Raw genomic sequence first — 57,671 nt, forward strand, 5'->3', positions numbered from 1 at the left:
TTTCAGCCCAATATGCTATATGATATCGGCGTTCAACTTTCGTTCGCCGTCACTTTTTCCATTCTCATGTCTTCGGGCATCTTCTTGCGCTATCCCCAAAAAACGCTGCAGTTACTTATCATAAGCTTGATCTGCCAATTGACAGCCCTTCCCATTTTGCTTTTTCATTTTTATGAAGCCTCTTTCCTAGGAGTGTTCCTGAATGTCGTGTATGTTCCGCTTTATTCGATTTTGTTGCTGCCTTTTTCTTTAATTGCCCTCACTTGTCATCTGCTATTCCCGCCGCTAGGAGAACCCCTTATATCAATATTGAATTTCACCTTCATCCTATGCAATAAGGCCGCCGATGCAGCCTCGAATTTGCCTTTAGCTTCCATTGTATTTGGAAAGCCCCATTTTTTCGTGATGGCATTACTTGTGTCGTTCCTTTTGGGGCTATTCCTGACCTGGGAGGAGTCCTTTAAGAAAAGTAAATGGTGGTGCGGGATGCTGATTGTACTTTTGTTTTTTCAATATAATATACAAAAGCTGTCACCCTTTGGCGAAGTGCAGATCATCGATGTTGGGCAAGGTGACTCCATTTTAATTATCCTGCCATTCAACCGCGGTAATTATTTGATTGATACGGGCGGACAGATTACATTCCCGATCGAGCCGTGGGCGCAAAAGCGCAAGAAGTTCAATACTGCGGATGATATCATCATTCCGTTATTGAAAAGTAAGGGCATCCATCATTTGGACAAACTGATTTTGACTCATGCCGATGCGGATCATGTAGGGAGTGCGAAAGAATTGATCGAACATTTCAAAGTGAAAGAAATCATCATTGGAGGCGGCAGTGAAGAGCAATATCGCGACTTGGATTTTGTCTCGATTGCAAGGGATAAAAAAGTGCAGCTGTCAGTCAGTAAAAGGGGGGACAGCTGGGTAGCGGGCGGATCTCTGTTTTCCGTGCTGCATCCTCATGAAGAAGAAGAAAATAAAAATGATTCGTCGATCGTTTTATACACGGAGCTAGGGGGCTTATCATGGATTTTTGCCGGAGATTTGGAGGAAGAGGGGGAAGGGAAGCTGATGAACGCCTTTCCCCGGTTGCGGGCGGATATCCTGAAGGTCGGCCACCATGGCAGCAAGACATCTACTTCGGCACCCTTCCTTTTGCAGCTGCAGCCGAAAGCCGCATTGATTTCAGCCGGAAAAGATAATCGATACGGTCATCCCCATAAAAGCGTCTTAGGGAATTTGGAAACAAATCGAATTCATGTGTTCAGGACGGATGAAGATGGTTCGATCATTTATAAGTATTCCAAAAGGAAAGGAACCTTTCGGAAGACTATCCCATAGTATGTTGTATAAATAAAAAAGAAAGAGACTGCAAAAGCAGTCCCCTTCCGAAAAAAATAAGTGCAGAAATCAGGATCCGACAGCTTTAATGACGACAGCTATGGTGAACATGGCAGCGAAAAATACAAAAGATCCGATGAAACCGATTGCGGAATCAGCGACGTCATCTGTCTTTGACTGGACATTCTTTTCGAATTCGTTCATGATTTACCCCTCCTATTTCTGCTAATAGTATAAAACATTACCAGTGAAAAATCTACAGGTCGCATTCTTCATTTCCTATACTGACAAGAGTTGTCACAAATAGTTTGCGGTTATGGGGTCAAAATAAAAGTACAAACAAAGCAAGCGAAAAAGAAAAGCTCGATATTTGTTCTGCACGAATACCTTACCCGCTTTCAAGGGAGATTACCCGGGCCTTCCTTGAAAGTGTTCATATAGATCCGGAATTAGTCCTTTAGGGGGCTAGTTCCCTTTATAGCTTGTCAAATGGTCCATCCACCTATACCATTAGAGAAGAATACATAAAAAAAGAGGCGGATTCTATTGGTATTAGACGTTTGGAAGAGCATAAAAAAAGGGCAATTCGCGCCGGTTTACTTGTTGTATGGAACGGAAGCCTATCTTATTAATGAAACGAAGCAGCTGCTGATCGAGAATGTCCTTCATGAAGATGAGATGGATTTCAACTTCTCTCAATTTGACTTGGAAGAGACACCTGTTGAGACGGCACTTGAAGATGTTGAAACTCTGCCCTTTATCGGGGAACGGCGTTTAGTTTTCATGCAAAACCCCTTTTTTCTGACTGCTGAAAAAACGAAATCGAGAGTTGAACACAATGTGAAGAGACTTGAAGCGTATTTGGCAGATCCCGTCCCTTATTCGATCGTCGTTCTGACTGCTCCTTATGAGAAGCTGGACGAACGAAAAAAAATCACCAAGGAACTGAAGCGAAAAGCGGTCCTCGTTGAAGCGAAGAAGCTTGGTGACCATGAGTTGAAGGGATGGGTGAGGGAACGGGTAGGTTCTGGCCGCATAGATGATCAGGCGACAGAACTATTACTTGAACTTGCAGGAACGAATTTGATGATGCTGACGAATGAATTGGATAAATTGGCACTTTATGTGGAGGAAGATCAACCTATCACCGCCGGGATTGTCGAAAAGCTGGTCGCTAAATCACTTGAACAAAATATCTTCACGCTTGTTGATCATGTGTTACAGCGGAAGATGGAGAGCGCCATGACGATTCTGCACGACCTCCTCCGTCAGAATGAGGAGCCGATCAAGATATTGAGTGTGATGGCAGGACAAGTCAGGCTCATGTATCAAGTGAAGGAGCTATCCCGTCAAGGATACAGCCAGCAAAAAATTGCCGGGCAATTAAAGGTGCATCCTTTCAGGGTGAAGCTGGCACTTGAGAAGACGGGGAAATTCCAGGAACGCGAATTGCTGGGCATCATGAACGACTTGGCAGAGGCGGATTATAAAATGAAAACGGGCCAAGCGGACAAGGCGATAACGCTTGAATTGCTGCTCTTGAAAATAAGGTGAGATTAAAAAGGTGACAGAAGCGCTGTCACCTTTTTATGTTGTAGTATTAGAATGTTTAATGTTGCTGCGTTGAATTGGTAACGCATTGCCCTTAGTTGTTTGTTTCATTCCACTTTGTGCGAGAACGAGGATGACAATCGATTGCCCACAGTTTGGAGGACTTGGACTTTGTCCGTCTCATTGCACTGCAGGTGCTCGCTTTCCATTCCACTTTGTGCGATAACGAAGCTTGGCTGGGCGGACTGCTTCGAATCCAATGAAAATAATGATGCCAAAGCGCCGTTGACTTATATTTGTTCTAAAAATGGGCACAAAAAAAACGATCCGGTTGGATCGTTTAATTTTTTGTCATTATGCGTTAAGAGCGTTAAGTCTTTTCGCTAAACGAGATTTTTTACGGGCTGCCGCATTTTTATGGATTAATCCTTTAGATGCAGCTTTGTCTAATTTCACAGCAGCTGTTAAAAGAGCTTCTTTAGCAGCTTCAACGTTTTCACCAGCTAATGCAGCTTCAGCGTTTTTCACTGTAGTACGCATAGTAGATCGAACTGTAATGTTTTGTACGCGTTTTTTGTCGTTGATTTTCACACGTTTAATAGCAGATTTAATGTTTGGCATTCCGTTCACCTCCTACAAAGAAATCGAGATTATATGAACTCGACTTTTCAAATCCATATCAAATAGCACAAGTGATATTCTATCAGACTGCTCATAAATATGCAATACTCCAGATTGAGAATCGAAAAGGAATTATAATTTCAATAAAAAATTCATCTCGTCATATTTCATTGTACCAAAAAAATGAATAATAAAAAAGCAAAAACGACAGAATGTTTAAGAGAGACTATGCAAATTACTAGATTGGATTACAATTCGAACAGCAGGAGGGCGCTATGGATAAACATTTGGATCTTAGGGAATTTGGTATTCGGACAGATTTGGCAATTGAAGCTAAGGAAATTGCCCTTGAACATAAAGGTGTCGTTGAGGAAGTGAATGTCTCCCATATCGAAGGGGTCATCATTAAGGAAAAAGAAGTCGATGACCTCAAGGTATCCTTGGTAGAGGTCACGGCTGCGGGGGAAAAGGAGATTGGCAAAAAAGAGGGCAGCTATTTGACCATCGAGGTCCAGGGGATCCGACAACAGGATACCGATACGCAGCATCGGGTGGAAAAGGTGTTTGCCAATGAGCTGGCTTATTTCCTGCAACGGAATAAAATCACCAAGGAAAGCAGCTGCTTGGTCGTTGGTCTTGGCAATTGGAATGTTACTCCCGATGCTTTGGGGCCTGCAGTCATTGAGAATCTTGTCGTCACGAGACATTTGTTCGAGTTGCAGCCAGGGTCAGTGAAGGAAGGATATCGGCCAGTCAGTGCGATTTCCCCAGGGGTCATGGGAATTACGGGAATTGAGACGAGTGACATCATAAAAGGGGTCATCGAGAAAAGTAAACCGGATTTCCTCATTGTCGTGGATGCCTTGGCTGCCCGTTCGATCGACCGCGTGAATTCAACGATACAAATCACCGATACCGGCATTCATCCGGGTTCTGGTGTCGGGAATAAACGAAAAGAACTGAGCCAGGATACATTGGGAGTACCCGTCATAGCAATAGGGATTCCGACGGTCGTCGATGCCGTATCCATTGCCAGCGATACGATCGATTATATCTTGAAGCATTTTGGCAAGGAATTAAATGAAGGTGACAGACCTTCACGTTCATTGGCACCTGCGGGATTCAGCTTTGGCAAGCGGACGAAGCTGACTGATGAGGATATGCCGGGGGAGAAGGAACGCCAAACCTTCTTGGGGATGATAGGGGTCCTTCCTGATGAAGAGAAACGGAAACTGATCTATGAAGTGCTGTCACCGCTCGGGCAAAATTTAATGGTTACACCGAAGGAAGTCGATGTTTTCATTGAAGATATGGCGAACTTGATCGCGAATGGGCTGAATGCGGCCCTGCATAAATCAATCAATCAAGATAATGCGGGATACTACACCCGCTAACACCATTTTTTGTGCCCAAAAATGGTGTTCTACCCTTTCTAGCAAAGTCATACGTATTAATAGACAAGCTATAGAGAGGGTGGAAGGATGAAAAGAAGAAATTCCCCAGGGGTCATAACAGCTGTTCACGGATCAACGATCATAAAAACTTTTCTAGGTATTCTCGCCTTGCTTCTTTTTGTTTTTTCAATCAGTGGGGTCATGACTTCTTTGAGACCGGAGTATCGGATATCTTCGGATTCGGTGCATACCGTAGCCAACCAATTTTCAGGGAAAATGCTGTTCTCGATGATGGCCAATGAAAACCAATATTTTTTTAACGCACTGCCGGAGGGTAAACAAGAATCAGTGATCACGGATCAATTGATAAAAGTCTCAACCAACATATCATTGGAGGACCCGCGGAGTTTACTTGGCAGGGAACTTCCTGGATTCTCGATTTTCGATAATGAGATTCTCGTGGCAGGTGAAGGAACGAATTATACGAACATGCCGTATGAATCCTCGCCGCCAGTAGATGTCCTGAATGAAGAGCGGGATGCATCCCTGCAAAACCTGGATGAGATTGAAGAACCGGAAAAAGGGGATACGAACCAGCCTCATCAAACGACGAATGGGCGGAAAGTGGTCGAGATTTACCATAGTCACAACCGTGAATCTTATCTTCCCTATTTAAAAGGGGTGACCAATCCGGATCTAGCCTACCATTCTAAAATCAATATTACGAAACTCGGGGAACGAATGGTTGAGGACCTAGCTGATAAAGGAATTGGTTCCTCGCTCGATAAGACGGATATCATGGGCAATTTGAACAATAAAGGATTGAATTACAACAAATCCTATCAAGAATCTCGAAGGTCTGTTCAGACGGCGATGGCCACTAACAAGGATCTGGAATATCTCATTGATATCCATCGGGATTCAAAACGAAAAAAACATACGACCATTACGATCAATGGCAAACAATATGCCAAAATCGCCTTCGTGATTGGCGGTAATAATCCCAACTTTGAAAAAAATGCCGCGCTTGCCAATAAACTTCATAAATCGTTGGAGAAAAAATACCCGGGCATTTCCCGCGGGGTTATGAAACAGGGCGGATCTGCCCATAATGGTATATATAATCAAGATTTATCAGGCAACGCCATGCTCATCGAGGTTGGCGGCGTCGACAATACTTTCGAAGAAATGTTTTTAACCGTGGATGCCTTTTCCGACGTTTTCAGCGAATTTTATTGGGATGCGAAAGCGGTGGATAAAACGGCCGGGGAATCGGAAGCGAAGTAATTTGGAAAGGAGACCTCCATCATGGTTAGATTTTGGTTGAAATGTACAGGGATTGTACTCGTATTATTTTTAGGCGTTCTGATTGGGATGCAGCAGGCGAACGATGGAATGAAGAAAATGAAGGGGTATGAAGATCCTTCTTTAAATAGTGCATTCATGATCAACCAATCAGGCCAAGGGGAGATGGAGGCTGATATCCTAGGACAAAAGGTGACAAGCCATGACTTGGAGACAAAAAAAGAAAAGCTGGAAGAAATGAAGGCCTTCAATTTTTTCTCCTCAATCGGCAGAACGCTAGGGGACACGATTTCAGGGGCATTTCAAGCGCTTATCGATATGATTTAGCTGTAGTGTCGTGAATAAACCAGCAAAAGGCCTGCATCCAATCCGATGCAGCCTTTTTTTATGCTTTACCTTACAATGATGCTTCTTTTGTAACTATTCTGTTGAATCTTGCATTTTCTATTGATATAATAAAAAATAGTGTATTGTGTCGACTAGTGGGAGTGAACGTCATGAATAGAGAAGAAAAATTAAAAAGACAATCAAAGATTCGCAACTTTTCCATCATCGCTCATATTGATCATGGTAAATCTACATTGGCGGATCGCATCATTGAAAAAACGAACGCCATGACTCAACGTGAAATGAAGAGTCAACTGCTGGATTCCATGGATTTAGAGCGTGAGCGTGGAATTACGATTAAATTGAATGCAATCCAATTGAAATATAATGCGAAAGATGGCGAAGAGTATATTTTCCATCTGATTGACACACCGGGACATGTCGATTTCACGTACGAGGTTTCAAGAAGCCTGGCTGCGTGTGAAGGCGCTGTCCTTGTTGTCGATGCAGCTCAGGGCATTGAAGCCCAAACGCTGGCAAATGTGTATTTGGCTTTGGATAACAACCTGGAAATCATTCCGGTCATCAACAAAATCGACTTGCCAAGTGCTGACCCGGAAAGGGTGCGTGGTGAAATCGAGGAAGTAATCGGCTTGGATGCTTCCGATGCAGTCCTTGCTTCGGCTAAAGCCGGTATCGGAATCGAGGAGATTCTCGAGCAGGTGGTTGAATTGGTGCCGCCGCCACAGGGAGATCCGGATGCCCCTTTCAAGGCGCTCATTTTCGATTCACTGTTTGATGCCTATCGCGGTGTCGTAGCCTATATCCGTGTTGTCGAAGGTTCCATAAAAGTGGGCGACAAAATCAAAATGATGTCCACTGGCAAGGAATTCGATGTAACGGAATTGGGTGTCTTCAACCCAAAACCGCAGCTGCTGGGTGAGCTGAATGTCGGCGATGTAGGGTTCCTTACGGCTGCCATTAAAAATGTCAGCGATACGACGGTGGGTGATACGATCACAAGTGCCGTCAATAGTGCGACAGAGCCGCTTCCGGGTTACCGTAAGATGAATCCGATGGTGTATTGCGGGTTATACCCAATCGATGCATCGAAGTTCAATGACCTGCGGGATGCTTTGGAAAAATTGGAATTGAACGATTCTGCGCTTCAGTTCGAGGCGGAATCATCGCAAGCGTTAGGCTTCGGCTTCCGTTGTGGATTCCTTGGACTTCTTCATATGGAAATCATCCAGGAACGGATTGAACGTGAATTCAAAATTGATTTAATCACTACTGCACCAAGTGTTATTTACGATGTTGTCCAAACGGACGGAACGGTTCTGAAGGTTGATAACCCATCCAACATGCCTGATGCCCAAAAGATTGAACGCGTCGAGGAGCCATACGTAAAAGCGACGATGATGGCACCGACGGAATTCGTCGGGACGATCATGGAAATCTGTCAAAACAAACGCGGTAACTTCATTGACATGGAATATATCGATGAGACACGTGTGAGCATTCATTATGAGATACCGTTATCGGAAATCGTGTATGATTTCTTTGATCAATTGAAATCCAATACGAGAGGCTATGCTTCATTCGATTATGAGTTGATCGGTTACAAACCGTCCAAGCTTGTGAAGATGGATATCCTGCTTAATGGCGAAACCGTCGATGCGTTGAGCTTCATCGTTCATAAGGATTTTGCCTATGAACGCGGTAAAGTCATCGTTGAAAAGTTGAAGAAATTGATTCCGAGACAACAATTCGAAGTACCGATCCAAGCAGCTATCGGACAGAAAATCGTGGCCCGTTCCTCGATTAGTGCAATGCGCAAAAACGTATTGGCTAAATGTTACGGCGGCGATATATCTCGTAAACGTAAGTTGCTCGAAAAACAGAAAGAAGGTAAAAAGCGGATGAAACAGGTAGGATCCGTTGAAGTGCCGCAAGAAGCTTTCATGGCTGTTTTGAAAATGGATGATACGACACCGAAGAAATAAATAAAATTAACGATAGAGGGGAAAAGAGGGTAGAGTGATTCTAGCCTCTTTTTCTATCGACTCATTCGATTAAAGGTTGTGAACACGATGATTAAAAGCGCCTATCTCCATATACCGTTCTGTGAACACATTTGTCACTATTGTGATTTTAATAAAGTATTCCTGCAAGGACAGCCTGTCGACGAATATTTACAGATGATGAAAAGGGAAATGGCCCTGCAGCTTGCCAAATACCCGACGACAGGATTGGATACCGTTTTCGTCGGCGGAGGGACACCGACCTCATTAGATGAAAAACAGCTGACATTCCTATGTGAAGCTATCAATGAAACCTTGCCATTCGAACCGAAAAAAGCCGAGTATACATTCGAGGCCAATCCAGGGGACCTTTCGAGGGAAAAACTCGAAATTCTGTATCAATCGGGTGTCAATCGGCTTAGCTTCGGCGTGCAGAGCTTCAATGATGATTTGTTGAAACGGATAGGACGGACTCATCGGGCTTCCGAAGTGTACGAAACGATCCACCTGGCTCAAGAGGTTGGCTTCACGAATATCAGCATTGATTTGATTTATGGATTGCCTGGTCAAACGATGGCCGATTTTCAGGATACGCTGGTTAAAGCCCTTGCTCTGCAATTGCCGCACTATTCCAGTTACTCATTGATCGTTGAACCGAAGACGGTTTTTTACAATCAGATGCGAAAGGGTAAATTGAACCTGCCGCCGCAGGAACTCGAGGCTTCCATGTATGAGAAGCTCATGGAAGAAATGGAGAAGCAAGGTATCCACCAGTATGAAATCAGTAACTTTGCCCGGCCTGGTTTTGAAAGCCGTCATAATCTGACATATTGGGATAATGTGGAGTATTATGGCATTGGTGCCGGCGCACATGGCTATACTGGAGGAAGGCGAGTGGCTAACCATGGCCCCGTGAAGAAATATATCACCCCTTTATTAGAAAATCAGCTGCCGGTTTTGGAGGAACATCAGGTCCCGCTCCATGAACGGATGGAGGAAGAAATGTTTTTGGGCCTCCGGAAAACAGAAGGAGTTTCAATCGAGAACTTCATGAATAAATTTTCTGTTGAAATGACCGAGATTTTCCGGAAACCGCTTCAGGAAGAAGTGGCAAAGGGCCTTCTAATGGTTGAGGACGGCTTCGTCCGCTTGACTGAACAGGGGAAACTGCTCGGAAATGAAGTGTTCCAATCATTTTTAGGTGTTGCCGATTCCGATTAAGGAAATCGCTTGTCATTTTAACGATGAATTACGGGTTTTCTTTGTTGACATCATTGGCTGCATTTGATAATTTATTAGTATATTAGCACTCAGAGAGACAGAGTGCTAACAGAGGTGATCATACATGCTAACTGATCGTCAATTATTGATTCTGCAAGTGATAATCGAGGATTTTATCCATTCAGCCCAGCCAGTCGGGTCACGAAGCTTGTCGAAGAAAGATGAAATTACGTTCAGCTCTGCCACAATCCGCAATGAAATGTCTGATCTTGAAGAAATGGGATTCATAGAAAAAACCCATACATCTTCCGGCAGGATTCCTTCTGAAAAAGGGTATAGATATTATGTGGATCATTTACTTTCTCCTCAAGCTCCGAAAAAGAATGAAATGAAATTATTGAAATCCGTTTTTGTAGAACGAATTTATGAATTGGAAAAGATCGTTCAAAAGTCAGCGAAAATTCTTTCGGAACTGACGAATTATACGGCAATAGTGCTTGGGCCGAAAGTGAATGAACATAAGCTGAAGAAAATCCAAATCATTCCCTTGAGCGCTGAAACAGCGATTGCCATCATCATTACCGATACAGGTCATGTGGAGAACCGAATGATTTCCCTTCCTCCCTCTTTCGATATAAACGAAATCGAAAAGATGGTGAACATATTAAATGCCCGATTGGTCGACGTTCCGTTAGTTGATTTAAAGGATAAGATATATAAGGAAGTGGCTGTTCTGTTAAGCCGCCACATTCAAAACTACGGCTCGATGGTTTCCGTCCTTGCGGATACCTTGACGGATACAAACCCCGAAAAAATATTTTTCGGCGGGAAAACGAATATGTTGAGGCAGCCGGAGTTCCATGATATCGCTAAGGTCAGCACGCTTTTATCCATGATTGAGCAGGAGCAGGGGTTTTATGATCTCATTACCCAAAACCCATCTGGCATCCACGTCAGGATCGGCCGCGAAAATCAAAACACAGTGCTTGATGATTGCAGCTTGATTACCGCTACTTATTCAATCGGACAGGAGCAAGTCGGCACATTAGCCATATTGGGTCCGACGAGGATGGAATATTCGAGGGTGATCAGTTTGCTTTCGTTTTTCTCGAAGGATTTGACTGCCCTCATGACAAAACTGTATCAAAAATAGGAGCAAAGGTAATATTGTTAAGGTGGCGGAGGGCAGCATCCCGTCGCCTGGCATGATACTTTAGCATAAATTGTATAACCCTTTTAGGGAGGTGAGATTGTGACAGATAATAAAAACGAAGAACAAACATTGGAAAATGAAACAATCGAAGAAAACGCTGCAGAAGCGGTTTTCGCTGAAGAAGAAATTCCAGCGGAGCAAAACCAGGATCCGGCTGAAAAGGATGAGCTTCAGTTGGCTCAGGAAAAAATTGCCGAGCTTCAAGCAAAAATCGAAGAAATGGATAACCGTTACCTTCGTCTGCAGGCCGATTTTGATAATTCAAGACGCCGTGCCAAGCTTGATATGGAGGCGGCTCAAAAATATAGAGTTCAAAGTATTGCTGGCGATTTAGTGGAAGCCCTTGATAATTTTGAAAGAGCTACAAAAATCGAAGCGGAAAATGAACAAACGAAATCCCTGCTTTCGGGCATGGAAATGGTTTATAAGACGATTACGGACGCATTGGCCAAAGAAGGCATCGAGCCGATCAGCTCGGTTGGTGAAGAGTTCGATCCTCGTTTGCATCAAGCGGTCATGCAAGTCCAAGATGAAAACTTCGGTTCCAACATCGTCGTGGAGGAATTCCAAAAAGGATACCTGCTTAAAGACCGAGTGATTCGACCTGCAATGGTGAAAGTGAACGAATAAGCATTTTACATATAATTACTGGGAGGTAGTGAAACTATGAGCAAGATTATTGGTATTGACTTAGGTACAACAAACTCTTGTGTATCTGTACTTGAAGGCGGGGAACCAAAAGTAATCCCGAATCCAGAAGGAAACCGTACGACTCCATCCGTAGTGGCATTCAAAAATGGAGAAAGGCAAGTAGGGGAAGTGGCAAAACGCCAAGCGATCACAAACCCTAACACGATCATCTCCATCAAGCGTCATATGGGTACGAACCATAAAGAAGTAATCGAAGGAAAAGAGTATTCACCTCAGGAAGTTTCTGCAATCATCCTTCAATACTTGAAATCTTATGCTGAAGAGTATCTTGGTGAGAAAGTTACAAAAGCGGTCATCACCGTACCTGCTTACTTCAATGATGCAGAACGTCAGGCAACAAAGGACGCTGGACAAATTGCCGGTCTTGAAGTGGAACGTATCATCAACGAACCGACAGCTGCAGCACTTGCATACGGTTTGGATAAAACGGAAGAAGATCAAACGATCCTTGTATTCGACCTTGGCGGCGGAACATTCGACGTTTCTGTCATGGAACTTGGCGATGGCGTATTCGAGGTTAAATCCACAGCCGGCGACAATCGTCTAGGTGGAGATGATTTCGACCAAGTCATCATCGATTACTTAGTGGAAGCATTCAAGAAAGAAAACGGAATCGACCTTTCCAAAGACAAAATGGCTGTTCAACGTTTGAAAGATGCAGCTGAAAAAGCGAAAAAAGATCTTTCCGGTGTAACTTCCACACAAATTTCATTGCCATTCATCACAGCTGGGGATGCTGGCCCGCTTCACTTGGATGTAACCATGACTAGAGCTAAATTCGATGAGCTTTCTTCAGGCCTTGTGGAACGCACAATGGGACCTACTCGTCAAGCGATGAAAGATGCGGGCCTTTCTGCTTCTGAAATCGATAAAGTCATCCTTGTTGGTGGATCTACACGTATTCCTGCGGTTGTTGAAGCAATCAAAAAGGAAATCGGACAAGAGCCAAGCAAAGGCGTTAACCCTGATGAAGTAGTGGCCATGGGTGCTGCGATTCAAGGTGGCGTATTAACAGGAGATGTTAAAGACGTCGTTCTTCTTGACGTAACTCCACTTTCACTTGGAATTGAAACGATGGGCGGAGTGTTCACGAAATTGATCGATCGCAATACAACGATTCCAACAAGTAAATCCCAAGTATTCTCGACTGCGGCTGATAACCAAACGGCTGTTGATATCCACGTTCTTCAAGGTGAGCGTCCAATGTCAGCGGATAACAAAACGCTTGGCCGCTTCCAATTGAGTGACATTCCGCCGGCACCACGTGGAGTTCCTCAAGTTGAAGTAACATTCGATATCGATAAAAATGGTATCGTGAACGTTCGTGCGAAGGATCTTGGCACAAACAAGGAACAAGCGATCACGATCAAATCATCTTCAGGCCTTTCTGATGAAGAAATCGACCGTATGGTACGCGAAGCGGAAGAAAATGCTGACAGCGATAAGCAACGTAAGGAAGAAGTGGAGCTTCGCAATGAAGCGGATCAACTAGTCTTCCAAACGGAAAAAACGCTTAAAGATCTAGAAGGCAAAGTGGACGAAGCGGAAGTGACGAAAGCGAACGAAGCGAAGGATGAACTGAAAGCTGCCATCGAGAAAAACGAGCTTGAAGAAATCCGCGTGAAGAAAGATGCACTGAACGAAATCGTTCAAGCATTGACCATGAAGCTTTATGAAGAAGCGGCAAAAGCTCAGCAAGCTGGTGAAGCTGGAGCTGGCGAAGCCGGTGCAAAAGACGATAACGTCGTCGATGCAGAGTACACAGAAGTTAACGAAGAAGAGAAAAAATAAAAAGTGACCCATCCGGGAAGCTGAAATATATGGCAGTGTTTTTGGCCTGTCATTGTAGAAAAGTCAAAGTCAGGTTATCTTGGCTTTGGCTTTTTTATAATGAATGGTTTTCTCTATACAAACGCAGCCTGGGGAAATATGTGATTATGAGAAAAAAAGTGTGCAATTCGGGGCTGGCCTTATCATTTGCAAAAAAGTGTCAATGCCGTTTGTACTTTTCTAGTTGATTATTATCTTCGTTCAGTGATAATATTACCTTTATGTGAATCGAATCGGGAGTGGATTTTAGATATGAGTAAACGTGATTATTATGAGGTGTTAGGCCTTTCGAAGAGTGCTTCGAAGGATGAAATCAAAAAAGCGTATCGCAAGCTCTCCAAACAATATCACCCTGATATTAATAAAGCGGACGATGCTGCGGATAAGTTCAAGGAAATCAAGGAAGCTTATGAGGTATTGAGCGACGAACAAAAAAAGTCCCATTATGATCAATTCGGACATACCGATCCGAACCAAGGATTCGGCGGCGGTCAGGACTTTGGCGGTTTCGGCGGTTTTGAAGACATTTTCAGCAGTTTTTTCGGCGGCGGCGGACGCAGGAGAGATCCTAATGCACCTCGCCAAGGAGCGGATCTACAATATACGATGACGCTTTCGTTTGAAGAGGCGGCCTTCGGAAAAGATACCGAAATTGAAATTCCTCGTGAAGAGGATTGTGATACATGTAAAGGGTCAGGTGCCAAACCAGGGACTAAAGTCGAAACTTGTTCTCATTGCCATGGAACCGGTCAATTGAATGTAGAGCAAAATACTGCGTTCGGCAGAATTGTGAACCGGAGAGCATGTCACCACTGTCAAGGAACAGGGAAAATCATTCCCCAAAAATGTTCAACATGTGGCGGAGACGGAAAGGTTCAAAAACGCAAAAAAATCCAAGTCAAGGTGCCGGCCGGAATTGATGATGGCCAGCAGCTGCGGGTAACCGGTCAAGGGGAACCGGGAATCAACGGTGGACCTGCTGGGGACCTATATGTGGTCTTCCATGTACGCAGCCATGAATTCTTCGAGCGGGACGGCGATGACATCTATTGTGAAATGCCGGTCACGTTTGCCCAGGCAGCATTAGGGGATGAGATCGAGGTTCCTACCCTGCATGGAAAAGTGAAGCTGAAGATTCCTGCTGGTACACAAACAAGTACCCGTTTCCGTTTAAAAGGCAAGGGTGTCCCGAATGTCAGGGGATATGGCCAAGGAGATCAGCATGTTGTCGTGTTGGTGGTCACGCCTAAAAAATTAACGGAAAAACAAAAGGACCTGCTTCGTGAATTCAGCGATATCAGCGGACAACCAGGCATAGATGAACAAGAGGATGGCTTTTTCTCAAAAGTGAAGCGTGCTTTTAAAGATAGGTGAATAAAAGTAAAAGAAGAAATTGGGAGTTGGTAGACTATGAAGTGGTCTGAATTTGCAATCCAAACAACGAATGAAGCGGTTGAACCTGTTTCGAATATTCTTCATGAGGCAGGTGCCAGCGGTGTTGTCATTGAGGATCCTCTAGAATTAGTCAAGGAACGTGAAAACGTTTTTGGCGAAATCTATCACTTGAACCCAGATGATTATCCGGATGAAGGTGTATTGATCAAGGCGTATTTGCCCGTAAACAGCTTCCTTGGCGAAACCGTCGATGCCATTAAGGAATCGATTAATAATCTCCTTCTTTTTGATATTGACCTTGGGAAGAATATCGTTTCGATCAGTGAAGTGAATGAAGAAGAGTGGGCAACCGCTTGGAAAAAATATTATAATCCCGTCAAGATTTCCGAACGTTTTACCATCGTTCCTACATGGGAGGATTACACTCCCGTCAGCAGTGACGAACTGATCATTGAACTTGATCCAGGCATGGCCTTCGGAACAGGCACACATCCAACGACGGTCATGTGCATCCAAGCGCTGGAGCGTACAGTGAGGCCAGGCGATCTAGTAGTCGATGTAGGAACCGGGTCTGGCGTATTGAGCATTGCGGCCGCATTGCTCGATGCCAAGCAGATCCAGTCCCTTGATTTGGATGAAGTGGCTGTACAATCCGCTACGCAAAATGTTCAGCTTAATAATGTACAAGATAGAGTGTCTGTTTCGCAAGGCAACTTGCTGGATGGTGTGCATGAACAAGCCGATGTCGTCGTGGCCAATATTCTTGCCGAAGTCATCATGCGCTTTACCGATGATGTAGCAAAAGTGGTTAAGCCAGGCGGATATTTCATAGCATCCGGAATCATTCAGCCGAAGAAACAAGATGTCAAGGACGCGATCACGGCATCCGGATTCACCATTGAGGAAACGGTCTTGATGGAAGATTGGGTCGCCATAATCGCAAAAAGGAATGGTTAATTGGAAAAGTTACTCTGATTATCGGGTAGTTGGATAATCAGAGTACCTTTTTTTAGCTTGAATCTTTGCATGGCTTGCACTCGGGAAACGGGATTGTTAGCCTGTAGGTTTTTTAGACTAGACGGAGTGGGTGGCAGTGTGCAACGGTATTTTCTTAACGACGAAGACATCAAAGGAAGCACGGTAACGATTTCAGGCGATGACTTTCACCATATCGCCAGGGTGATGAGGATGGCGCCGGGCGAGCGAATCATTACCGTGAAGGAAAACGGTATGGCGGCTGTCATGGAAATTTCGGAAATGACGGCTGATGCGGTTATAGGAACTGTCATTGAATGGAAGAATGAAGAGAAGGAACTTCCGGTGAGGGTGGTAATCGCGAGCGGTCTGCCTAAAGGGGATAAGTTGGAATATATCGTTCAGAAGGGGACCGAACTTGGCGCCGCTGAATTTATCCCTTTTATTGCTGCTCGTTCGGTGGTAAAATGGGACCACAAAAAGGTAGGAAAGAAAATGGAGCGGCTCCAGAAGATCTCAAAAGAAGCCGCTGAGCAATCACATCGAACGGTCATCCCTGAAGTCAAGGAGCCGATGACGGCTGACCAGCTAGCTTCGCACGCTGCCGGCTTCGATCATAAATTAATCGCTTTTGAAGAAGAAGCGAAACGGGGGGAAACTTCCGTCCTTGCGTCCGTCTTGAAGGATATCACTGCAGGACAATCGATTCTTTTCGTATTTGGTCCTGAAGGCGGCTTGGCAGACAAGGAAATCGAAAAACTGTCCGCTGCCGGCTTTGTAGCTTGCGGCCTTGGACCAAGAATATTAAGAACTGAAACAGCACCTTTATATGCACTTTCCGCTGTTTCTTATCATGTAGAACTTTTGAGGTGATGAAAAATGGCAACGGTCGCTTTCCATACATTAGGCTGTAAAGTGAATCATTATGAAACAGAAGCTATTTGGCAATTATTCAAAACCGGGGGATATGATCGTGTTGAGTTTGAACATGCATCGGATGTATATGTCATCAACACATGCACCGTGACCAACACGGGCGATAAGAAGAGTCGCCAGGTCATCCGCCGCGCCATTCGTAAAAATCCGAATGCCGTCATAGCGGTAACCGGATGCTACGCCCAGACTTCGCCTGCGGAGATCATGGCCATACCAGGCGTGGATATTGTCGTTGGAACACAGGATAGGGTCAAACTTCTTGATTATATCGAGCAGTTCAAGGAAGAGCGTGAACCGATCAATGCTGTCGGCAATATCATGAAAAATCGTGTTTATGAGGAACTGGACGTACCTGCTTTTACGGATCGTACCCGCGCTTCGCTGAAGATCCAGGAAGGTTGCAATAACTTCTGCACTTTCTGCATCATACCTTGGGCACGTGGCTTGATGCGTTCCCGCGATCCAAAGGAAGTCGTACACCAAGCTAAACAGCTTGTCGAGGCAGGATATAAGGAGCTAGTCTTGACCGGAATTCACACTGGTGGATACGGTGATGACTTGAAGGACTATAACCTGGCGATGCTTCTTCGTGACTTGGAACAGGTCGATGGGTTGAAGCGCATCCGCATTTCATCCATTGAAGCGAGCCAAATCACCGATGAGATCATCGAAGTGCTTACGAATTCGAAAAAAGTGGTGCGTCATTTGCATATTCCGATTCAATCGGGCTCCGATACGGTCCTAAAACGAATGAGACGTAAATATACGATGGATTTCTTTGGCGATCGGATTGAAAAATTGAAAATTGCACTGCCCGGTCTTGCCGTTACATCAGATGTCATCGTCGGCTTCCCTGGTGAAACGGAAGAAGAATTCATGGAGACCTATAACTTTATCGAAAAATACAAATTCTCCGAGCTTCATGTTTTCCCTTATTCAAAACGGACAGGGACACCGGCGGCACGAATGGAAGATCAAGTGGATGAAAATGTAAAAAACGAACGCGTCCACCGTCTTATCGCGTTGTCCGATCAATTGGCCAAAGAGTATGCTTCCCGTTTTGAAGGGGAAGTACTTGAAGTCATCCCTGAGACGAAGCTGGAAAATGGCCTTTATGAAGGCTATGCCGATAATTACATGAAAATCGTTTTCCCGGCTACGGAAGAAATGGTTGGAGAAATCGTAAAAGTGAAGATTATAAAATCTGGATACCCTCATAGTGAAGGCCAATTCGTGACGGTTATGAAAGATTTTCCGTTGCAGCAAGCAGCAAATATATAAGACAGCGAATTTACGCTGTCTTTTTTTATGTGTTTTCTTTGATCATTCGGGTAAAGACTATATGTATCGTCAAAATGGACAAACTGTGATATCATGAGAGGTACGTACAACTAGTTACAATATGTTTTGAGGAGGATAATATATGTCACAAAATGTAGCAGGTTTAATAGACCACACGTTATTAAAAGCAGATGCAACGAAAGAGCAAATAAAGGTATTATGCGAAGAAGCGCGCGAGTACAAGTTTGCTTCCGTTTGCGTGAATCCGACATGGGTGAAATATGCAAGCGAACTATTGGAAGGATCAGAAGTGAAAGTGTGTACGGTCATCGGGTTCCCTCTAGGGGCAACCACACCGGAAACGAAAGCGTTCGAAACGAAGGATGCCATCTCCAATGGCGCCCACGAAGTCGATATGGTCATCAATATCGGTGCCTTGAAGGACAAGGATGATGAATTGGTAGAACGTGATATTCGTGCTGTAGTGGCTGCGTCTACGGGTAAGGCCCTATCAAAAGTGATCATCGAAACTTCATTATTGACTGAGGAAGAAAAAGTCCGCGCTTGCGAACTGGCTGTCAAAGCGGGAACGGATTACGTGAAAACTTCAACTGGTTTCTCGACTGGAGGAGCAACTGTCGAAGACATCGCTCTGATGAGAAAAACAGTTGGACCTGATATCGGTGTCAAAGCTTCTGGAGGAGTCCGCAACACGGCTGACGCTCAGAATGTAATCGAAGCAGGAGCCACAAGAATTGGCGCCAGTGCCGGCGTTTCCATCGTAAAAGGCTTAACGGCTGATTCCGATTATTGATTTTTAATAAGACTTATAAAAAAACAGGCGGAGAAAATGAATCATTTTTCTCCGCCTGTTTTTTATTGATGTTAAAAATAAATTTGATTGCGGTCTAAATGAAATACCACTTGCCAATGTGAATTGCGTCCATGTAAAAAGAGGCCCGTATCATTTTTGAATTTTTATATTTCATTATTGGAACCCATGCATTCAAAAAAAAGCTTATTGTGTATTTAGAATGGATAGTAAGGGACATAAGGGAGTAAACGTGTTGTAATAAATTCATCAAGTGAGGGGAGGAATATGAAGAAACGAGCGGATCATTTACTTTTATAAACAACGTTAGTTTTTTCTTTAATTAGCATTTCGACTGCTGTTCCTAAAAAAGCGGATGCATGTTATCCTGCATACAAATGTATGTCCAGACAGATTTTATCCACAAGTTATACATGAATGTTTAGCAATGAAGATGGATCAAAAGGGGCATTCATTGGTATAACTGCCGTTATTCCCTGGAGTTGGGATACCTTCTTTCCTTTCAGCAACTGCATTAGGCGTGAAAGCATAAGACTAATTATAAAAAGATTAGCTAAAATCATGCCCCCCTTATTATCTATGCGTTTAGGTTAAGTCTATCTTATATAAGGCTGTCCAGTAGATAATTGCCATTGACTTTTAGGAAGAGCCTTTATTTTTTCGAGCTTGGCCGATGCACCCAAAGGATGAGGTTGGAGAAGTGGCGTGCGACTGGCAAGACAGCCAGCGAAGTCAGGATATTGAAAAGGACGCTTGCATGAGCGAGTTGGGTCGCTTTGTTTCCGGTGAAAAAGGCAGCCGTTCGTTCCAGGGTATCGACAAAGGGCAGGAAAGCGGCAACCCCAAGGACATTAAGCCAAATATGGGCATAGGCTGTAAAGGCAGCTTGTCTGCCGGAACCGATGCTGGCCATGTATCCGGTGATGCATGTGCCGATATTGGAACCGAGCATGATGATGATGGCGGAAGAGACGGATAGTTCCCCGTTCATCAAAAAACTCATCGCGATCCCGATGGTTACCGAACTGGAGTGGATGAGTGCCGTTATTGCGATTCCGGCTAATAACGCAAAACTCATATGGCTTTCTATGTACCCGATGATCGTTTGGATGGATGGGTAAGCGGAAATAGGTGTCGAGAGCGTTTTGAATCCTCCCATCGCCGCAAAGATGGCTGAGATGCCGATGAGTGACATTCCTAAGGTTCTCGGCAAAACTTTGGGCATGAAGCAAAGGAGGGCTCCGCAGATGACGCCGGGAATGATCCATCGATCTAACGTGAAGCTCATGAACTCAGCCGTGAGAGTGGAGCCGATATTCGTTCCAAGAATAATCCCGATCGTTTGCGGGAAAGTTAAACTTCCTGCAGAAACGAGCCCGACCGTCATGACCATGACCGCCGAGCTGCTCTGAAGGATGCCGGTAAATAAGGTTCCGGCGACAAACCCTTTCCATGGCTTATCCGTTACTTTTGCGAGGAAGGTCTTCAGTGCGGCGCCTGACATATTGAACAGTCCGATTCGCAATACTGACATTCCTGCAAGAAACATCGCTATGTAGAATCCGAATAAAAATAGCTCATGCATGCTCTCACCCCTTCTTAAGCATATGGTCCAGTTGGAGGAGACATGCTTTAAAAACGGTTCTTTTTAGTGGAATGATCGTTTAGGGAAAAGAATCCAATAAGAACATGAGAATAATTCAAAATAAGTTTGATTATATTGGTTGACCTGATAAAGATGATATATTATAATTGTTTAGTACATGTATAACATGTTGACAACTTGAGTTAGTGTGTTGTTTTCGGAGGGAGGGAAAGAGATGTCTAAAACCGTCGTTCGTAAAAACGAATCGCTTGAAGATGCTCTTCGTCGTTTCAAACGTACTGTATCTAAAGCAGGATCGCTTCAGGAAGCTAGGAAGCGTGAATTTTATGAAAAACCAAGCGTAAAACGTAAGAAAAAGTCTGAAGCTGCAAGAAAACGTAAATTCTAAGAGAGGGTGGAAAGATGAGTCTTCTCGAGCGTTTAAATAATGATATGAAACAAGCGATGAAGAACAAGGAAAAGGACAAACTATCTGTTATTCGGATGCTGAAGGCTTCTATTCAAAACGAAGCTCTTAAGCTGAGACAAGATTTAACAGATAATGAAGAATTGACAGTGCTCTCTCGCGAATTAAAACAACGCAAAGACTCCCTCCAGGAGTTTGAAAACGCAGGTCGTTCCGATCTCGTGGATAAAGTCCGCACCGAACTAGTATACGTAGAGGCATATATGCCTGAGCAACTTTCAGAAGAAGAGATTTCTGACATCGTTCAACAGACGATCGAAGAAGTCAATGCAACATCCAAAGCAGATATGGGGAGAGTTATGGGAGCTTTAATGCCTAAAGTTAAAGGTAAAGCGGATGGTTCTCTAGTTAACAAATTAGTATTACAACATCTATCTTGAACTCGAAACTTAAAACTCGAAACCTAACCGCAGGCAAATTGCCTGTGGTTTTTGTGTATTTCACGAGGTTTTTATGCGTATATTATTGTAACGGAGCTCGAGTGGCGGCATTTACAAATTTATTTGCCTTTTTTTGAAACCTTTTTCATATACATACGTAATAACTAAAGAACAGAGTTAAGGGTGGCTTCGGGTTCCCTTATCCCGATTTTAGTTACGGATTGAATTCAGGTAAGGATCCTTCTGGAATTTGGTGGGACTTACAGCGTTTAATTAAGGGGAAGGGGGCGTTCCGCCTGAAAATTTGGCGTTGTATATCTGTACTCATATTAGGGTTGCTGTTCACCATGTCATCGTTTGGGGGATTGGCGGCTTCTGCACAGGAGAAAATCGTTTACCATGTTCCGATTGAAGAAACGGTGGAAAAGGGACTTTCGGCTTTTTTGGAGCGCGCGCTGAACACCGCTGAAGCTGCTGATGCAGATCTTGTCATTTTCGAGGTGAATACCCCTGGCGGTGCTGTCGATGCAGCTGGGGAGATTGCCAAGCTACTGTCGGATTCTCCGGTAAAAACCGTTGCCTATGTCAATAACAGGGCTTTATCTGCGGGTGCCTATATTGCCCTTAGTGCAGATGAAATCTACATGGTCCCAAGTGCTACGATGGGATCGGCGGCCGTGATTGATTCGGCGGGGAATGCTGCAAGCAAGAAGGCACAATCCTATTGGCTGGCTGCGATGAAGACGGCAGCGGAACAAAACGGACGGGATCCGAAATTCGCCCAAGCGATGGCGGATGAAGACATCAACCTTCCCGAATACGGAGCAGGAAAAGGAAAGCTGCTCACATTTACAGCTGAACAGGCCAGAGAGGCTGGATATAGTGAGGGGATCGTTTCGGGAAAGGCGGAGCTATACAGCAAACTTGGGGTTGAGGATGCCGATATCCGAACGATCGAAGAAAGCTTTCCTGAAAAACTTGCCCGTTTCTTGACCAATCCGATTGTCGTTCCGATATTATTGACGATTGCTGGCATCGGGATTGTGATTGAATTGTTTTCGCCTGGCTTTGGCATTCCGGGAGTCATTGGAGTTTCCAGCCTTGTATTGTTCTTTTATGGTCATCTTGTCGCAGGCATCACCGGGTATGAATCGTTGGCGATGTTCATCATCGGGGTCATCCTCGTGCTGGCGGAATTTTTCATCCCAGGGGGAATTATCGGACTGCTTGGATTTACGGCGATCGTGGGGAGTTTGTTCCTCGCTTCGGATGATCCTGTCCATATGACGATATCCCTGCTTATTGCGGTAACCGTATCGATTTTGGCATTCATCCTACTTGTAAAGGTGTTTGGAAAACAAATGAAATTTTTCAGAAAAATGATTTTAACCGATGCAACAAAGACGGAGCAAGGGTATGTTAGCAATCCGAATCGAGTCGATTTATTAGGTGTAAAAGGGAAGGCCCTAACCGATTTACGGCCTTCGGGAACTGCTTTGATCAATGATGAGAGAGTGGATGTCGTGACCGAGGGAAGCTTCATTTCCAAAGGATCTTCACTCACCATCGTGAAGGTTGAAGGATCTAGGGTAGTCGTCCGGGAAATTCCGGATTCGATTTAAAAATTAAAGGAAACAGGAAGGATGAATTCTTACGTGATAACATCAGGAACAGTTTTTATTGTACTGGCAGTGATTGCTGCCATCATCGTATTATCGGTATTTTTCACATTCGTGCCAGTCATGCTCTGGATTTCCGCTTTGGCGGCAGGAGTCAAAATCAGTATATTTACATTGGTGGGGATGAGACTTCGCCGTGTTATACCAAGCAGGGTCGTCAATCCCCTCATCAAGGCACATAAGGCAGGAATCAATGTTTCGACGAATCAATTGGAGAGCCATTACCTAGCAGGAGGTAATGTCGATCGCGTCGTGAATGCTTTGATCGCTGCGGAACGTGCCAATATCGTGCTGCCTTTCGAGCGTGGGGCAGCCATTGACCTTGCCGGTCGTGATGTACTGCAAGCGGTTCAAATGAGCGTTAACCCGAAAGTGATCGAAACGCCTTTCATCTCCGGTGTGGCGATGAACGGGATCGAAGTGAAAGCGAAGGCAAGGATCACGGTTCGTGCCAATATTGAACGTCTAGTCGGTGGTGCCGGTGAAGAAACGATCATTGCCCGAGTGGGTGAAGGGATCGTATCGACGATCGGTGCTTCGAAAATGCATACGGATGTCCTTGAAAATCCCGATCTGATTTCCAGAACGGTATTATCAAAGGGATTGGATTCGGGAACCGCATTTGAAATCCTTTCCATCGATATCGCTGAAGTGGATATCGGGAAAAACATCGGGGCCATCCTACAAACCGACCAAGCCGAAGCCGATAAGAAAATTGCCCAGGCCAAGGCCGAAGAGCGCCGTGCGATGGCTGTTGCCCTTGAACAGGAAATGGTTGCACGCGTTCAGGAAATGCGTGCGAAAGTTGTCCAATCCGAAGCGGAAGTACCACTGGCCATGGCCGATGCGCTTAAAAGCGGAAACCTTGGTGTGATGGATTATATGAACATCCAAAATATAACCGCTGATACGGATATGCGCGGTTCGATCAGCAAAATCTCCGAAAATCCAAAAGATAATAACAATAACAACCATAACAACTAGGTTAGGGAAGGGAGGTCTTTAAATGGGAGATATCATTGATTTCTTTCTCGGGAACCCATTCCTAATCATTATCTTGATCGGCATTGTATCGTCCATGTTAGGAAGAAAAAAGCAGTCTCAGCAAAGTGATGCCCCTAACGGTCCTCCTAAAAAGAAATGGCAGGATGTCATGAGGGAGCTTCAAGGTGAGGGGCAGGGGAACCAGCAGCAAGGTCCTGCCCCTGCTCCTGTAAGGAAAGTCGAACAGCAGGCACCTCAGGCTGCCGAGATAATCGATGAGACGAAGAACGAAGCGAACCAAAGGATTGCTGAGCTTAGGCGGCTTCAGCAGAAGTACGATCAGGAACGTTTATATCAAAAGGCGAAGGCAGACAATATTGCCTCAGCCATATCCGATAATAGAAGTCCCGTTTATCGCAAAGGGCCTTCTTTCGGGAAAAAGCAGCTGATTGATGGCATCATCATGTCAGAAGTGCTGGGACCGCCAAGGGCGAAGCGAAGTCTCCAGAGGTCTAGAAAATAAGCGGACATCTCTCGGGACCGATTCATGAAAAAATACACTTTCATTCCCAGATAATTTTGTGCTAGAACCCCCTTTCACCTCATACATTGAGATGAAAGGGGGTTCTTTTTTATGGCTCGCAATTGGGGAAAAAAAATGAAACAGCTTATGACCAAAACAATGGACCTTCCGCAAGATGTCATGATGGACCTGCCGCGAATTACGATGATCGGACAATTACATATTTACATTGAAAACCATCGTGGCTTATTGGCTTTTACGGACAGTGAAGTACGATTGATGTTAAAAAATGGTCAGCTGCTGATAAAGGGAAGCTCCTTTGTCATAAAGACGATCTTGCCTGAAGAAATCATGCTTGAAGGCAAGATCGACAAAGTTTATTTTATTAATGAATGATCCCGGGAGGTCTCCATGAAAAACCAATGGACAAACTATTATACAGGCTATGTAAAAGTGAAGGCACATGGAAAAGGTGCAGAACGGCTTATCAATATGTTGACACGAAGGGGGCTTCATATCTGGGATGTGAAGCGCGTCGGTAGTGAGGCCCTGATTTTCCATATGGACTTCAGGGATATCCCGAAACTTCGGCAGGTCATGCGCAAAAGCGATTGCAAGGTATCGTTCATGCAGGGGAGGGGCTTCCCTTTCCTAGTGAAGAGAGTGATGAAAAACAGCGGGTTCCTGGTCGGTCTCATTGCGTTCCTGCTTTGCATTTTCGTGCTTTCCAATATGGTGTGGGGCATCGAGGTGAAAGATGCGAAGCCGGCAACCGAGCATGCCATCCGCAAAGAATTGGACAAGATGGGCGTGAAGATTGGCAAGGTGCAATTTTTCGTTGATGATGTGGATACCATCCAGCGTAAGCTTTCGGATCGGATCGGTGCATTGACGTGGGTTGGGGTCGAGCTCAAGGGAACGACGTACCATTTCCGTGTCGTTGAAAAACGGCAGCCGAAGGAAGTCGAGAAAACATCGCCGCAAAATTTGGTGGCCTCGAAAAAGGCGGTTATTGCTGATATGTATGTAAAAAAAGGGCAATCTATAGTAAATGTGAATGATTATGTCGGAAAGGGACAGCTTCTCGTTTCAGGTTTGATTGGCAAAGAAGATAAGCAGGAAATCGTATCGGCACAGGGAGTGATCAAAGGGAAAACCTGGTACAATGCAGAGGTGAAAATTCCATTGAAAACTAAATTTTCTGTTTTGAACGGAAATGAAACGAATAAGCACTATTTAAAAATGGGCGACTTTTCCCTGCCTGTATGGGGATTCAAGGATCCGAAATATGACAAACAGGAAAAGGAAACGACGGTCAGGCCTTTTCACTTCCTTCAATGGGAACTCCCGATCTCCTATAAACAGGTAACCTTAAGGAGCAAGGAGGATATCGTCAGGAGCTATACGAGGGAAGAGGCGGTGAAGGAAGGTAGAAAAATGGCTAAAGCCGAGTTGAAAAAGCATTTGGATGAGGAAGATGAAATCATCGAAGAAAAAATTTTGCACGAAAGCATGGAGAATGGTAAAGTTAAATTGTCTATACATTACCAAGTTATTGAAGATATAGCGATTGGACAACCAATCATTCAAGGAGACTAACGAATGGCAGATGATGTGAAAGTAATTAAGCTTGAAATCGAGTCACCTAATGAAGCGATCGCTTTGTTGGGCAATGGAGATTCAAATGTAAAAGTGCTTGAAGAGGAGCTGGGCATTTCCGTCATTACACGCGGTGAAGCCGTCAGCGTCGCTGGCGCCATCGATCGGGTAACGATGGGACAGGAAATCCTGAAAGCCCTATTGGCAGTGATCAGAAAAGGAATTGCAATCAGTTCTAGAGATGTGCTTTATGCCATTGAATTGGCTAGAAAAGGAACCCTTGAGTATTTCGGTGAATTGTATGATGAGGAAGTCGCCAAGACGGCCAAGGGGAAATCGATTAAAGTCAAAACGATTGGGCAGAGATATTATATCCAGGCGATAAAGAAGCACGACCTCGTCTTTGGAATCGGGCCCGCCGGAACAGGGAAGACCTATCTCGCCGTAGTGATGGCGATCAATGCGCTAAAAAATGGACAGGTTAAGCGGATCATCCTGACAAGGCCTGCCGTGGAAGCTGGCGAAAGCCTCGGTTTTCTGCCAGGCGACCTGAAGGAAAAGGTAGATCCTTATCTAAGGCCGCTATACGATGCTCTGCATGACCTTCTGGGGATGGAGCAGACCCAGAGGATGATAGAGCGGGGGACGATCGAAATCGCTCCCTTGGCTTATATGAGGGGCCGTACGCTTGAAGATGCCTTTGTCATTTTGGATGAAGCCCAAAATACGACGGAAGCCCAGATGAAAATGTTCCTGACCCGCCTTGGCTTCGGGTCGAAGATGGTCATCACCGGGGACCGGACCCAGATAGACCTCCCTAAGGGGATGAAGTCAGGATTGGTAAGGGTAGAGGAGATTTTGAAGAATGTCAAAGGCCTTTCCTTCGTTTACTTCGAACAAAGCGATGTTGTGCGACATCCGCTTGTTGCCAAAATCATCACTGCTTACGAACAGGCAAAGGTATAAGAACGAATCCGCCATTTCAATCGGCGGATTTTTCGTGATGTGCCCAAATGTCCCGCCTTTTTCATGAAAAAGTGGAAATGGGGCGAGAGAAGCCTTACATTTATCTAATACGCAGGTGAAAAATAATATGAAAACTGTTATGATTTTACATATCTAGAATAATAACCATCAATTTTTTAGGAGGACCTTCCTTGAATCGTATCCAGAAATTCTTCGCTAAACTAAAAGGGCTATTGGTCCATCGTTTTTTTCAAGTGCTTTTGTTCATCATTCTTGGTGTATTTGCTTATGGGTTAATGTTTTCCAACGTTAAACCGGAAAGAGTCCAAGTGGAGCTTTTTAAGCCCGCGGAACAGACGATCCGTTCAACCAAGACTGTGGAAGATACTTATAAGACGGAACAAGAAAAAGAAGAGATAGCTAAACAGGTGGCGGATGTATATTCGTTGAAAAAAGAGTATGCCAAGAATAAAGTCGACCTGATTTCATCGATTTTCGATACGGCGATCGAGGTGAAAAAGGAAACCGATCCTGATAACGAACATATAAAAGATGGGGAGAAGGAGAATAAAAAGGAAACCTTGAAGACGGATGCCCAAAAGGTTTCCATTCTAAAAGAAAAATTGACTGATGAGGTCAATAAAAATATTGAGGAATCCGTTTTCCTTGCTTTAGTTCAGGCGGATGAAGATGAGCTGAAGATTGCGAGGGACTCCACCATCACTGCCGTGAATAATGTGATGAGCAACAGGATTGCAGCGAGTGATGTCGAAAATGCGAAGAAAAAGGTCGTAGAGGAATTGGGCTATATGAGTATCAGCAGTGATATGAAAAAAGCCTCTAATTCCTTGGCGCGCACGGCGATCATCCAAAATGTTTTCTTTGACAAGGATAAAACGGAGGAACAGCGGAGGAAAGCGATTGAAAGCGTGGAGCCGATCCGAATCCTCCAAGGGCAGATCATCGTTGAGGAAAATCAGTTAGTGGACAGGGACGTATATCGGCAGCTTGAACTGGCAGGTTTTGTGAATACCGAGTCGACCATTTACCCGTATATCGGGCTGCTGTTATTCATCGTGTTGACCTTTGTTGCCTTTTATTACTTTTTCACCTTTTCCATTTCCAAAAAGGAGAACAAGTACAATCAATTATTGATTTTCAGTCTTGTCTTTATCCTTTCAATGGCCATGATGAAAACGATCAGCATTCTGGCGGACATGAAAAACTCGAATTTGGAATATATTTTTCCGGTTGCCATGTCTGCGATGCTCATCAAGATTTTATTGAACGATAAGCTAGCGGTGGCGATGATCATTTTATTAGGTTCTTATGGAACGATCATATTCAATGGAGATACGCCTGGAAATCTCGATATTTCGATGGGGCTTTATATTATTTTCGGTGGATTGACGGCAATACTCATCTTATCGAGGCTTAATTTCAAATCAAAAGTGCTGGTGGCGGGTCTGTTGCTTTCTTTAATCAATATGGCCTTTGTATTTTCGCTTATCTTTATGATGGACGGACATTATACTAGAATGGAGTATTTGTATTATGCTGTTGCCGCCATAGGTTCCGGTGTGGGCTCGGCCGTATTGACGATGGGCCTGCTGCCATTTTTCGAGTCAGGTTTCGGGATCTTATCATCGATGAAGCTGATCGAACTGTCAAACCCGAATCACCCCTTATTGCGGAAGATCCTGATCGAGGCGCCAGGAACCTACCATCACAGTGTCATGGTCGCCAATTTGGCGGAATCCGCTTGCGAGGCGATCGGTTCGAATGGCCTGCTCGCAAGGGTCGGCAGTTATTATCATGATATCGGCAAAACGAAAATGCCGCATTTTTTCATCGAAAATCAGATGAACGGAGATAATCCGCATGATCGGCTGCAGCCTGAAACGAGCAGGGATATCATCATTGCCCATGCCGTGGATGGCGGGGAGATGCTGCGGAGCCATAAATTCCCTAAAGAAATCGTGGATATTGCGGAGCAGCATCATGGGACCACCTTGTTGAAATTTTTCTACCACAAGGCTAAGAAACAGGATGATGCCACGCTTGAAGATGCTTACCGATATCCTGGACCGAAGGCAATCATGAAGGAAGTGGCGGTCATCGGCATTGCCGACAGTGTAGAAGCTGCCGTGAGGTCGATGCAGCATCCGACTCCGGACAAGATAGAAGAACTGGTAAGTTTCATCATTCAGGAGAGGATCCAAGATGGTCAATTTGATGAATGTGACATTACTATGAGAGAATTAAGTATCGTGAAGCATTCCTTATGTGAATCGCTGAACGGTATCTTCCACTCCAGGATTGAATATCCGGAGCTGGATAAATTAGGACAGAAGGTGAAAGAATGATTTTAGCGATCGATTTAATGGATGAAACGAATGAAGTGACGGAAGAAGCGCAACAGCTTGTTGAAAGCATTTTGCAATTTGCGGCAAAAAAAGAAAAGATCGAAGAAGATACTGAGTTGTCAGTTACATTTGTGGACAATGAGAGAATTCGTGAAATCAATAAGGAGTACCGTCATAAAGATGCAGCCACTGATGTCATTTCCTTTGCACTTGAAGAAATGGGTGAAGATGAAGTCGAGATTATTGGAGGGGAAATGCCCCGCATGCTAGGCGATATCATCATTTCCATCGAGCGGACGAAAGAGCAGGCTGAAGAATATGGGCATTCTTTCGATCGGGAGCTTGGATTTTTGGCGCTTCATGGCTTCCTTCATTTATTGGGATTCGATCACATGAATGAAGAAGAGGAAAAAGTGATGTTCACAAAACAAAAGGAGATCTTGGAAGAATATGGACTTTCAAGAGAGGGATAAAAAAAGGTATCCTTTAATTAAAAGTTTCTCTTTTGCCTGTCAGGGAATTTTGGAGGCAGTTCGAACGGAGCGCAATATCAAGATACATTTTGCGCTAACGGCAATCATCCTATTCTTTGGCTGGTTTTTCTCCTTGAATGGGATGGAATGGCTCTTCATATTGGCAGCCATAGCGGGAACGATTGCATTGGAGCTCGTCAATTCAGCGATTGAAAGGGTAGTGGACCTGGTTACAGATCAATTCCATCCATTGGCCAAGCAGGCAAAAGATATTGCAGCCGGAGCTGTATTCATATATGCTATATTTTCTATCATTGTTGGATTGATTATTTTTTTGCCTAAGCTGGGCCTTTAGCTTTCAGTGAGGCACTCAATTTGAAAGGAAGATGAGAATTGAATACGAAAGAATTGATTGAGGAAGCTAAATTAGCAAGGGAAAAAGCATATGTACCTTATTCCAAATTCAAAGTGGGCGCAGCCCTTTTAACCGTTGATGGCAAGGTCTACCATGGTTGTAATATAGAAAACGCCGCTTATAGCATGTGCAATTGTGCCGAGAGGACCGCTTTGTTCAGCGCATATGCACATAATGACAAGGCATTCACCAAACTTGCGGTCGTGGCAGATACAGACGGCCCCGTATCTCCATGCGGAGCGTGCAGGCAGGTTATATCTGAACTGTGTGATAAGGATATGCCGGTTGTTTTGACCAATTTAAATGGTGATATAAAAGAATTAACAGTACAGGAATTGCTTCCAGGAGCTTTTTCACCGGAGGATTTAAATGGATAAATTATTTCAAGATACACAAGAAAAAGGTTACAAATCAGGTTTCATCTCGATTATCGGCCGTCCCAACGTTGGAAAGAGTACGTTCTTGAACCGCGTCATCGGTCAAAAAATCGCCATAATGAGTGACAAACCGCAAACGACTAGAAATAAGGTGCAAGGTGTCCTTACGCAAAACGACTCACAAATGATATTCATCGATACGCCTGGAATTCATAAGCCGAAGCATAAGCTTGGTGATTTCATGATGAAAGTGGCAACGAATACATTGAAAGAGGTCGACTTGATTCTTTTCATGATCAATGCGACCGAAGGATATGGCCGCGGTGATGAGTTCATCATTGAAAAACTTCAAACCGTAAAAACGCCCGTTTTCCTAGTGGTTAACAAAATTGACGCGATGCATCCGGATGAGCTGCTGCCGATCATTGAAAAATATCAACAGCTTTATCCTTTCGCGGCAGTCGTTCCGATTTCTGCACTTGAAGGGAATAACGTCGATACACTGCTTGAGCAAATCAAGGAGCACCTGCCTGAAGGTCCCCAGTTTTATCCTGCTGACCAAGTGACCGACCACCCGGAGCGTTTCATCATTTCCGAATTGGTCCGCGAAAAGGTGCTGCACCTGACGCGTGAAGAAATTCCGCATTCGGTGGCCGTTGTCATCGATTCCATCAAAAAGATGGATAACAGTGATACCATTAATGTGATGGCGACGATCGTCGTCGAACGTGATTCCCAGAAAGGCATCGTCATCGGAAAGCAAGGGAAGATGCTCAAGGAAGTCGGAAGCCGTGCGCGCGTGGACATCGAAAACCTATTGGGCTCGAAGGTATTCTTGGAACTATGGGTCAAGGTACAGAAGGATTGGCGCAATAAAGCCAGTCAGCTTCGAGATTATGGTTTCAATGAAAGCGAATATTAATTAACAAATTTTACGCTTCATGAAAGTTTGGAAAACGGTCAAGCTAATTATATGGTCGGATATTCATATTGCTAGTTAAAAATGAAAGGTGGGCTTTATATGTTGGATTTTACCTGGGAATTATTTAGTGAAACAGGTAATGTGGACACCTATTTGCTGTTTAAGGAGATAGAAGTCGAAAGACAGGAAAGACCCTTGGTACTGAAAGAAGAGCTAGCAGAATTTGATTTTCCCGTTTCATAGGTTAGTCTTGACGAGTGTGGGTGGTGTCTTGGTGTGCTCCAAAAATGTGAAGGCATTGTCATAAGGCGAACTGCATATGGAGAAAATAACAAAATCATTACTATTTATACCCGTGAGCTAGGAAAAATTGGCGTTATGGCTAGAGGGGCCAGTAAACCTAACAGTAGGCTATCGGCCGTCACCCAGCTTTTTTGCTCCGGGTATTTTCTTGTAACCACATCAACCGGACTCGGAAGTCTTCAGCAAGGGGAAATGGTCGACTCGCTCCGGTTCATCAGGGAAGATCTTTTTGCCACTGCGTATGCTTCTTACATCGTGGAGTTGTTCGATAAAAGCGTCGAGGATAAAAAACCGAACCCATATTTGTATGAATTGCTTGCGCAAACCTTGCATTACATAAACGAAGAATATGACGCAGAGGTCTTGAAGTTCATTTTTGAAATGAAGATGCTGCCAGTCAATGGGATTAACCCAGTGCTTAATCAATGTGCTGTTTGCGGGGAAACGGAAGGGGAATTCTCCTTCTCGCTTCGGGAAGCGGGGTTCATTTGCCACCGCTGTCTAGGCAAAGATCCTTATCATTATAAAATTTCACCTGCAGCCGTCAAATTGCTGCGGATATTTTATTATTTGGATTTATCCAGGCTCGGAAACATTTCCGTCAAGCCGGAAACGAAAAAGGAACTGCAGAAAATCATTGATGCTTATTATGAGGAATATTCCGGTCTTCATTTGAAATCAAAAAAGTTCCTGAAACAGATTGATACGATGAAAGATATGTTTTAAGACCTGGCCTATTGACATTCCGTGATAGTTTGTATAAAATTCTAATCATTAAAATAGAAGATTGCGTTGATGGGAAAGAGTATCTGTCATTCTCCATAAAAAGCGAGCCCGGGACGGTGGAAGCCGGGATATGGATTTACAGGGAAGGGCGTTTCCGGAGCATGTTGCTTTGAAAAGAGGCCGTTTTATGACGGCAATTAGGGTGGAACCGCGGGTAAACTCTCGTCCCTATGCATAACGCATAGGGACGGGAGTTTTTTGTTTGCAAAAAACTGTCGATGAACTCCGGTCCTGAATGTACAAAGAGCCGTTTTAAATAATTTGGAGGTGTACAATGAATATTCAAAATATGATTTTAACGCTACAAAAGCATTGGTCTGAACAGGGCTGCATATTAATGAATGCTTATGATGTCGAGAAAGGGGCAGGGACGATGAGCCCATACACGTTCCTAAGAGCGATTGGCCCTGAGCCGTGGAGCGTTGCTTATGTCGAGCCATCACGCCGCCCGGCAGACGGCCGGTACGGTGAGAATCCCAATCGCCTGTATCAGCATCATCAATTCCAGGTGATCATGAAGCCTTCACCTGACAATATCCAAGAGTTATATTTGGATTCACTGCGGGCGTTAGGCATAAATCCGCTTGAGCATGACATTCGCTTCGTCGAGGATAACTGGGAAAACCCATCACTTGGATGTGCAGGCCTAGGTTGGGAAGTATGGCTTGATGGGATGGAAATCACGCAATTTACATATTTCCAACAAGTGGGCGGTCTTGAGTGCAAGCCGGTTTCCGTTGAAATTACATACGGAATCGAACGCCTCGCCTCCTACATTCAAGATAAGGAAAACGTATTTGACCTCGAATGGACAGAAGGATTCACGGTCCGTGATATATTCGGACAGCCGGAATACGAGCATTCAAAATATACGTTTGAGACCTCGGACCTTGATATGCTGTTCCAACTGTTTACGATGTATGAAAAGGAAGCACATCGCCAAATGGAAGAAGGTCTTGTACATCCTGCATATGATTATGTTTTGAAATGTTCCCATACATTTAACCTTTTGGATGCCAAAGGGGCCATCTCGGTGACGGAAAGAACCGGATATATTGCCCGGTGCCGTAACTTAGCGCGTAAGGTTGCCAAAACCTTCTATGAAGAGCGGGAAAAATTAGGCTTCCCGATCCTGAAAGTGAAAGGGGAGAATACAAATGAGCAAGCGTGATTTGTTATTGGAAATTGGTTTGGAAGAGCTGCCGGCCCGGTTCGTGACAGCGTCGATGAACCAGCTGTCGGATAAAGTGCAGAAATGGCTGACGGAAAAAGCGATTGAATTCGGAACGGTTGAAGCTTTTTCAACACCAAGACGTTTAGCGATATTGGTGAAAGATGTTGAAGAATCCCAAAAGGATATCGAAGAAGAAGCAAAAGGACCGGCAAAGAAAATCGCCTTGGATAGTGAAGGGAACTGGTCCAAAGCAGCTTTGGGATTCGTCAGGGGTCAAGGGATGACTTCCGAGGATATTTACTTCAAGGAACTTAAGGGTGTTGAATATGCCCATGTGAATAAATTCATCAAGGGACAGCCGACTTTACAGCTTTTATCCGAGCTTGCTGAAATCATCAGCGGGATGACGTTTCCGAAAAATATGCGATGGGCCGATCAAGAGCTACGCTTCGCCCGTCCGATTAAGTGGCTGATTGCCCTATTCGGTCATGACGTCGTGCCATTTTCAATTGCGGACGTGCAGACGGGCCGTGAAACGAAAGGTCATCGTTTCTTGGGTGAAAAAGCAATCATCGAGAACCCGGCCCAGTATGAAGGAACGTTGACGGAGCAATTTGTTATGGTCGATCCTGATAAACGCCGGCAAGTCATTTTAGATCAAATTAACGGACTTGAGCAGGAAAAAGGCTGGATCATCCCCGTTGATGAATCGTTGCTGGAAGAAGTCAATAATTTAATCGAGTATCCAACGGTCCTATTTGGTCAATTCGAGGAAGAGTTCCTTGAGCTTCCAGCGGAGGTCCTGATCACTTCGATGAAGGAGCATCAGCGCTATTTCCCTGTCAAGGACCAAGAAGGCAAATTACTTCCATACTTTGTAACCGTGCGTAACGGAGATGCCAAGCACTTGGATAAGGTTTCTAAAGGCAATGAAAAAGTATTGCGGGCCCGCTTATCCGATGCAGCATTTTTCTACAAGGAAGATCAGAAAAAAGAAATTTCAGATGCTTTGAAAAAGCTGGACAGCATCGTCTATCATGAAGAAATCGGTACATTAGCCGAAAAAACTGAGCGCGTGACGGAAGTGGCGGGCAAGCTCGCGGACGTCCTGAATTTAGGGAAAGAAAAAGAATTGGCCCTCCGTGCTGCTGAAATCGCCAAGTTCGATTTGGTGAGCCATATGGTTTATGAATTCCCGGAATTGCAAGGTTATATGGGCGAAAAATACGCGCTTCTAAAAGGCGAAGCCAAAGAAGTGGCTGCGGCCATCAACGAACACTATATGCCAAGACATGCGGATGACGATGTACCGCCGTCGGTGATCGGAGCGGTTGTAAGTTTAGCGGAAAAAATGGATACGCTCGCGTCTTTCTTTGCCATTGGCGTCATTCCGACAGGGTCCCAGGATCCATATGCTTTAAGGAGGCAGGCGAGCGGGGTCGTCCAGATTCTTGCTGAGAAGAAATGGGATGTTTCACTAGAGGAGCTCATCGCTTTAAGCCTTAAAGGTCTTGAAGCAAAGGGAATCTTGAAACGAGATGTAGTGGAAGTTAAAGCGGATATGTTCACTTTCTTCAAAGCAAGGATCAAGCATCTCCTGCAAGAAGAGCAAATCCGCTACGATATGATTGATGCAGTTCTTTTCAATGAAGTCGGGTATATCCATTCCATCGTCGAGCGTGCCCACGTCCTCGAGGCGAAAAAGGAAGAAGCGGGCTTTAAAGAAAGCATAGAGGCTTTAAGCCGGGTCATGAACATCGCCGGAAAATGTGATGAAAAAGTGACCGTCGATCCAAGCGCTTTTGAAAATGATCAGGAAAAAGCACTTTATGAAAAGTATCAGCAGGCAGCAAGGCAATATACCAAATCCCAAAATGAAGATGAGCGGTTTGAACTTCTTATTTCACTGCAAAGCGAAATAGAGGCGTATTTCGAAAATACGATGGTCATGGCAGAGGATGAAGCCCTCCGCACTAACCGATTATCGCTTATGAAAGATATCAGTGATTGGGTGGCAAGCTTCGCGGCAATGAATAAAATCATCCTTTGATGAAGTGGGATGCAAGGCAAACGGAAATCCTTTTTTGAAATGGGTTTCCGCCTTTGCCAAAAGATAAATAGGACAAACATGCCTTTATTAAATAATTTAGTATATAATTATTAAATGAATAACTTTTGTTACTTTGCTCTGCGAAACGCAGTGGGGTGGTGATTACAATCCAATTAAATAAGCGTCAGGAAACTATTTTGCAAATTGTTAAAGAAAATGGACCGATCACTGGAGAACATATTGCAGATAGATTGAATCTTACAAGAGCTACACTTCGTCCCGACCTAGCGATTTTAACGATGGCAGGTTTCCTCGATGCCAGGCCGCGTGTGGGGTATTTTTATACAGGCAGGTCGGGTACACAGCTTTTGACGGACAGCCTGAACCATCTATATGTACGAGATTACCAATCGATCCCCGTCGTTGTGGATGAGGGCATCTCCGTTTATGATGCAATCGTCATGATGTTTTTAGAAGATGTCGGGACCATGTTTGTCGTCGATAAACATGCATTGCTTGTCGGCGTCTTATCCAGAAAGGACTTGTTGCGTGCCAGTATTGGCAAACAGGAGCTTAACTCCATTCCAGTCAATATCATCATGACCAGGATGCCCAATATTACGATGTGCTCAAAAGAAGACCTTCTGATAGATGTTGCCAAAAAATTGATAGATAAACAAATCGATTCATTACCGGTCGTCAAGGACACAGATAAAGGCTATGAAGTAATTGGAAGAATTACAAAAACCAATATAACCAAAGCATTCGTAGCTTTGGCTGATGAAGGGTATTAGGGGGCTTGCAAAAGGGATGACGGAGAATATGAAGGGTTCTATTATATATGTTGTATCGGATTCTGTAGGGGAAACGGCTGAACTGGTTACCAAAGCAGCAGCCAGCCAGTTTGCTGGGTCGGCTTTTTCCATAAAGCGAATTCCGTATATTGAAGACGAACAGAACGTGGATGAAGTGATTTCACTGGCTAAGCTAGATGGGGCGATCATTGCTTATACCCTTGTGAAGCCGGCTATCAGGGCGTATATGAAGGCACAGGTCGAACGTGAAAACCTGTCTGCTTATGACATTTTAGGACCGCTCATGGACATCCTCCAGGAAAGGGCGCCAAAAGGACCGCTCAATGAACCTGGTCTTGTAAGGAAGCTGGATGATGATTATTTCAAGCGTGTTGAAGCGATTGAATTTGCCGTGAAGTATGATGATGGCCGTGATCCTCGAGGCATTTTACGCGCAGATATCGTTCTTGTCGGCGTCTCTCGTACATCAAAAACGCCGCTCTCACAATATTTAGCCCACAAACGCTATAAAGTGGCGAATGTGCCATTAGTTCCTGAGGTGGAGCCGCCAGAAGAATTGTTCCTGGTCCCCCCGGAAAAATGCATTGGTTTAAAGATCAGTCCAGAAAAGCTGAACCATATCCGCAAAGAACGGTTGAAGTCACTCGGGCTGAATGATCATGCCATTTACGCCAATGTGGAGCGCATAAAAGAAGAGTTGACATACTTTGATAAAATCATCTCAAGGCTGAACTGTCCGATCATTGATGTAACCAATAAGGCAGTGGAAGAAACAGCCAATTTGATCATCAATATCCTGCAAAACAAAAATCGCTGATCATTACACTTTCATAAATCGGGAAAAACCAAAATGTGAGCTGGACACTTGTAGTGTCAGCTCACATTTTAATGCTAAGCCTCCTTTAGGCGATTGCGAACAAAATTAGAATAAAATTACATATTTCACTTCTTCAATTGCATGAAAATACAAACGTAATTTAAATGTTGGCATCTTCCAAACAAATAGACTATAATAAAAAATTGTGAGAAAAAAGTAATCTTAAGGTTTAGACTTAATTAATAAGGAATAAACTAAAGGTTAGTGAGATGTCAAGGTTTTTATCATAAAAATAATTCGACATGTTCCGTATAATTTTAAATGGGCCCGCTCTGCTTTTAGCGCAATGTGCGGCACATCCACTTAAATTAGCAGGTATTCCTTGAAGAATAATGTTGGCTGTTTTAGAGAAGGTACTCTGAACTAATGCCGAAACATTCACTATATCTTCATAAAGTTTAGGGGAGAAAAAGGATTATGCAGAAAGATGTAGAATTAAAAGGTATGAATGATAAACCTACGATACATGTCGATGCCGATGCATGCCCGGTGAAAGACGAGATCCTCCATTGTGCTCGTTTGCACGATATTGATGTCTGTTTTGTTGCATCATATAAGAATATGATGAATGACCCTGAAGGGAAATGGGTATATGTCGATGCAGACAAGGAAGCCGCGGATCTTTATATAGTAAACTCAGTAAAAAAGGGTGATATTGTCGTTACTGCAGATATTGGATTGGCTGGGACCCTGCTTCCTAAAGGTGTTTACGTTCTTTCTCCAAGGGGAAAGGAATACACGGACGAGAATATTTTCATGCTCCTGGATATGCGTTATCAGTCGGCTAAGCTGCGCAGGCAAGGTAAGCATACGAAAGGGCCGAAACCATTCACGAAGGAAGATCGACTTTGCTTTACAAATAAACTTTTGAAAACTTTGTCGAACTTTGCAGGGAATTAGGAATCCGTATCGAATTAGAAACTATCACCGATATGGCAAGGTGGAAAAATGATAAATGGCCGTATAGAAGATGAGAAAATTAACCAAATTCGCGAAGCTGTGGACATTGTTGATCTAATTGGGGAGTATGTCCAGCTGAAGAAGCAAGGGCGCAATTACTTTGGCCTTTGTCCTTTCCATGGTGAAAACTCGCCCTCGTTTTCCGTTTCACCGGATAAACAAATCTTTCACTGTTTCGGATGCGGGGCGGGCGGAAACATTTTCACCTTCTTGATGGACATAGAAGGCTATAATTTTGTGGAATCGGCAAAAGCTTTAGCCGAAAAAGGAAATGTACCTTTGGAAGTTGAAGTTAATAAGGATTCCAAGCGTTCCAACATGCCAGCCGGCTCGCAGCAAATGGTTGAAGCCCATGACTTGCTGCGGAAGTTCTATCATCATCTCCTCGTTAACACGAATGAGGGGCAGGAAGCCCTCGAATACTTGCTTAAGCGGGGTTTTACCGAAGAGACGATAGAAAAGTTCCAAATCGGCTACTCGCTGGATTCATGGGATTTCGTGTCCAAGTTTCTTTTGAAACGTGGATTTCCAGCGGAATATATGGAGCAGGCAGGGCTTATTATTTTCAGGGAAAAAGACGAGTCATATTTTGACCGTTTCAGAAATAGAGTCATGTTCCCAATTATGGATCATCAAGGAAATACGATTGCGTTTTCAGGGAGAGCGATGGGGGACGATGAGCCCAAATATTTGAATAGTCCCGAAACGCCAATCTTTAATAAAAGTAAAACTTTATATAATTTTCATCAAGCAAGACCACATATACGAAAGAAAGAACAAGTTGTTATCTTTGAGGGCTTCGCCGATTGCATTTCAGCTGTGCGTGCAGGGGTGGAGAATTCGGTCGCAACTATGGGTACTGCCCTGACGGAGCAGCATATCCAACTGCTTAAAAGGAATACCGATCAGATACTTATCTGCTACGATTCGGACTCTGCGGGTTTGAATGCTGCCAATCGTGCAGTCAATATGTTACAGGACCACGACTTTTCAGTGAAGGTCGCTCTCATGCCTGATAACTTGGACCCCGATGACTACATAAAGGAATTCGGTGAAAAAAGCTTTGTTTCTGAAGTAATAGGGGCCAGTTTAACCTACATGGCATTCAAAATGCATTATTTGCGTCGAGGGAAAAATGTAAATAATGAAGGAGATCGAATTCAATATATCGAAGAAGTCCTTAAGGAAATTTCACGATTGCCCAATGCAGTGGAGAGGGATCATTATCTCCGGCAAATATCCTCTGAATTTTCCCTTTCATTGGATGCGCTGGAGCAGCAGCAGCGACAAGTGTTCTTTACCGAACGGAAGAAGGGGACTTTGCCGCAGCCAGCAGCCCAAAAGAAAATGGCCCTGCAATATGAGCATAAGTTAAAGCCTGCACATCATAATGCTGAAACGAAGTTGATTGCCCATATGCTTAAAAGCAGGGATATGAGTTTCAAAATTCAGCAGTTGCTTGGCCAAACATCCTTTCATGTAGATGAACATCAGGCAATCATCACCTATTTATATGCGTTCTATGAAGATGGACACGAACCGGATACAAGCTTTTTCCTAACATATTTACCGGATCCAAACTTGAGAAGGATCGTTTCGGAAATAGAAATGATGTCAGTGAATGAGGAAGTTACCGATAAAGAGCTGACCGATTGTATAAATCAAGTGTTGAAATATGAAAAGTTGTTAAAGATAAAAGAAAAACAAGTTGAAGAAAAAGATGCAGTCAGACGAAGCGATTATGTCACCGCTGCACAAATAGCCATGGAAATCATTAAATTGCGTAAAATGTTGTAGTTGTTTAGGTGTAAGTCCTGGAAGGAGGGGAACTAATGGCTGAAAAACCAGCACGTTCCAAACAAGTTGATAATGAGTTTAGCCTTGAGCAGGTGAAAGAAAAATTATTAGAGCTAGGAAAAAAACGAGGCTCTTTGACTTTAGAAAAAATCGCTGAAATGATTGGCGGTTTTGAATTGGATTCCGATCAAATGGATGAGTTCTATGAGGTGTTGACTGAAAATGGCGTAGAAATCCTCACTGATGGCGAGGAAGACGATGATGAAGATGATCCGGATGAAAAGAAACTCGCAAAAGAAGAAGAGTTTGATCTGAATGATTTAAGTGTTCCTCCCGGCGTTAAGATTAATGACCCAGTCCGGATGTACTTAAAGGAAATTGGCCGGGTCGACCTATTATCGGCGGAGGAGGAAATCTCCTTGGCTACGCGAATTGAAGATGGGGATGAAGAAGCGAAACGCCGTTTGGCTGAAGCTAACCTACGTCTGGTTGTCTCCATTGCCAAACGCTATGTTGGACGCGGCATGCTTTTCCTTGATTTGATTCAGGAAGGGAATATGGGTCTGATCAAAGCGGTGGAAAAATTCGATTACCGCAAGGGATTCAAGTTCAGTACGTATGCAACATGGTGGATCCGCCAAGCCATTACCCGCGCCATTGCCGACCAAGCAAGAACGATCCGGATACCGGTGCATATGGTCGAAACCATCAATAAATTGATTCGTGTTCAAAGGCAGCTTCTTCAGGATTTAGGGCGTGAGCCTTCACCGGAGGAAATTGCGGAGGATATGGACTTGACGCCTGAAAAGGTTCGCGAAATCTTGAAAATAGCTCAGGAGCCCGTTTCCTTGGAAACGCCGATAGGTGAAGAAGATGATTCGCATCTAGGTGACTTCATTGAGGATCAGGATGCGACTTCGCCATCGGAGCATGCAGCATATGAACTATTGAAAGAACAGCTTGAGGACGTATTGGACACACTGACCGATCGTGAAGAAAACGTCTTGAGACTGCGCTTTGGACTTGATGATGGCCGTACACGGACGCTTGAAGAGGTAGGTAAGGTGTTTGGAGTTACCCGCGAGCGTATCCGCCAAATCGAAGCGAAAGCGTTACGTAAGCTAAGGCACCCAAGCCGCAGCAAACGTCTGAAAGATTTCTTGGAATAATATAGATATGCCCTTCACAGAGCCCTCTTTGAATGCCCAGCGTTCGGGAGCGGCTTTTTTTTTGCCAATTCGCGATGAATGTAAATGCACACGGATTGCCTGTAAGCCGCGGCTAAAGGCCGTTTAATAAGAACTGATGGTTATGAGGATGTGAAATTCATGGATGAGATGAGAAAGAAAATCATCATTCAAGAAATAAATGCCTGGAAGGAAAGTCGCATGCTTCCGGAGCAATACTGTAATTACCTGCTTACGTTATATTCTGAAGGCGAAAGGCTCCCAGCCAATTCGTATGAAAACCGGAAGGGAAAAAAAGATCTCTCTTCCATGCTGTGGATGGGAGCGCTTTTTGCATTTATTGTATTTTTGAATTATTTTACTGAAATACCCATAAGAATGCAAATGCTTCTGACAACTATTTCAATCATTGTCTTTGGGCTGATGGTCCGCCGCTTCATTGGCAGGAGGCTCGTATTTCAGCTGGCATTGATGGGAATGGCTCTATCCTTGCTTTTATTGTCGGTCGGCCTGGCGGATTTCATTGCACCTGGAAAAGTGGGGATTCTAAGCTTGTTCTTGTTTTTGAATTGCGGATTCTGGATTGCACTCGGTGTTAAATTGAAACTGCTTCATTTCTCGATCGCAGGAGGCTTGGGCGCTGCCGTCACTGTTTATTTTTTGCTGTTGTAATTCAAACGGGTTTTGGCGGTTTTATATGGTGAATTCAGGGTATTATGAAATATATGTAAGTTAAAGAGAAATGTTTGGAAATATACATAAATTTTTGACAATTTTAAGAAATTATATAATATCTTCTATTTTTGGGGTTTTACTTGAAACCCTTTTCAAGTAAAATAATATATAGTTGTTTGTATATAATATTAAATATGGTAAGTTTAGGTTCTACATAGGGGAGGAAAGACAATGAATCGCAATCCAGTAATGCCTTTTATTATTATCATGGTTTTTGGTATTGGACTTATGTTTTTACTTTCGTTTAAAGGTTTGGGTGATGCCAAAGATCTTGCCAAGGAAAAAGAGGGCGGCGCAAAGACTGAAGAATCTGACAGTGCCTCTGCTTCACCCGAGGACATCTATAAGAAAAACTGTATCTCCTGTCACGGTAATGCCTATCAGGGCGGTGTCGGACCAGCTCTTAAAGGCGTGGGTGACCGCCTTTCGGTAGACCAGGTGAAAGAAGTCATCACCAATGGGCGTGGCGCCATGCCAGCAGGCTTGGTCGAAGAACAGAACATTGACGCCATGGCCAAATATATTCATGGATTGAAATAATGTACGGAAACTGACTCAAAAAAATCGTTGGAAGGCGAGGCTTTGGGTCGGTTTTTTTGTATTTATGAAAAGGGAGCCAGTACAAGAAGGTTTCCTTCTATCCAGTGATGGGAAGCTTCTTTTCTCTTTCTGTAATTTTTTCATGGAACTTGTTATAATCGAATGGGAAACTAATTATTTGTAAGACATTACTAGAATTAAGAGAGTTGATGAATATGAATCATGAAAGACTATCAATGAGACTGGAACGAGTTGCCATACATATCCCTAAAGGAAGCATCCTGGCCGATATAGGCTCCGATCATGCTTACTTGCCTTGCTATGCAGTGAGTAACGGGCTGTGCGACCGTGCCATTGCCGGCGAGGTTGTGGAAGGGCCCTATCAGTCAGCCCGCAAGCAAGTGGCCATGACGGGGCTTGAGGATAAGATAGAGGTGCGTAAAGGAGACGGACTGGAAGTATTGAATCCCGATGAAGCGACATGCATTACGATTTGCGGCATGGGAGGGACTTTAATATCCAGCATATTGGAAAGCGGGAAAGAAAAACTTGGCATCGCAAAAAGGCTGATTCTTCAGCCGAATGTCGGTGCAGCGAATGTGCGCAGCTGGCTGATCGATAACGGCTGGGAGCTAAGTGGCGAAGAAATACTAGAAGAAGATGGGAAGATTTATGAAATCTTGATTGCCGAAAAAGGGGACCCGCTTCGGCCATATCGTGTAAACAAGCAAAATGGTCTCATGTTCGGTCCATATTTAACAGAAGAATTCAGTGCCACCTTCATCAAGAAATGGCAGTTTGAAAAAAAACATCTGGAAAGAATCATCGAACAGCTGGATGAAAGCGGACGCAGCGGACTGGAAACGAAGCGAAGTGAACTAAAATCGCAAATATCGATAATTGAGGAGGTGCTTGAACGGTGAAGACGGTAAATGGTAACCAAATCATAGAGTTGTTTGAACAATTCTCACCAAAGCAATATGCAATGGAGGGAGACCCGATCGGGCTTCATGTCGGGCAGCTCAACAAGACCGTTACGAAGGTCATGATTGCCCTTGATGTGCTTGAAGAGGTCGTGGATGAAGCGATCGAACAAGGGGTCGAACTAATCATTGCCCACCATCCGCTTATTTATAGACCATTAAAACGAATCGATACGATGGCTGCCGGAGGGCGGATCATCGAAAAACTGATCAAACATGATATCGCCGTTTATGCGGCCCATACCAATTTGGATGTTGCCAAGGGCGGCGTGAATGATTTACTTGCCGAGGCGCTTCAATTACGGGAGACACAAGTGCTGGTGCCCACTCATGAGACGCGACTGAAGAAGCTTGCCGTTTATGTTCCAAAGGCCGCTGAAGAAAAACTGAGGGACGCGCTAGGCAAGGCAGGTGCAGGAGCGATCGGAAATTACAGCCATTGTTCGTTTTCCTCGGAAGGGACAGGACGCTTCCTGCCAGGTGAAGGCAGTGAACCGGTAATTGGGTCTCAAGGAAGGCTCGAAGCGGTCGCTGAAATCCGGATTGAAACAGTATTCCCGGAGAATATCGAAAAGAAAGTGCTGGCAGCCATGTTGAAGGCCCATCCATATGAGGAAGTCGCTTACGATATATACCAACTTGAGAATCAGGGGGAGTCGCTTGGATTAGGGAAGATCGGTGTTCTCGCTGAAGAAATGACACTAGAACAGTTTGCCGACCATGTGAAAGTGACACTTGATGTTGATAGGGTTCGGGTCGTCGGTGATTGGCAAAGTCGGATTAAAAAGGTCGCTGTGCTTGGCGGAGACGGCAATAAATATATTACGGCTGCCAAATTCAAGGGCGCGGATGTGTATGTTACAGGCGATATGTATTACCACACGGCCCATGACGCGATGATGCTCGGTTTGAATATTGTCGATCCAGGCCACAATGTCGAAAAAGTGATGAAAAAAGGCGTTGCCCGGATGCTGGGGGAAATGTGCCGCGATCGGAACTTCGATGTCGAATTCATTCCATCGCAGGTGAATACAGATCCATTCCGTTTCATCTGAAACAAATGAAACAAAAAAAAGGGCAGCCGTTGTGGCTGCCTTTTTTGTTTATTTCTTCACTTTAATCTTAGGTAGGATCTTATGCAACGGCGTTTTCTTTTCGGTATTCCAAGTCGATTCATCATTAGGTTCATATTGCTCCAAAAATGAGATGACTTCTTTTGTGATCGGGGTCGGTGTGGAGGCCCCGGAAGTGACAGCGACCGTTTGGGCATCTTTCAGCCATTCAAGCTTCAGTTCTGAAATATCGGCGATTCTATAGGCAGTCGTACTGGCAATTTCCTGGGATACCTGTGCAAGTCGGTTCGAGTTATTGCTCTTGGGATCACCGACGACGATTAAAACATCAGCTTTGCCAGCTTGCTGGGCAACGGCTTCTTGACGTACCTGTGTCGCTAAACAAATTTCCTTATGAACCTCGGCATGCGGGAATTTTTCCTTCACTTTATCCATGATATCCAATACATCCCATTGGCTCATCGTTGTTTGATTGGTCACGATGATCTTATCACTATTCAGTGTCAAAGCTTCAACATCTTCATCTTTTTGAACCAGGTGAACGACATCGGGAGCAACTCCGACTGCACCCTCAGGCTCAGGATGGCCCTTCTTGCCGATATAGATGATTTGATAGCCTTCCGCTTCTTTCTCGCGGATCAAGTCATGAGTTGCGGTAACATCCGGACATGTTGCATCAAGCGTCACCAGCCCTTTTTCTTTAGCGATCTTCCTGATTTCAGGGGAAACGCCGTGTGCAGTAAAGATGACGGTTCCGCTGTCCACTTGTTCGATGATATCGTTGCGGTTGCTTCCGTCCAATGTGATGATGCCTTCTTCTTCAAATGCATCCGTAACATGTTTGTTATGCACAATCATGCCCAAAATGTAGATTGGACGTGGCAATGTTTTATCTAAAGCCGCATTACGGGCGATGACCATGGCATCGACAACACCATAACAATAGCCGCGCGGGGAAATTTTAATCACTTTCATCTATGTGTCCTCCTTCAAAGGCAAGAAACTCTCACTTTTTATACCTTTCTATTATATAAGACCATAGATGATATTACAAAACATCCTATTTGCATAAAATCAGGTATTGGTAAAATTTTATGGGAATTCATATATAAAGCTTGGGTCCGGACGTTCTTTCCCTTTGGCCGTCAGGACGAACCCGTGCGGTGGGTCCAGCCCCCAGCGGTTTCTCCTTTTTACTCGGCTCCGGGGTTTCCTCAAGGTTTGTTTGTGTCACGGACTCAGGCTCGCCAGCCACCGATGTTTCCTGATTCTCGGTATCGCCAGCTGATGATATGCTCCGGAATACTTTCCACATGGAAGGAAGGTTTTTAATCACGGGTCCGTATTGTTGCACCATGGGGGTGAACTGTTCGGCAGCCTGGAGCACCTTTTGCGTGTTGGCTAGCATATTGTTCAAGGAATCCGGGTTTTTTAATGTTTCTAGAATTCCTCCTCCGCTGCTTCTGGATGAACTTTGGTTACTGGAAGCGGCAGGTGCGAATAAGTTTGGAGGAGCACCCTTTTGTTTGGACTTGCCAAGTATTTTCGACAGCAGGCCTTCCTTCTTTGCCTGCGGCATATCCTGGCGCTGCTGTTGGCCGAATGGTGCCCGGAACCCTTGTGGGCCTTGCTGGGCCTGAGGTCCATTCGGGGCAATTGGCCGCCGCATCGGCTGGAAAGCCTGAGGCATAGGAGTCGGCTGCCTGAATGGGACAGGCGGCTGCTGCATCCTCCGCCCACGGGGTGGCCCGAAACCGGGTCCGGGTTGACGATTTCTATCTGGGAACATAAGTTTCACCTCCTCTGAATTTCTTTGCTGATGTTTTCTTCTCTATAAAATATGCAACTCGGCAAAAAAGGTTTGAGGAAAGAGTGACTGGGCTGTTGTGAAGTGGCCGGAAAGAAGGTAAGATGGTAACGGTAGTCTTTTAGCTCCATGTCTGCGGGGGATACGCTATGACCAGGACAGGGGCTTTTCGTTTGCAAGAGTCCATTTTAAGAGAACTAGCCCCAGCGCTTGCGCTTTTTGTGCAATTCACCCAAGGTGCTTGCGCTTTTTGTGAAATCCAGCTCCAGCACTTAAGTTCGCTGAGAAAAAGATGATCGCCCTCATAAGGCAAAAAGCGCCTTCTGGGTCCATCCCTATTTTCATACGCGAGTGACCAAGGTGCTTGCGCTTTTTGTGTGAAATTTATTATAATAACAGGACATGTCTAATGACTGACAAGGATAAAGGAGTTTTTTGATGAAACAAAACCAATTTGAACGATTTAATTTGAAAAGCTACATTCTAGATGCGGTTCGTACTTTAGGGTTCGATAAGCCGACGGAGATTCAGGAACGTGTGCTTCCGTCGCTTATAAAGGGAAGTAGCTTAATTGGACAGTCTCAGACAGGTACAGGAAAGACACATTCCTATTTGCTGCCGATTATGAATAGGCTTGATGCAAGCAAAAATGAAGTTCAAGCGATTATTTCCGCACCAACCCGTGAGTTAGCGAACCAAATCTACAAAGAAGCTTTGAAAATTGCTGACCATTTCCCTGAGGATGAGCAGATTTCCGTTCGTTGTTTTATCGGTGGCACGGATAAACAGCGGATGATTGATAAGTTGAAGACACAGCCACAGCTAGTGATCGGAACGCCAGGCCGGATCAAGGATCTTGTCGAGGCCCAGGCGCTTCAGGTTTACACGGCGAAAATGCTTGTAGTCGATGAAGCGGACCTAATGCTGGACATGGGATTCATTGAAGATGTCGATTTATTCGCGTCGCGTATGGCTGAAAAAATCCAGATGCTTGTCTTCTCGGCTACCATTCCTGAAAAATTAAAGCCGTTTTTGAATAAATATATGGAAAATCCGAAGTATGTTCAAGTCAATCCGAAGCAGGCGACTGCCGCGAAGATTGAGCATGTTTTGGTACCGCTTCGCCACCGTAACAGAGAGCAGCTTCTTCATGATATCATCGTCCGTTATAATCCATATTTGGCGATCGTATTCACGAACACCAAGAAAATGGCCGATCATGTGGCTAATTCCTTGATTGAAAAAGGGCTGAATGTCGGGCGTATTCATGGGGATTTAACCCCTCGTGAGCGTAAAAAAATGATGAAGCAAATCAATGATCTGGAGTACCAGTTCATCGTTGCGACAGATTTGGCTTCCCGTGGAATTGATATTGAAGGCGTCAGTCATATCATTAACTATGAATTGCCTTCAGATCTTGATTTTTACATCCATAGGACGGGAAGGACGGCTCGTGCTGGATATTCAGGCATTGCCACTACCATTTATGATACATCAGATGAAGACTCATTGAATCGTTTGGAAAAAATGGGCATTGAATTTCGTGATGCCGATATCCAGAACGGTGAGTGGGTTGATATAGAGGAACGTAATAAAAGGAAAAACCGTAAGAAACAGAAATCTGATATCGATGTTAAAGCGAGCAGGCATGTGAAGAAGCCTACGAAGGTCAAGCCAGGTTACAAGAAGAAAATCCAACGTGATGTGGAAAACTTCAAAAAACGCGAACGTCGTATACAGAGAAAGAAATAGGGGAGTAATCAGATGCTGAAGATTGGATCACATGTTTCAATGAGCGGGAAAAACATGCTGCTTGCTGCAAGTCAAGAAGCGGTTTCATATGGCTCCAATACATTCATGATCTATACCGGAGCCCCGCAAAATACAAGACGTAAAAAAATCGAGGATTTAAATATCGAAGCTGGAAGATTGCATATGGAGGAAAATGGCATAACCGACATCGTCGTCCATGCTCCCTATATCATTAACATCGGAAATACGACCAATCCAGCCACATACGAACTGGGTGTCAGCTTCCTGCGAAGCGAAATCGATCGGACAGAAGCGATTGGTGCAAGGCAAATCGTCCTTCATCCCGGTGCGCACGTTGGGGCAGGCAGTGAACTGGGGATCAAAAGGATCATTGAAGGTTTGAATGAAGTGCTGTCAGCCGATGACAAAGTTCAGATCGCCCTGGAAACGATGGCTGGCAAAGGTACGGAATGCGGCAGGTCTTTCGAGGAGCTGGCGATGATCATCGATGGTGTTACCCATAATGAAAAATTATCGGTTTGTTTCGATACTTGCCATACTCATGATGCCGGGTATAATATCATTGAAGATTTCGATGGTGTCCTGAATGAATTCGATAAATTGGTCGGAATCGACCGCATCAAGGTGCTGCACATCAATGACAGCAAAAATGAACGCGGCATGCGCAAGGATCGCCATGAAAACATTGGATTCGGCCATATCGGGTTCAAAGCGTTGAATGATATTGTCCATCATCCACAGTTAAGCGCCGTTCCGAAAATACTGGAAACCCCTTATGTAGGGGAAGATAAAAAAGACAAAAAGGCTCCTTATAAATTTGAGATCGATATGTTTAAGGGCAGTCAATTTGACGAAGACTTGCTGGAAAAGATTAAAGGCCAATAATATTCCAACTAGTAAAGGGACGGTTCATCATTGAAGATGAATCGTCCTTTCATTATGGAAATGCTTGTTAAAAGTTGGAGGTGAGCGTGTTGAAGAGGGATTCTATTTCCCTGGCTGTGCTTGCCCCGGCTACTTTGTTGATTTGTCCCAATACGTTTTGCCTTTGGCGTATATCAAAAATATTGATATTTTTACCTGCTAGAAGTGCAGTGATATCCTGTGCTTGTTTTTGTGTAAGTGCAACCTTATGCTGCTTGGCAAGGGAAAGCAGTTCATCGGGGCGAATATTATTGATTTTATGATTGACCATCATTTCAAATAATTTCAAACGATCTCCTCCTTTTTTAAAACATATGAAGGAGGAAGGCGTATGTGAACATGAAACTTCGTTTGATTCACGGGAATTTGCCGGGGCTGTTCATTTTTGGTGATTCAGGGTGGAGAGGCATATATCCTGAGGCCCTGTTTCTTTACATCTGCCCTTCTTTGTTTTATACTAACGATTGTTAATCGTAATGATTCTTAAAAAATAGGTGATCTCTTTGGATAATGTAGTAAACCCGATAGTTAAAATAGAAGATGTATCTTACAAATATACAAAAGATCTGGTGCTTGAACATGTTTCGCTTGAAATTCCCAAGGGGGCATTCCTGGCAATCGTCGGGCCGAATGGCTCCGGAAAGTCGACATTATTGAAGCTGCTGCTTGGACTGTTCAAACTCCAAAAAGGTAAAATTGAAATATTCGGGGAAGACATACGACGCTTTAAAGCTTGGCAAAAGGTTGGGTTCGTTTCCCAAAAGGCGAACTCCTTCAACTCTGGATTCCCTGCGACCGTATTTGAAGTGGTGCAAAGCGGCTTGACCAAGAAAATCGGATTATTCAAGTTTGCAAGCAAAGAGGATAAAAGAAGGGTAAAGAAGGCTCTGGAATCCGTGGACATGCTCGGATATCAGAACCGCAATATCGGAGAATTGTCCGGAGGGCAGCAACAGAGGGTATTCATTGCCCGTTCATTGGTCAGTGAGCCGGAATTGATGATCTTGGATGAGCCTACGGTCGGAGTCGATTCAAAGAATGTCCATCAATTTTATGAAATGCTGGAGATGCTGAACAAAAAGTTGGGGATAACCTTGATTTTGGTAACCCATGATGTCGGCACCGTGACCGATAAAGTCACACATGTTGCCTGCTTGAATAAAAAGCTTCATTTTCACGGAGATGCCGGTGAATATAATGAGCTGGATGAAAGCGAGCTTTCATCCATTTATGGGCATGGCGTCCAATTGTTAAATCATAATCATTAATAAGTTTTGGAGGATAGCCCAATGATATCGGGGATATTGCAATTTGAATTTTTGCAGAACGCATTCTTGACGGGAATCATAATCGGAGCGATTGCGCCATTAGTGGGCGTTTTTGTTGTGGTGAGGCGGATGTCGATGATTTCTGATGCGCTCAGTCATGTAGCGCTTGCTGGCATAGCGTTCAGTTTATTGCTGCAGAAGAGTTTTCTTTCACTGGCTGGATTGAATCCACTCTATATGGGGATGGCCTTTTCGGTTGGCGGTTCATTATTCATTGAAAAATTAAGAGGGGTTTATAAGCATTACCAAGAGCTTGCAATCCCGATCATTATGTCTGGCGGCATGGGTCTAAGCGTCATTTTCATATCGATTGCAGACGGCTTCAATACGGATTTATATGGATATTTATTCGGCAGTGTCAGTGCAGTCAGCCGGACGGACTTGTATGTCATCCTGGCAGTGGGGATCGTCGTTGTCTTGACCCTAACGCTATTGTATAAAGAATTATTTCTGTTATCATTTGATGAAGAGCATGCCAAGGCTTCCGGCATCCCTTATAAGGCCATCCATTTTATTTTTATCGTGATGGTAGCCCTGGTCATCGCCGCTTCCATGAAAATCATTGGCATATTGCTGGTTTCTTCGCTCATGACGCTTCCTGTGGCGGCTAGTCTCCGCTTTGCCAAGGGGTTTAAGCAAATGATCGGGTACTCAATTTTATTCGGTGAGGTTTCAGTTGTTGGCGGTTTGTTTTTATCATACAATCTTGATCTCGCTCCTGGCGGCACGATTGTCATAATCGCTGTGCTAATTCTCATCTTGTCAATTTTGTTTGATAAATGGAAAAATCGATAGATGGGGTGATGTTTTATGAACGTTTCTACGGCCATGCAATTATTAAAAGATAAAGGCTTTAAACATACTGGGAAGAGGGAAGAGATGCTTCAGCTTTTCTCTTCCAGCGATAAGTACTTAACAGCAAAAGATGTGCTGGAGAATATGAAACAGGATTATCCTGGATTGAGCTTTGATACGATTTACCGGAACCTTTCTTTGTTCGTTGAATTGGGGATATTTGAAACGACCGAGTTGGAAGGGGAAAAGCATTTCCGTTTTACATGCGGCCATTCTTCCCACCACCATCACTTCATTTGCTTGAATTGCGGTAAAACGAAAGAAATCGAAGTGTGCCCGATGCAGGAGCTGGAGGATAGCTTGAAGGACTACGACGTCTCGGGTCATAAATTTGAAATATACGGCCGCTGTCCCGCATGCAGTGTATCTGTAGAGGCCTAAAAAACCATTGACTTTTTAGTCAATGGTTTTTTCGTTTATTTTATGGTAACAGGCTTTTCTGCCAACCAGTTGGTCACCCAGAAAGAGGCCTCCTGCCAATTGTTGACCCGAATGACACGTTCCGGCACAGGGTCTTGGTTGTAGGGAGTATTGAATAAAATCACCGGTATTTTGCATTCTTCCGAAATGGCCACCGCATTATCGTGCTTGTCCTCTAAAAAGAGATCGACTGCGAATTTCTTGGCTGCCGCCACTTTGTCGTGAGAACCTACAAGCTCAATATGGTTATAAAGGACTTCATTCGTAGTGAACCAATCCTTCGTCACATCGAATAAACGGTTGCTCCTGGCACTGATGAAAAAGAGGTCGGCCTGTTTTGCCCATTTTTCCAAAACATCCTTCGCCCCTTCAGCCAATAAAGACTCGGTATAGATGAGCGGCTCCGTCTCGAAGAACCATTTGGTGAAATCCTCCTCAGGAACGTTGACGAATGGGAGTAGATCATACTCTGTGATGTCTTCATAAGCTAAGTTCAGCTGAAAAGCTTTATTTAAAAAGGGGACCATCGAATCAGGTCTTGTGACAGTCCCGTCTATGTCGATGCCAAAACGTTTTTTCATGATGAATCTCTCCTCATCTAAAAGTACTTGTAATAGTGTAACATATACAATCATGGCTTTGGTAAAATCGCTAATTTATTTCCAAGACAAGAAACCATTATCACGTTGGATCGCGTGGCTTTTACATATACTATAACTGCTCCTACAAACGAAAGTGAGGGATGCACGAATGGAAAAAGATCCATACTCCAGTGTTGACGATGATATACGATTGAGCAAAGAAGACAGGGAACCAACGATTGTCGATGATCCGCATCATGAGCGGTATTATAATGAAGACGAACCTGCCGATGATCGCCGCGATGAAAATCAAGGGTCCGTGACGAATTTGGATAACCGTTATCACGAAGAGACGTCAGCCGAGATTTCAACGATGCCTCGGAGAAGCAGGTCATATAAAGATGAGTCTGTAGTAGGGGCTGATGATTCCGGGGACGTCGCATCAAGAGGAAAAGTCATTGGTGTCGTAGCCTTGATCATTTCCATTTTATCGTTATTCATGATGCCTTTCCTTCTGGGGATTGCAGGGATTATTGTCGGGATAGTGGCCCGAAGCCGTGGATCGAACTTGGGTACATGGGCGATTGGCATTGGTGCCCTCTCCATCATCGTCGGCATATTCATTTTGCCGTTCTTTTAAAGAGAAAGCAAAAAACCCCGATGATGATTATCGGGGTTTTGCTTTATTTATTCAATAAAGCTGCAGCGGCAGCTTCCGCTCTTTGTTTTTCATAATACTCTTCAGCGATTTTGTCAATTTCCTTTTTCAGTTCCTCGACCATCGTTTCTTCAGGCACTTTCCGTACGATTTGCCCTTTTCTGAACAACAATCCTTCACCGCGGGCACCGGCTATGCCGATATCAGCCTCACGGGCCTCACCAGGACCGTTTACCGCACAACCAAGCACAGATACCTTGATCGGAGCTTTGATCGTCTGGATGTACTCTTCAACCTCATTCGCGATGGAGATTAAATCGATCTCGATGCGACCGCAAGTCGGACAGGAGATCAAAGTGGCCATGTTGGAAGCAAGTCCGAATACTTTCAGGAGCTCCCTAGCTACCTTCACTTCTTCGACTGGATCGGCGCTAAGGGAGACACGCACCGTGCTTCCGATGCCTTGGCTTAGGATCGCACCTAGACCGGCGGCGCTTTTTACCGTTCCGGAGAACAAAGTACCCGATTCGGTAATTCCCAAGTGTAGCGGGTAATCGAATGCTTTTGAAGCTTTTTCATATGCCTCGATGGCTAAATTCACATCAGAGGCCTTCATGGACACGATGATGTCATGAAAATCGAGATCTTCCAGGATCTTGATGTGGTGCAGGGCACTTTCAATCATTCCATCTGCCGTTGGGTAGCCATATTTATCGAGGATCTTCTTCTCGAGGGAACCGGCATTGACCCCGATCCGGATTGGAATGCCTTTCGCTTTGGCCGCTTTAACGACTGCTTCGACCTTTTCGCGACGTCCGATGTTACCAGGATTGATCCTGATTTTATCTGCTCCGCCTTCGATGGCCTTCAGTGCCAGCTTATAATCGAAATGAATATCGACTACAAGCGGAATGTTTATCCGTTTTTTTATTTCAGGGATTGCATCGGCAGCCCTTTCGTCCGGACAGGCGACGCGGACGATTTGACATCCCGCCTCTTCAAGACGAAGGATTTCTGCTACAGTTGCTTCAACATCATGTGTTTTAGTAGTTGTCATGCTTTGTACGATAACTTCATTATTGCCGCCAATCGTTAAGTTTCCGACTTTAATTGGCCGCGTCTTGGTGCGATGTATGATTTCACTCAAGTGGAATTCTCTCCTTTAGGAAAAAATCAGTTTTGATTTTTAATTTGTTTCTCTGAAATATTGTATCAATGTACTTACCGTATGACAAGGAAATAGGATGCAATATCTTTTTTAATAAGAAGTATTTGATACTCCATGCTTATTCCGGATGTCATCCAGAACTTTTGAAAACGTGCAGGTCCCCCATGTTCAGGCTATTTATAAACAGGAATCTTATAGGTTTTGCCAATCTGCATATTTTCAGGCTTCATGCCTTCATTCAAACTTTGGAAATCGGAAATGATCGTTTCCATCGGCTTATTGTCCCCGCCTTTTTGCGTTTCAACGATGGAGAGTAAAGTATCTCCTGGTTTCATGGTAATTTCTTTGAAAGCTGCAGTCGGGGCAGGTTGCTGCTGACTTGCCGGGACGGCTGGCTGGACTGTGGAAGCTGGTGGTTGTGGAGTCGGCAGGGTGCCAGTAGTCAAATCGAAATAAATAATGAATAATGTGAAGCAAAATGAAATAAAAAGCAGTAGCCTTTTCAAATTTCCACCCTCCCAAGCTTGTCTTTACTTAAATATACTTGAAAGGGACTGATATTATGCCTAAAAATGGGCATTTTGAACGTCAATTATTTTTTGGGGGGTGGGCAACATCCTGTTTATTTGAGCAGGAGTCAAGAAAGATACTGATTTCCTTAGGAGTCAGACCTATTTCTTTTGCCTCCATGATGAGTGACAACCACTGCAAATCAAGATAACTTGTCTTCACGTTTATCACCTCTTATAACCTAATTCATTTATCAACATCAGTATAGGTAAAACTAGCCGAGTATTTTGTCGAATTAAGGAGATATAAAAAAATGTGACTGCAGTCATATGAAGAAAAGGGAATTGATGATCCTCTCAAAAGCAAAAAAAACACAAAGATCGGATAGTCATAAGTGACTTGATCTTTGTGCTGTTCTTTGTCAATCCATGGAGGCATCGGCCGAAGTTTCTTTAATGGATAAATAAAGCATCATCAATGTGACGAACCAGCTGATGAATGAAGCGAATGGAACCGTGGCGTGAAACGAATCCATGACGGTGAAGAAAATGGTCGAAAGTGTAATGCTGTATGCAGCGATCCTCCAAAGATGCCTATATAAAAGCGGCCGGCCAAGGGCATTTTTGAAAAGAAGACCGAAAGCGGCTACGATTGTCACTTTTATGAAGATTCCACTGGCAGTGAACAGGTATAATATAAGGAGCAGCAACGGGAGGATGATCGGCAGTACAGACTCTACGGAATCAAGCCAAGCTGATATTTCCTGATTATCTCCTTCCAGCAGAGAATAGGGGGAAGATTGCACGTTGCCCCCGGATACGAAAACAAGATCGGATTTTAAAAGGGCCACAGCCTCGTCAGCTTTTTCAGCCACATCCTCCGGGGTCATAGTTCCGGTTCCATCCACGAAAATTTGATATCCATTTTTATTCAAGCTAAATGGCTCATCATTTTTTGTCGTCAATGTACCATTTTGGATCTTGAATTCCGGTAAGTCTTCCGAGACTGTTTCGTGCATGGCATCTATCCCATCAACGATCATTGTACCGAAATAAAAGGCAGAGGGAAGAAAGGCAATGAGACTTACAAAAAATACGTATAAAATCGTTTTGCCGATACCTTGGTTTTGAAAGGAAGCGATATCCTTAGGGGAATATAAGCTTACCCAAATTTGTTTGAATATGTTCAATTTTTTCAGCACCTAACTTTATAAGATTCCTAACCAATTTTAACTATATGGGGAAAATAAAACAACCTGTATGAAGAGTCATTGGTTTCAACTAACAATAAAGAGGCAATTATGGAGAGATAGAGGCAAACTTAAATGAAATGAGAAGGGGCGTTTTGATTGTGGATACACTATTTTGGATAATTATTGTCCTTATGTTCATAATGGGCTTTGTCGGTCTGATTTTTCCAATCATACCAAGCGTTTTATTCATATTTGGCGGAATCGTGCTTTATGGTCTTTTTTATTCCTTTGCCCCGTTTGGCTGGTTTTTCTGGACGGTCCAAATTTTGTTCGTGATCCTTTTGTTCGCGGCGGATTATATCGCAAACATGGTTGGTGTAAAAAAATACGGCGGCACGAAAGCTGGTATTTGGGGCAGTACGATCGGACTTCTTGTCGGACCGTTCGTGATTCCATTCCTCGGAATCCTGATCGGCCCCTTCATCGGTGCCTTTCTGGCAGAAATCCTCGTCCATAGAAAAGATCCGGTCACTGCATCTAAAATCGGACTCGGCTCTGTCGTTGGTTTTATTAGCAGTGTGATCACGAAAGGCATCATCCAACTACTGATGATTGGATATTTCCTATTCGTGGTATTCTCATAGGAAATAAAATCGCAAAACGAGGCATAAGGTTTGAAACGTTTACAAAAATTTGATACTCTAATGCTAGCGAGCTTCAGTATCTTATCTGAAGCCCTCAAAAAAAACAGCTTACATAGGGAGGAATTTTATTATGGCTTTTGAACTTCCACAATTACCGTACGCATATGATGCATTGGAACCACACATCGACAAAGAAACAATGAACATTCACCACACAAAACATCACAACACATATGTGACAAACTTGAACAATGCTCTTGAAGGCAACGAAGAGCTTCTAAGCAAAAGCGTTGAAGAAATCGTCGCTAACCTGGATGCAGTACCTGAAGCGGTTCGCACTGCTGTTCGCAACAACGGCGGCGGACACGCTAACCACACTTTATTCTGGGAAATCCTTTCACCAAACGGCGGCGGACAGCCAACTGGTGAATTAGCAGATGCCATCACATCGAAATTCGGCAGCTTCGACAGCTTCAAAGAAGAGTTCGCTAAAGCGGCTACTACTCGTTTTGGATCTGGCTGGGCTTGGCTTGCAGTCAACAATGGCGAGTTGGAAGTAACAAGCACTCCGAACCAAGACAATCCGTTATCTGAAGGCAAAACGCCACTTCTTGGATTGGACGTTTGGGAACATGCTTACTACCTAAACTACCAAAACCGCCGTCCTGAATACATCAATTCTTTCTGGAATGTTGTAAACTGGGATGAAGTGTCAAAACGCTACAACGCTGCTAAATAAGCAGTCGGAATTAAAAAAAGACAGGATCCCCTTACGTGGGATCCTGTCTTTTTGCTTTCTTCTCTTAGCAAATCAC

60 protein-coding genes and 1 other annotated feature are annotated in these 57,671 nt (G+C 44.2%); of the genes, 49 read left to right on the top strand and 11 right to left on the bottom strand.

All coding sequences use genetic code 11. From position 1 onward, the window contains the following. Window positions 1-1,344, top strand: a 1,344-nt coding sequence (locus CVN76_RS07820) for a DNA internalization-related competence protein ComEC/Rec2 (RefSeq protein WP_100530823.1), incomplete at its 5' end; no start/stop codon positions are given. A gap of 69 nt (window positions 1,345-1,413) precedes the next feature. Here the strand turns inward: CVN76_RS07820 and CVN76_RS07825 are convergent. Then, window positions 1,414-1,548, bottom strand: a complete 135-nt coding sequence (locus CVN76_RS07825; protein ID WP_034308559.1) for a YqzM family protein — start codon at window positions 1,546-1,548, stop codon at window positions 1,414-1,416. A gap of 342 nt (window positions 1,549-1,890) precedes the next feature. Between CVN76_RS07825 and holA the strand changes: the two genes are divergently transcribed. Then, window positions 1,891-2,898 (top strand): DNA polymerase III subunit delta, encoded by a 1,008-nt coding sequence (gene holA, locus CVN76_RS07830; protein WP_100530824.1) that lies wholly within the window; start codon window positions 1,891-1,893, stop codon window positions 2,896-2,898. A gap of 351 nt (window positions 2,899-3,249) precedes the next feature. Here the strand turns inward: holA and rpsT are convergent, their stop codons facing one another. Beyond that, window positions 3,250-3,516: a 30S ribosomal protein S20 gene (rpsT, locus tag CVN76_RS07835; protein ID WP_061144543.1), complete on the bottom strand. Its 267-nt coding sequence runs from the start codon at window positions 3,514-3,516 to the stop codon at window positions 3,250-3,252. A gap of 275 nt (window positions 3,517-3,791) precedes the next feature. Here rpsT and gpr point away from each other — a divergent pair, with 275 nt between their 5' ends. The 13 genes from gpr to deoC all read left to right on the top strand — a co-directional run bounded on the left by gpr (window position 3,792) and on the right by deoC (window position 18,942). Next, complete coding sequence (gpr, locus tag CVN76_RS07840) at window positions 3,792-4,910, top strand: GPR endopeptidase (RefSeq protein ID WP_100530825.1); 1,119 nt, start codon at window positions 3,792-3,794, stop codon at window positions 4,908-4,910. Window positions 4,911-4,997: 87 nt separating this feature from the next. Next, complete coding sequence (gene spoIIP / locus CVN76_RS07845) at window positions 4,998-6,197, top strand: stage II sporulation protein P (RefSeq protein ID WP_100530826.1); 1,200 nt, start codon at window positions 4,998-5,000, stop codon at window positions 6,195-6,197. Window positions 6,198-6,218: 21 nt separating this feature from the next. Then, a complete protein-coding gene (locus tag CVN76_RS07850) occupies window positions 6,219-6,542 on the top strand; it encodes a YqxA family protein (RefSeq protein ID WP_061144546.1) in 324 nt (107 codons plus the stop codon). Window positions 6,543-6,712: 170 nt separating this feature from the next. Then, a complete protein-coding gene (gene lepA / locus CVN76_RS07855) occupies window positions 6,713-8,548 on the top strand; it encodes a translation elongation factor 4 (protein ID WP_061144001.1) in 1,836 nt (611 codons plus the stop codon). A gap of 87 nt (window positions 8,549-8,635) precedes the next feature. Beyond that, window positions 8,636-9,787 carry a radical SAM family heme chaperone HemW gene (gene hemW / locus CVN76_RS07860; RefSeq protein WP_100530827.1) on the top strand — a complete coding sequence of 384 codons (1,152 nt, stop codon included), beginning with the start codon at window positions 8,636-8,638 and terminating at the stop codon, window positions 9,785-9,787. 124 nt (window positions 9,788-9,911) lie between these two features. Next, complete coding sequence (gene hrcA, locus CVN76_RS07865) at window positions 9,912-10,940, top strand: heat-inducible transcriptional repressor HrcA (RefSeq protein ID WP_061143999.1); 1,029 nt, start codon at window positions 9,912-9,914, stop codon at window positions 10,938-10,940. Between the two features lie 99 nt (window positions 10,941-11,039). Further along, window positions 11,040-11,630 (top strand): nucleotide exchange factor GrpE, encoded by a 591-nt coding sequence (grpE, locus tag CVN76_RS07870; protein WP_061143998.1) that lies wholly within the window; start codon window positions 11,040-11,042, stop codon window positions 11,628-11,630. Between the two features lie 36 nt (window positions 11,631-11,666). After that, window positions 11,667-13,502 (top strand): molecular chaperone DnaK, encoded by a 1,836-nt coding sequence (dnaK, locus tag CVN76_RS07875; protein WP_061143997.1) that lies wholly within the window; start codon window positions 11,667-11,669, stop codon window positions 13,500-13,502. Window positions 13,503-13,793: 291 nt separating this feature from the next. Further along, on the top strand, window positions 13,794-14,915 hold the full coding sequence (gene dnaJ, locus CVN76_RS07880) for a molecular chaperone DnaJ (protein WP_061143996.1): 1,122 nt from the start codon (window positions 13,794-13,796) through the stop codon (window positions 14,913-14,915). A gap of 36 nt (window positions 14,916-14,951) precedes the next feature. Continuing rightward, window positions 14,952-15,893 (top strand): 50S ribosomal protein L11 methyltransferase, encoded by a 942-nt coding sequence (gene prmA / locus CVN76_RS07885; protein WP_061143995.1) that lies wholly within the window; start codon window positions 14,952-14,954, stop codon window positions 15,891-15,893. Window positions 15,894-16,031: 138 nt separating this feature from the next. Next, complete coding sequence (locus CVN76_RS07890) at window positions 16,032-16,784, top strand: 16S rRNA (uracil(1498)-N(3))-methyltransferase (RefSeq protein WP_100530828.1); 753 nt, start codon at window positions 16,032-16,034, stop codon at window positions 16,782-16,784. A 6-nt stretch (window positions 16,785-16,790) separates the two neighbouring features. Then, window positions 16,791-18,128: a tRNA (N(6)-L-threonylcarbamoyladenosine(37)-C(2))-methylthiotransferase MtaB gene (mtaB, locus tag CVN76_RS07895; protein WP_100530829.1), complete on the top strand. Its 1,338-nt coding sequence runs from the start codon at window positions 16,791-16,793 to the stop codon at window positions 18,126-18,128. A 142-nt stretch (window positions 18,129-18,270) separates the two neighbouring features. Beyond that, a complete protein-coding gene (gene deoC / locus CVN76_RS07900) occupies window positions 18,271-18,942 on the top strand; it encodes a deoxyribose-phosphate aldolase (RefSeq protein WP_061140688.1) in 672 nt (223 codons plus the stop codon). A 670-nt stretch (window positions 18,943-19,612) separates the two neighbouring features. Here the strand turns inward: deoC and CVN76_RS07905 are convergent. Further along, complete coding sequence (locus CVN76_RS07905) at window positions 19,613-20,545, bottom strand: Na/Pi symporter (protein ID WP_100530830.1); 933 nt, start codon at window positions 20,543-20,545, stop codon at window positions 19,613-19,615. Between the two features lie 235 nt (window positions 20,546-20,780). On the opposite strand from CVN76_RS07905, the gene rpsU reads away from it, so the two are divergent. The 26 genes from rpsU to CVN76_RS08035 all read left to right on the top strand — a co-directional run bounded on the left by rpsU (window position 20,781) and on the right by CVN76_RS08035 (window position 44,978). Beyond that, window positions 20,781-20,954: a 30S ribosomal protein S21 gene (rpsU, locus tag CVN76_RS07910; protein WP_028391853.1), complete on the top strand. Its 174-nt coding sequence runs from the start codon at window positions 20,781-20,783 to the stop codon at window positions 20,952-20,954. 14 nt (window positions 20,955-20,968) lie between these two features. After that, entirely contained in the window at window positions 20,969-21,412 is a 444-nt protein-coding gene (locus CVN76_RS07915; RefSeq protein WP_061140686.1) for a GatB/YqeY domain-containing protein, read from the top strand. 347 nt (window positions 21,413-21,759) lie between these two features. Continuing rightward, window positions 21,760-23,034 (top strand): NfeD family protein, encoded by a 1,275-nt coding sequence (locus CVN76_RS07920; RefSeq protein ID WP_100530831.1) that lies wholly within the window; start codon window positions 21,760-21,762, stop codon window positions 23,032-23,034. A 57-nt stretch (window positions 23,035-23,091) separates the two neighbouring features. Further along, window positions 23,092-24,075: a flotillin-like protein FloA gene (gene floA, locus CVN76_RS07925; RefSeq protein WP_442857561.1), complete on the top strand. Its 984-nt coding sequence runs from the start codon at window positions 23,092-23,094 to the stop codon at window positions 24,073-24,075. Between the two features lie 22 nt (window positions 24,076-24,097). Next, window positions 24,098-24,598, top strand: a complete 501-nt coding sequence (locus CVN76_RS07930) for a hypothetical protein (protein ID WP_061140685.1) — start codon at window positions 24,098-24,100, stop codon at window positions 24,596-24,598. A gap of 111 nt (window positions 24,599-24,709) precedes the next feature. Further along, window positions 24,710-24,994: a sporulation protein YqfC gene (gene yqfC, locus CVN76_RS07935; protein WP_061140684.1), complete on the top strand. Its 285-nt coding sequence runs from the start codon at window positions 24,710-24,712 to the stop codon at window positions 24,992-24,994. Window positions 24,995-25,009: 15 nt separating this feature from the next. After that, the gene (gene yqfD / locus CVN76_RS07940; RefSeq protein ID WP_100530833.1) at window positions 25,010-26,197 is read left to right on the top strand and encodes a sporulation protein YqfD; all 1,188 of its coding nucleotides are present in this window, start codon (window positions 25,010-25,012) and stop codon (window positions 26,195-26,197) included. A gap of 3 nt (window positions 26,198-26,200) precedes the next feature. After that, entirely contained in the window at window positions 26,201-27,163 is a 963-nt protein-coding gene (locus CVN76_RS07945; RefSeq protein ID WP_100530834.1) for a PhoH family protein, read from the top strand. A gap of 191 nt (window positions 27,164-27,354) precedes the next feature. Beyond that, window positions 27,355-29,529 carry an HD family phosphohydrolase gene (locus tag CVN76_RS07950; RefSeq protein ID WP_100530835.1) on the top strand — a complete coding sequence of 725 codons (2,175 nt, stop codon included), beginning with the start codon at window positions 27,355-27,357 and terminating at the stop codon, window positions 29,527-29,529. Beyond that, entirely contained in the window at window positions 29,526-30,002 is a 477-nt protein-coding gene (gene ybeY, locus CVN76_RS07955) for an rRNA maturation RNase YbeY (RefSeq protein WP_061140680.1), read from the top strand. The genes CVN76_RS07950 and ybeY overlap by 4 nt, the downstream gene beginning before the upstream one ends. Then, on the top strand, window positions 29,980-30,357 hold the full coding sequence (locus CVN76_RS07960; RefSeq protein WP_100530836.1) for a diacylglycerol kinase family protein: 378 nt from the start codon (window positions 29,980-29,982) through the stop codon (window positions 30,355-30,357). The genes ybeY and CVN76_RS07960 overlap by 23 nt, the downstream gene beginning before the upstream one ends. A 38-nt stretch (window positions 30,358-30,395) precedes the next feature. After that, on the top strand, window positions 30,396-30,794 hold the full coding sequence (locus CVN76_RS07965) for a cytidine deaminase (RefSeq protein WP_061140678.1): 399 nt from the start codon (window positions 30,396-30,398) through the stop codon (window positions 30,792-30,794). Beyond that, window positions 30,787-31,716 (top strand): GTPase Era, encoded by a 930-nt coding sequence (gene era / locus CVN76_RS07970; protein ID WP_061140677.1) that lies wholly within the window; start codon window positions 30,787-30,789, stop codon window positions 31,714-31,716. Before CVN76_RS07965 ends, era begins: the two co-directional genes overlap by 8 nt. Before the next feature lie 99 nt (window positions 31,717-31,815). After that, window positions 31,816-31,959, top strand: a complete 144-nt coding sequence (locus CVN76_RS07975) for a YqzL family protein (RefSeq protein WP_081092277.1) — start codon at window positions 31,816-31,818, stop codon at window positions 31,957-31,959. Between the two features lie 33 nt (window positions 31,960-31,992). Beyond that, window positions 31,993-32,745: a DNA repair protein RecO gene (gene recO, locus CVN76_RS07980; RefSeq protein WP_100530837.1), complete on the top strand. Its 753-nt coding sequence runs from the start codon at window positions 31,993-31,995 to the stop codon at window positions 32,743-32,745. 57 nt (window positions 32,746-32,802) lie between these two features. After that, window positions 32,803-32,978, top strand: a binding site (T-box leader). Window positions 32,979-33,079: 101 nt separating this feature from the next. Beyond that, window positions 33,080-33,976, top strand: coding sequence for a glycine--tRNA ligase subunit alpha (gene glyQ, locus CVN76_RS07985; RefSeq protein WP_061140675.1), 897 nt, complete (start codon window positions 33,080-33,082; stop codon window positions 33,974-33,976). Beyond that, the gene (glyS, locus tag CVN76_RS07990) at window positions 33,963-36,029 is read left to right on the top strand and encodes a glycine--tRNA ligase subunit beta (protein ID WP_100530838.1); all 2,067 of its coding nucleotides are present in this window, start codon (window positions 33,963-33,965) and stop codon (window positions 36,027-36,029) included. Before glyQ ends, glyS begins: the two co-directional genes overlap by 14 nt. Window positions 36,030-36,187: 158 nt before the next feature. Next, window positions 36,188-36,823 carry a helix-turn-helix transcriptional regulator gene (locus CVN76_RS07995; RefSeq protein WP_185113014.1) on the top strand — a complete coding sequence of 212 codons (636 nt, stop codon included), beginning with the start codon at window positions 36,188-36,190 and terminating at the stop codon, window positions 36,821-36,823. Window positions 36,824-36,851: 28 nt separating this feature from the next. Further along, complete coding sequence (locus CVN76_RS08000; RefSeq protein WP_061141028.1) at window positions 36,852-37,661, top strand: pyruvate, water dikinase regulatory protein; 810 nt, start codon at window positions 36,852-36,854, stop codon at window positions 37,659-37,661. 504 nt (window positions 37,662-38,165) lie between these two features. Beyond that, window positions 38,166-38,621 (top strand): YaiI/YqxD family protein, encoded by a 456-nt coding sequence (locus CVN76_RS08005; protein ID WP_100530867.1) that lies wholly within the window; start codon window positions 38,166-38,168, stop codon window positions 38,619-38,621. 51 nt (window positions 38,622-38,672) lie between these two features. Continuing rightward, window positions 38,673-40,478, top strand: coding sequence for a DNA primase (gene dnaG, locus CVN76_RS08010; RefSeq protein WP_100530868.1), 1,806 nt, complete (start codon window positions 38,673-38,675; stop codon window positions 40,476-40,478). A gap of 35 nt (window positions 40,479-40,513) precedes the next feature. Continuing rightward, window positions 40,514-41,647: an RNA polymerase sigma factor RpoD gene (rpoD, locus tag CVN76_RS08015; RefSeq protein WP_061140672.1), complete on the top strand. Its 1,134-nt coding sequence runs from the start codon at window positions 40,514-40,516 to the stop codon at window positions 41,645-41,647. A gap of 159 nt (window positions 41,648-41,806) precedes the next feature. Further along, window positions 41,807-42,337 carry a hypothetical protein gene (locus CVN76_RS08020; RefSeq protein ID WP_100530839.1) on the top strand — a complete coding sequence of 177 codons (531 nt, stop codon included), beginning with the start codon at window positions 41,807-41,809 and terminating at the stop codon, window positions 42,335-42,337. A gap of 234 nt (window positions 42,338-42,571) precedes the next feature. Then, entirely contained in the window at window positions 42,572-42,940 is a 369-nt protein-coding gene (gene cccA, locus CVN76_RS08025) for a cytochrome c550 (protein ID WP_061140670.1), read from the top strand. A 215-nt stretch (window positions 42,941-43,155) separates the two neighbouring features. Next, window positions 43,156-43,863, top strand: a complete 708-nt coding sequence (locus CVN76_RS08030) for a tRNA (adenine(22)-N(1))-methyltransferase (RefSeq protein WP_100530840.1) — start codon at window positions 43,156-43,158, stop codon at window positions 43,861-43,863. Then, complete coding sequence (locus tag CVN76_RS08035) at window positions 43,860-44,978, top strand: Nif3-like dinuclear metal center hexameric protein (protein WP_100530841.1); 1,119 nt, start codon at window positions 43,860-43,862, stop codon at window positions 44,976-44,978. Before CVN76_RS08030 ends, CVN76_RS08035 begins: the two co-directional genes overlap by 4 nt. Before the next feature lie 48 nt (window positions 44,979-45,026). Here CVN76_RS08035 and CVN76_RS08040 read toward each other — a convergent pair whose 3' ends face one another. After that, window positions 45,027-45,971, bottom strand: coding sequence for a 4-hydroxy-3-methylbut-2-enyl diphosphate reductase (locus tag CVN76_RS08040; protein ID WP_100530842.1), 945 nt, complete (start codon window positions 45,969-45,971; stop codon window positions 45,027-45,029). Between the two features lie 127 nt (window positions 45,972-46,098). After that, window positions 46,099-46,785 (bottom strand): VrrA/YqfQ family protein, encoded by a 687-nt coding sequence (gene vrrA, locus CVN76_RS08045; RefSeq protein ID WP_100530843.1) that lies wholly within the window; start codon window positions 46,783-46,785, stop codon window positions 46,099-46,101. Between the two features lie 456 nt (window positions 46,786-47,241). Here vrrA and CVN76_RS08050 point away from each other — a divergent pair, with 456 nt between their 5' ends. Both CVN76_RS08050 and CVN76_RS08055 read left to right on the top strand, forming a co-directional pair. After that, complete coding sequence (locus tag CVN76_RS08050; protein ID WP_100530844.1) at window positions 47,242-48,555, top strand: DEAD/DEAH box helicase; 1,314 nt, start codon at window positions 47,242-47,244, stop codon at window positions 48,553-48,555. Between the two features lie 12 nt (window positions 48,556-48,567). Next, window positions 48,568-49,461, top strand: a complete 894-nt coding sequence (locus CVN76_RS08055) for a deoxyribonuclease IV (protein WP_061140664.1) — start codon at window positions 48,568-48,570, stop codon at window positions 49,459-49,461. A 67-nt stretch (window positions 49,462-49,528) separates the two neighbouring features. On the opposite strand, the gene CVN76_RS08060 is transcribed toward CVN76_RS08055, so the two are convergent. After that, entirely contained in the window at window positions 49,529-49,789 is a 261-nt protein-coding gene (locus tag CVN76_RS08060) for a DUF2624 family protein (RefSeq protein WP_061140663.1), read from the bottom strand. A gap of 214 nt (window positions 49,790-50,003) precedes the next feature. Here CVN76_RS08060 and CVN76_RS08065 point away from each other — a divergent pair, with 214 nt between their 5' ends. From CVN76_RS08065 to CVN76_RS08075, 3 genes are read left to right on the top strand one after another with little or no spacing between them, the layout of a single operon-like run. Next, a complete protein-coding gene (locus CVN76_RS08065; protein ID WP_100530845.1) occupies window positions 50,004-50,768 on the top strand; it encodes a metal ABC transporter ATP-binding protein in 765 nt (254 codons plus the stop codon). 21 nt (window positions 50,769-50,789) lie between these two features. Then, a complete protein-coding gene (locus tag CVN76_RS08070) occupies window positions 50,790-51,623 on the top strand; it encodes a metal ABC transporter permease (protein WP_100530846.1) in 834 nt (277 codons plus the stop codon). Between the two features lie 15 nt (window positions 51,624-51,638). Then, window positions 51,639-52,064, top strand: a complete 426-nt coding sequence (locus tag CVN76_RS08075) for a Fur family transcriptional regulator (protein WP_061140660.1) — start codon at window positions 51,639-51,641, stop codon at window positions 52,062-52,064. A 35-nt stretch (window positions 52,065-52,099) separates the two neighbouring features. Here the strand turns inward: CVN76_RS08075 and CVN76_RS08080 are convergent, their stop codons facing one another. Then, entirely contained in the window at window positions 52,100-52,684 is a 585-nt protein-coding gene (locus tag CVN76_RS08080) for a 5' nucleotidase, NT5C type (protein WP_100530847.1), read from the bottom strand. A gap of 169 nt (window positions 52,685-52,853) precedes the next feature. Here CVN76_RS08080 and CVN76_RS08085 point away from each other — a divergent pair, with 169 nt between their 5' ends. Next, entirely contained in the window at window positions 52,854-53,324 is a 471-nt protein-coding gene (locus tag CVN76_RS08085; RefSeq protein WP_232732139.1) for a DUF308 domain-containing protein, read from the top strand. 43 nt (window positions 53,325-53,367) lie between these two features. Here CVN76_RS08085 and ispG read toward each other — a convergent pair whose 3' ends face one another. The 4 genes from ispG to CVN76_RS08105 form a co-directional block, all read right to left on the bottom strand. Continuing rightward, window positions 53,368-54,489 (bottom strand): flavodoxin-dependent (E)-4-hydroxy-3-methylbut-2-enyl-diphosphate synthase, encoded by a 1,122-nt coding sequence (ispG, locus tag CVN76_RS08090; RefSeq protein WP_100530848.1) that lies wholly within the window; start codon window positions 54,487-54,489, stop codon window positions 53,368-53,370. A 194-nt stretch (window positions 54,490-54,683) separates the two neighbouring features. After that, window positions 54,684-55,016: a hypothetical protein gene (locus CVN76_RS08095; RefSeq protein ID WP_061140657.1), complete on the bottom strand. Its 333-nt coding sequence runs from the start codon at window positions 55,014-55,016 to the stop codon at window positions 54,684-54,686. Window positions 55,017-55,098: 82 nt separating this feature from the next. Further along, on the bottom strand, window positions 55,099-55,242 hold the full coding sequence (locus CVN76_RS08100) for an anti-repressor SinI family protein (protein WP_081092276.1): 144 nt from the start codon (window positions 55,240-55,242) through the stop codon (window positions 55,099-55,101). 199 nt (window positions 55,243-55,441) lie between these two features. Next, window positions 55,442-56,209 (bottom strand): DUF1189 domain-containing protein, encoded by a 768-nt coding sequence (locus tag CVN76_RS08105; protein ID WP_157805602.1) that lies wholly within the window; start codon window positions 56,207-56,209, stop codon window positions 55,442-55,444. 161 nt (window positions 56,210-56,370) lie between these two features. Between CVN76_RS08105 and CVN76_RS08110 the strand changes: the two genes are divergently transcribed. Further along, window positions 56,371-56,856: a DUF456 domain-containing protein gene (locus CVN76_RS08110; RefSeq protein WP_061141025.1), complete on the top strand. Its 486-nt coding sequence runs from the start codon at window positions 56,371-56,373 to the stop codon at window positions 56,854-56,856. A 130-nt stretch (window positions 56,857-56,986) separates the two neighbouring features. Continuing rightward, window positions 56,987-57,595, top strand: a complete 609-nt coding sequence (locus tag CVN76_RS08115; RefSeq protein ID WP_061140655.1) for a superoxide dismutase — start codon at window positions 56,987-56,989, stop codon at window positions 57,593-57,595. The last annotated feature ends 76 nt before the right edge of the window (window positions 57,596-57,671 follow it).

The organism is Bacillus sp. mrc49 (genome assembly GCF_002803435.1).

What these genes read in the sequence shown, in the direction of transcription:
- rpsT (WP_061144543.1), bottom strand. Translation starts at nt 3,516, where the DNA reads ATGCCAAACATTAAATCTGCTATTAAACGTGTGAAAATCAACGACAAA.
- era (WP_061140677.1), top strand. Translation starts at nt 30,787, where the DNA reads ATGGATAAATTATTTCAAGATACACAAGAAAAAGGTTACAAATCAGGT.
- lepA (WP_061144001.1), top strand. Translation starts at nt 6,713, where the DNA reads ATGAATAGAGAAGAAAAATTAAAAAGACAATCAAAGATTCGCAACTTT.
- CVN76_RS07945 (WP_100530834.1), top strand. Translation starts at nt 26,201, where the DNA reads ATGGCAGATGATGTGAAAGTAATTAAGCTTGAAATCGAGTCACCTAAT.
- CVN76_RS07930 (WP_061140685.1), top strand. Translation starts at nt 24,098, where the DNA reads ATGGGAGATATCATTGATTTCTTTCTCGGGAACCCATTCCTAATCATT.
- rpsU (WP_028391853.1), top strand. Translation starts at nt 20,781, where the DNA reads ATGTCTAAAACCGTCGTTCGTAAAAACGAATCGCTTGAAGATGCTCTT.
- CVN76_RS08055 (WP_061140664.1), top strand. Translation starts at nt 48,568, where the DNA reads ATGCTGAAGATTGGATCACATGTTTCAATGAGCGGGAAAAACATGCTG.
- CVN76_RS07920 (WP_100530831.1), top strand. Translation starts at nt 21,760, where the DNA reads ATGTCATCGTTTGGGGGATTGGCGGCTTCTGCACAGGAGAAAATCGTT.
- CVN76_RS08050 (WP_100530844.1), top strand. Translation starts at nt 47,242, where the DNA reads ATGAAACAAAACCAATTTGAACGATTTAATTTGAAAAGCTACATTCTA.
- yqfD (WP_100530833.1), top strand. Translation starts at nt 25,010, where the DNA reads ATGAAAAACCAATGGACAAACTATTATACAGGCTATGTAAAAGTGAAG.
- glyQ (WP_061140675.1), top strand. Translation starts at nt 33,080, where the DNA reads ATGAATATTCAAAATATGATTTTAACGCTACAAAAGCATTGGTCTGAA.
- cccA (WP_061140670.1), top strand. Translation starts at nt 42,572, where the DNA reads ATGAATCGCAATCCAGTAATGCCTTTTATTATTATCATGGTTTTTGGT.
- CVN76_RS08000 (WP_061141028.1), top strand. Translation starts at nt 36,852, where the DNA reads ATGAAGGGTTCTATTATATATGTTGTATCGGATTCTGTAGGGGAAACG.
- CVN76_RS08005 (WP_100530867.1), top strand. Translation starts at nt 38,166, where the DNA reads ATGAATGATAAACCTACGATACATGTCGATGCCGATGCATGCCCGGTG.
- hrcA (WP_061143999.1), top strand. Translation starts at nt 9,912, where the DNA reads ATGCTAACTGATCGTCAATTATTGATTCTGCAAGTGATAATCGAGGAT.
- CVN76_RS08075 (WP_061140660.1), top strand. Translation starts at nt 51,639, where the DNA reads ATGAACGTTTCTACGGCCATGCAATTATTAAAAGATAAAGGCTTTAAA.
- dnaK (WP_061143997.1), top strand. Translation starts at nt 11,667, where the DNA reads ATGAGCAAGATTATTGGTATTGACTTAGGTACAACAAACTCTTGTGTA.
- CVN76_RS08115 (WP_061140655.1), top strand. Translation starts at nt 56,987, where the DNA reads ATGGCTTTTGAACTTCCACAATTACCGTACGCATATGATGCATTGGAA.
- CVN76_RS07960 (WP_100530836.1), top strand. Translation starts at nt 29,980, where the DNA reads ATGGACTTTCAAGAGAGGGATAAAAAAAGGTATCCTTTAATTAAAAGT.
- CVN76_RS08070 (WP_100530846.1), top strand. Translation starts at nt 50,790, where the DNA reads ATGATATCGGGGATATTGCAATTTGAATTTTTGCAGAACGCATTCTTG.
- deoC (WP_061140688.1), top strand. Translation starts at nt 18,271, where the DNA reads ATGTCACAAAATGTAGCAGGTTTAATAGACCACACGTTATTAAAAGCA.
- CVN76_RS07915 (WP_061140686.1), top strand. Translation starts at nt 20,969, where the DNA reads ATGAGTCTTCTCGAGCGTTTAAATAATGATATGAAACAAGCGATGAAG.
- vrrA (WP_100530843.1), bottom strand. Translation starts at nt 46,785, where the DNA reads ATGTTCCCAGATAGAAATCGTCAACCCGGACCCGGTTTCGGGCCACCC.
- mtaB (WP_100530829.1), top strand. Translation starts at nt 16,791, where the DNA reads ATGGCAACGGTCGCTTTCCATACATTAGGCTGTAAAGTGAATCATTAT.
- dnaJ (WP_061143996.1), top strand. Translation starts at nt 13,794, where the DNA reads ATGAGTAAACGTGATTATTATGAGGTGTTAGGCCTTTCGAAGAGTGCT.
- CVN76_RS08085 (WP_232732139.1), top strand. Translation starts at nt 52,854, where the DNA reads ATGGAAAAAGATCCATACTCCAGTGTTGACGATGATATACGATTGAGC.
- glyS (WP_100530838.1), top strand. Translation starts at nt 33,963, where the DNA reads ATGAGCAAGCGTGATTTGTTATTGGAAATTGGTTTGGAAGAGCTGCCG.
- rpoD (WP_061140672.1), top strand. Translation starts at nt 40,514, where the DNA reads ATGGCTGAAAAACCAGCACGTTCCAAACAAGTTGATAATGAGTTTAGC.
- hemW (WP_100530827.1), top strand. Translation starts at nt 8,636, where the DNA reads ATGATTAAAAGCGCCTATCTCCATATACCGTTCTGTGAACACATTTGT.
- CVN76_RS08080 (WP_100530847.1), bottom strand. Translation starts at nt 52,684, where the DNA reads ATGAAAAAACGTTTTGGCATCGACATAGACGGGACTGTCACAAGACCT.
- CVN76_RS07825 (WP_034308559.1), bottom strand. Translation starts at nt 1,548, where the DNA reads ATGAACGAATTCGAAAAGAATGTCCAGTCAAAGACAGATGACGTCGCT.
- CVN76_RS07975 (WP_081092277.1), top strand. Translation starts at nt 31,816, where the DNA reads ATGTTGGATTTTACCTGGGAATTATTTAGTGAAACAGGTAATGTGGAC.
- gpr (WP_100530825.1), top strand. Translation starts at nt 3,792, where the DNA reads ATGGATAAACATTTGGATCTTAGGGAATTTGGTATTCGGACAGATTTG.
- CVN76_RS08030 (WP_100530840.1), top strand. Translation starts at nt 43,156, where the DNA reads ATGAATCATGAAAGACTATCAATGAGACTGGAACGAGTTGCCATACAT.
- spoIIP (WP_100530826.1), top strand. Translation starts at nt 4,998, where the DNA reads ATGAAAAGAAGAAATTCCCCAGGGGTCATAACAGCTGTTCACGGATCA.
- prmA (WP_061143995.1), top strand. Translation starts at nt 14,952, where the DNA reads ATGAAGTGGTCTGAATTTGCAATCCAAACAACGAATGAAGCGGTTGAA.
- CVN76_RS08040 (WP_100530842.1), bottom strand. Translation starts at nt 45,971, where the DNA reads ATGAAAGTGATTAAAATTTCCCCGCGCGGCTATTGTTATGGTGTTGTC.
- CVN76_RS07905 (WP_100530830.1), bottom strand. Translation starts at nt 20,545, where the DNA reads ATGCATGAGCTATTTTTATTCGGATTCTACATAGCGATGTTTCTTGCA.
- CVN76_RS07850 (WP_061144546.1), top strand. Translation starts at nt 6,219, where the DNA reads ATGGTTAGATTTTGGTTGAAATGTACAGGGATTGTACTCGTATTATTT.
- yqfC (WP_061140684.1), top strand. Translation starts at nt 24,710, where the DNA reads ATGGCTCGCAATTGGGGAAAAAAAATGAAACAGCTTATGACCAAAACA.
- CVN76_RS08020 (WP_100530839.1), top strand. Translation starts at nt 41,807, where the DNA reads ATGGATGAGATGAGAAAGAAAATCATCATTCAAGAAATAAATGCCTGG.
- ybeY (WP_061140680.1), top strand. Translation starts at nt 29,526, where the DNA reads ATGATTTTAGCGATCGATTTAATGGATGAAACGAATGAAGTGACGGAA.